The following is a 57,671-nucleotide window of genomic DNA, read 5'->3' as shown; positions in this document are numbered from 1 at the left end:
ACCCAAGCTTGTGCCGGAAGAGCTCGACGACCCGGCGTTGTGTCTCGCGCTCCTTCTGACCGACCGTGCTCATGCCTCCTCCTTCACCGGCAGGCGGGTCCGGCCCGTCAACAGCTCCTGCATCATCCCAACCTTCACGGCACGAGCAGACTCCAGACGACGCTCCAACGCTGCGATCTCAGCATCTGCATCATTCAGAACGGCCGCAATGGCATCCCTTTCAACAACGTCCATTGACCAATCGATTTCGAAGGCACGAACTTGATCGGAGTTCACCGAGGTGAAGGTACTTCCTTGCTCAAAAAGGGCCCATTTGTCCTCTGCCGCAACCAATGCATGGAACAAGAAGTCGGTCGAATCAGTGGTCGACAGTCCACATACACCCCGCCCCAGGCATGCATCTGCATGTGCCCTCGCCGTGAAGCCAACTGGCGCACGCACTGTGAGAACTACGTCGCCCTTACGAACTCTTTTCGACGGAGACGTGGTCCAGACACGGTCAAATGAACGGCGGTTCTCAATATCAGCGTTACCCTGTATGAGCACCACACCATGCGCCTTGGTGTTGTATGACGATCCAGAAGGCGATTGCCCCATCACCACAGTCGCCACCTCACCAACCGTGCGGACCTGCCATTCGTCTCTGAATCCCTGGAGGCGGGTGCGGCCGGTGAGGAGTTCCTGCATCATGCCCTGCTTGACATCACGCTTCTTCTCGATCAGAGCCTGCAAACAGTCGACAAGGGCGGACGCATCATCGAGAACCTCGGCGATGACCCGCTGCTCTGGCACGTCGGGCAGCGCTACCACAACAGACTTCAGATCCCGCTGACCGATGTTAGCGCGTATCCCGCCCTGCCCCCGTCCCGTGATCTGGCTCCGCACGTCGTCTCCTCGTAAGCAGTACTTCGAGTATCCGACATCAAGATGCGCCGTCTTCGGTTGGGCGCGGAAGACGAAGCCGCCGAAGACCACGGGTTCGTCGCCCAGATATGTAGAGCTGAGGCCGACCTCGTCTTGTGTCTCTGATGTCCTGTTAAAGAGAACATCGCCGTGGTTCACCCTGTAACGAACAAGGGTCGACTTGGGCAGCGCGATGCGACCAGGGATGGCGTCTACGGCCAGTGACTCGCTGGTGATGACTTCGAGGACATTCACGAAAGGAGTACCCTGGCCATAGGCCGACTTGTCCGCGTTGATGCCGTTCGAGAATTCGAACAATTCTCCAAGCCGGTGTGTCGTCCAGTCGTCCGGCCGGGTCATGCTTTGACCCCCATCGCCGCAAGGTGCTCGGCCACTCTCGCGCCGAGCTTTTCCGCCTCCGTGTCGAGCTCCCCAGCGGTGCGGTCGTAACGGTTGGCCAATTCCCGGAGGCGAGCAACCAGCGCTTGGCCGAGCGCAGTCACCTCGGCTCCGATCCGAGCGCGGATCGTGCCGCCCCACTTGTCGTCGATGACGAGCGTCTGGATGTCGTCGATCGTGAGCTTCGAGTACTGCGCCAGCGCCTGAGCCTCGAGCTCGGCCGTCGCTTCCTTGACCGCATTCTTGGCAGCAGCGTCGGATTCGTACAGCTTGATTACATGCTGTAGGGCCTGAAGCTCATCCGCCTCAGCACCTTCCCGCTTAGCGATGCGGAGTCGAGCGGTAGCCATGGCCTTGGTTATCTTGTCGTCTTCAACGGCTTCCCAAAGGAGCCCCTCTTCGACAGCGTGTTCCTCCGCATACGCCTCGACCGCCTGGTTAGAGGCCTCCTGCTCTGCGGCAAGTCTCTCGAGCTCGGCCCTCTCTTCCGGGAAGAATCGGGCAATGACGTACTCTGGCGGGATCAGGTCCATGACCCACCGCTTCGCGGTTGCCCGAGCACCCGTAACAATGTGGGCGTCTTCGTGCTTGGGCTTGTTGTTCTTGTCCTTCCAGGTGCGTGCGGCGCGCGGCTGCACGGCTTGGGTCCAGCCTTGGCTGACGATCAGGGACACGTCGTCGTGCATGACGTCGTTCCAGTAGCTCATGAGCTTCTCGTAGACGCCGTATTCGTCGATCAGCGGTCGCCGCCGGAACGCCTCCAGTAGTGCCTCGGAGATGTCGTGGATGACGTCGTTCGGCTTGGTGTTCGATTCGATCTTCTCGAGCAGGCCGCGCTTGCTTGCCCACCACTGCTGGACCGTGTTCGTTGTGTCGTGGTCAAAGGCTTGGTACTCACTGGAGCCAGTGATCGTTGACTTTATATCGCTCGGCTCGACCTTCGATTCCGAGTAGCCATCACGCAGCGGCACGAAGAGTTCGCTACGGAGAGACGGAAACGCATCCCAGTAGGGCTGGAGCGCATCGAGGTCGCGGTTCGGGATGCCTCCGAGCATGTGGGCGTGGAGGTCCTGGATGTCCTCGGGCTCGGAAGAGTCGATGTAGCGCGGGATGTTGAGGTTGTAGTCGTTCTTCGGATCCGCAATCTCGCTGACCGGCACCATCCGGGAGTAACGGGAGATTTCCTTGCCGCTGGTAAAGGCGTCGACGATCTTGTGCATGTCGCGCGGGCGCAGGCGGTTCTTGGGGCCGTCCTTGGCGAAGCCCGTGCTCGCGTCGATCATGAAAATGCCGGTGCGCGCCTGGGCGTCTTCCTTGTCGAGCACGATCAGGCAGGCGGGGATACCGGTGCCGAAGAAGAGATTCGCCGGCAGACCGATGATCGCCTTAATGTAGCCACGCTTGATGAGCTCGGTGCGGATCTTCGCCTCGGAGTTCCCGCGGAACAGCACACCGTGCGGGAGGACGACGACACCCTTGCCTCGCGGCCGCAACGACTTGACCATATGCAGGAGGAAGGCGTAATCGCCGTTCTTGTCCGGCGGGGTGTCGAATCCGTCGAAACGGCCGAAGGAGAAGTCGAAGCCGTTGCGCCAGGTCTTGTGGGAGAACGGCGGGTTGGCCACGAGGTAGTCGAATGTCTGGAGGTTGCCGTTGTAGGTGAACTTCGGATTCGCCAGCGTGTTGCCCTGGCGCAGGTCGTGGGTCTCGTTGCCGTGCAGAATCATGTTCATCCGCGCGAGCGCCCAGGTGGCGTTGTCGTTCTCCTGGCCGTAGATCGTCAAGCCGTTGGGGGCGGCGTCGGCGACCTTGATCAGCAGCGATCCGGAGCCGCATGTCGGGTCGTACACGGTGGTGGACTTCGGTGTGTTTGCCGGGATCTGGAGTAGCTGCGCCATCACCCGTGAGACCTCGGCCGGGGTGTAGAACTGGCCCTTGCTCTTGCCGGACTGGGTGGCGAAGTGCCGCATGAGGTACTCGTAGGCGTCGCCCAGGAGGTCGTCCCCTTCGGCTTTGGAGCCGGTGAAGTCCATGTCCTGGAAGATGCCGATCAGGTTCGAGACCTTGTCTTGCAGCTCCTTGCCGGAGCCCAGCTTGGCGGGGTCGTCGAAGTTTGCGTTGTTGATGACGCCCAGCAGGTCGTTCTCTTCGGCGAGACGCCTGACGGCGATGTTGACCTTCTCGCCGACGTCGGGCTTGCCCTTCAGCGAGATCAAGTAATCGAAGGATCCATCTTCGGGGACGTAAATCAGGGCTGACTTGTCGGCCTTCGCCTGGTCAGAGACGTACTTCACGAACAGCAGTGTGAGGACGTAGTCCTTGTACTGGCTGGCGTCCATCGATCCACGCAGCTCGTCGGCGCTGCTCCACAGTGAGGAGTACAGGTCAGATTTTTTCAGCGCCACAGTTCAATCTTTCTACGTTCATGCATGTATTCCGGGCCGAGAGGGCTTCCCGGGCCGCCAGCACTGCTCAGGGTCTTCCACTGCCATCGCCCTCGTCCGAGATTGCGGCCCCGCCGCTGCGGACCCAGGCGTCGACCTCGCTGGTCTGGAACTTCCAGAGCCTGCCGACCTTGTGGGCGGGCATGGAGCGTTCGGCGATCCAGGTGTAGACAGTCTCCTTGGTTACGCCGAGGTGGGCTGCGATTGCGTCGGCGGCGAGCCACGGTTCGCTCAATACTGCACTCCTCGGGACCGGCGGCGGCCGCCTGGTCGCGGTCTGACCCGATCTTACTCGATCTGACTGGGTTTGGATCGGGTTCAACCGAGCATGCACCTCGCCTCGGCGATAAGGAGTGACATCGTGCGAACTTCGACACGAGTCTCAGACGCCGGCGGCGATGATCGTCGACAGCCACCGTTGCGTCCGGGCTCTGACGTCTTCATACCGTCATCATGACTGAATATTGAAGAGCCGGACGAGGTGTCCGACGGCTGATGCATGGTCGCCGGCCTCGGCTGCTTCTCGCGCGAGGGCGGCGAGTCTCGCTGCCTCGTCCACGGCAAGCTTTGCAAGGATCGACTCTGTCACGTTACTGGTGCCCATGGCGATGCGCCGTCCGTAGTTGGTGGGGTCATTCATCTCTCGGAGGCCGCTGCTTGAAAGCGACTTGAAGAGGGTGCGGAGATCCCAGTCGTAGATGATCGGCGTGTTGCCGAGCGCGTATTGGGCCGTGCGCATCTCCAGGTAGAACGACGACAGCGGGACGTTGTTCCAGGCCCGCCAGGTCTTCACAAGGCGGATGAGGCCTTTCGCCCGGCCATCTGTCTCCTTCTGTGCTCGATTCACGTACTCCAAGTGCACAGCCGGATTGCTGCGAATCCAGCCGATGCCGTTGGGGTCGGGAATGTCGTAGTCGTCTGTGCTCTGGAAGTAGGCAGGCGTGATTTCCACGTCCGGGCCGTCATCGAAGTAGCGCAGGCGTACTGCTGGCCGGTCTATGGATACAGATGCACCCTGGATACCACGCGCCAGCGACGCCCGCAGCACTTCGAGCGTTGTTGAAGAGAAGTTCGGTTGGATCCCCGGCATTGTGACGAAGTAGTCTACGTCGCTAAACCGGTCGAGGGCGGTGCCGTGGTGCCACGAGCCGGTCTCCCGCATGCGGATGATGCCCAAATCGGATGTGAGCCAGTCCTCGATTTCTCCGCGGTGACGTGCCGCCAAAGTACGCGCCGCCTCATCGGGGGTCATTGCGCGGATCAGCGAATCCAACGTCGAGGCTGCAGTTGCGCTCATGCGGCATCGGCCCTGAACTGCTGGCCGCCATCCCGCTCGACGTTTCGTTTAGCCTTCTTGTAGGCAAATCGAGGAATCGGATCCGAGATGTGGTCGAGATCGGATGCACGTGCGGCGAGCCCGTCGAGTGCTTCACGAAGTGTGGCGATCGGGTCGCTGGGAACCTGGATGTGGAGCAGCCTCCGAGCGTCGTTACGCAGCGTGGTGTAGTCGTTGCCCCGAGCGACGGCAAGCTCGGCAAGCTTGTCCGGGTGGCTGGTAGTGAGTACAGCGGCAGCCACCGCTGCAAGTACAGCGAGGATGCCAGAGGCCACTTGTGAGTCGGTGGCGAACGTCAATACCGCTGCGAGCGTGCTGAGGGCAGCGGTGAGACCGCCAAGGCTCCAATGGATGGTTCGCCAAGCCTTGGCGGCCTCGAACTGTCCTTGTGCTGAATAGACCGCGCTTTCGTGGATGCGGGATACTTCGCCGCGGATGGACTCACGCTGAGAAGATTCTGCGAGATTCAACGGGTCACCCATAGCCATGCTCCCGCTTCTCCGCCCGGATCTCATACAAGGTTCCGGACCTTCCTTCCGCGGATGAGCTTTGGAACGATCTCAATCCTCCCGGCGGCTTCGAGGCGCTTGAACAGAGTTTCGTTCGACGATCCTCCGGGGAGGTCGAACTCTATCCCGGGACCTGCCAACAGCTCGTCGTAGGGCTGGCCGAGCGACACGAGGATGCCCGAGAGATCGGCCGGGTCGGTGTCTTTAGCGTAGGTCAGCTGACGCAGGACCACGTCCGGGTCCTGTGTAACACGAGCGATACGGCGGATCTCCCCGAGGGGCAGCCAGACCTGGCTGGCGATCGCGAACTGTCCGGCGGCGCGTAGAGCTTTCTTGTCGTCGCCAGGCACATAGTCGCCAAGGCGCTCGACCACCATCCGACGCAGCTCGTCGGGAATCCATGGGCTCTCCACGAACTCGCCGACGAAACCCGCCAAGAGCGCCGGCGTCATGAACTCCGAGGCATTCTCCGACACCGCGAAGGCCTCGGAGACCGATTCCCACCCGCACTCCGCGAAATGAGCGAAGGTGTCGAAAGTATCCGGCAACAGCTTCGCCTCCAGCGCACTGGCGAGTAGCTGGTCTGGGCTCGGAGTCACCTCAGCGAGCTCAATCGCGGACTCGAGATTCAGCTGCTTGACGAGTTGGACCCGGGCCTGCGCCGTAAGATGCGTCGAAGCATTCAGTACGCGGACCGCGAGGACGCCTCGGTCCTGGTCCGCAATCTCCTCGATGTCCCGCAGTTCGACCGGATCGGCTCCGTCCGGGACGAGAAGGCCGGACAGACGTTCGTCGACCCCATGAGCCAGTGCGTAAGCGGATACGTTGGCGACCGTCGGAGCCATGATGCCCGCATCCACGATCAAGAGCCAGGTCGGCTGTGGGACGTCCTCGATCTCCTGGATTGTGGCGGAATCGGAGCTCCGCTCGATGACGTCGCGCAGCTGGTCCTCCGTCCACGAGCCGTGCTGCTCGTTGATGAGATCGACCAGTACGGACTCCATGAGCACGATCGGCTGGGCCGACCCGTCGGCCTCCATTGCGGCGATGTAGTCGTCGATGTGCGTCATGCAGAACTCCCACACGCTCGGCTTCTTGCGCACCTCGTCGAGCGTCGGGGCTTCGTCGACCTCGAGTGCCAGCTGTAGGTTTGGCGGGCTGATCTTGTACCTGTGCGCTGCCACGATGCGGTCCCGGAGCGGGGCGCTCAGATCGCCAAGGTCCGTGACCAGCAGGTCCACCGCCTCGAGGATTTCGAAGACCCGCTCAGTCTGTGCTGCGGTCTGACTCTCGCGGACGGCAGTGAGCCGTGGATAGGAAGACTCGAGCAGCGCCCGGGAGGATTCGCCGATCCCGTAGGCGTCGGCATGCAGCGCGTTCAGGAGCGCCGCGTCGAACAGCTTCAGCCGCGTCTCTTCATCCGGGATGCCGGGGTGGTTCGCGAGGTACTCGAAGACGTCGCGCCACGGGTGTTCCGTCAGCTGCTGGACGAATAGATCGCGCGGGGCGTTAGGTGCGTTGAGGAAGGCATCCATGAATGCCTGGACGTCCTTGCCGTCATGCGTGATGACGTACGTGACAAGTTGCTTCGCGTCTTCGGGCTTTTCTTTGAGCAAGTATGACGCGACTTGGAGGTTCAGCGCGCTCACGCTGCTCGTGAAATCGGCCGGGACCTGTTCGAGCAGATTACTTATGGCGTTCTCAGAGGTGAACTCGTGGTCGAGGTACATCTCGTTCGGCTGGACGCTGTGGTTGTAGAAGAAGGCAACATCGACTCCGACGAAGCTGCCGTAGAAGATCGCGGAGTATTCGGCGTAGTTGCGCGTGATGAAACCCCGCCGCACGAGATCGCGCGCCAGCCCCGACTCAAGCACGTCGGTGATGCGCTGGTCGAACCCGGCTCTTCCCTTCGGTACGCGTTCGTAGCGGGCCAGTCCGGCAAAGTCCGCTCCTCGCAACGTCGCGATGTCCTGGTCGTACCGCTGGATCAGGCGGGCAAGCTCAACGGGATCAGGATCCAACCATTGCGCGGAATTCATGACCTCTGGGAAAACGCGGCTGATCTGTTCCGCAGAGGGCGTCACGAGGGTTGAGGTATTCCTCTGGACCATGGAGAAGGACTTCGACTTGGCGACGCGCTCCCAAAACGCCACTGTGTCAACCGCGTCGAACGCGTAATTCTGGTCATCAACCTTGACATAGATATACTGCCAGCCGTTTGACGGAGGGAAAAGATCCTTGATGTGGCGGAGCCTTTGCCCCATCGCCAGCGCAGTCTCCTCTTTCCGCTCGCGCTGTTCCTCGGTCCTCATCCGCTTGCGCCGCTGCTCCTGCAGACCCTCGATCAGTGTCCTGACCTCGTCGCGATGGAGCCGTTCGAGCTCATCGAGCGTGCTGCTGCGTTGGGAGATGGCCTCGAAGTCGGCGAGGTGGAAGTTCTTGTACGCGACGAGTGCGAAGAGGTGGTCCACCGTCATGCCCGGCGCGGGGGTCTTCGTCCACAGGAGGTGCTCGGCGAACACCACGAACTCGTTGCAGATGTTCTTCATCAGGCGCATGTCGGTGGTGTGCCGTGCGATCAGGTCCAGGAGAGGGCGCGACACGACGTTCTTGGCAAGACCAAGTTTTTCCAGCTCCTCGGCGAGGAGGTCACGGGCGTTGCGGTGCGAGATGAACGGCACCATGGGAACGACGATTTCGAAAAACTTGGTCCGGTTCGCCCGCCGGACCGCCTCTGCAGCAATGTCGAGCCGGGGCTTCGCGGTGGCCGTGGGGCTGTCCTGGCCGTCACTGGCTTTAGCCTCGCCGTCCTTGGACTTTCCTTCTCCGTCCTTGGATTCCGGCTCCTTTCCGAGCTGCTCGAACAGGCTGTCCTTGATGGCGTATATGAACCGCAGAGGCTCGTCACTGGCCGGCCAGTTCGCGGAAGCATTGATGAGGGTGTTCAGTTCCCGGAGCGAGTCGAAGATCTGCGGATCCTCGAAGCGGTCTAGATCTTCGAAGATCACGAACCTCGGCTTGACGGTGTCAAAGAAGGCAACGATCTCGTCGAGAAAGCTGTCGAAATAGGTGGTCGGGCCTTCGCCCAGGGCGATTTTCGTGCCGGCAGTCGTGACCTCCGAAACGATCCGGTCGCCGATGATCCATCGGGCCGCCCACAGGGACGCCAGGACAAGACTGAAAAGCATTCCAGCCAGCACGAGGTACCCGGGCAAGTCAGCTGCGGCGTCCGGCCAGCCGGGTCCGGAACGCACCCCCAGCACCCAGAGAAGCCCCAGGCCCACCACGCTGATAAAGAGGGCATGAAGGAACGCGCGGCCCTTGGTCACGGGTTTGGGCCGGGCGAACCGGGATCGACGGATCTTCCCTGGTGTCAGCCGGTAGACGAGTTGCTTGACCAGTTCCTTCTGGATCCGGTTGGTCAGGTCCTCGTCATCTTTATCCGGGCCAAGGGTGTTGATACTGATGCGGACAGTGTCTTTGTCGTGCTTCTTCTGAAAGTCATCCAGCACGCTGGACTTGCCGGCTCCGTAGCGGCCGGTTAGGGCGATGTTGCGGTTCCTCTTGTCGAGGACCGCCTCTTCAAGGTGCCGCACGTAGATCCCGTGCTGGCCGTTCTCGAATTCAGGAGCGAGGCTGCGCAGCTTGATCTGCTGCCGCGGTGCCTCCGGCTGGCTCGGACGTTCCTCGGCCATGGTTCCTCTTCCCCCAACGAGCCATAGCAGCGCTTGAGCGCACCACCTCCTCCTGATCTTATCGGGGACCATGATGCGGTTGTTTTCCCTCACCGCGTCACGCGACGGCAGTGCTTCCCCATGCCCCGATAAGCGCACTTACCAGAGACCCGCTGGCAAATTTCCCGAGTCTGTCGCGGGCCACACCACGCCGGTTGTTCCCCGCGCGCGCCAACTCACGTTCGAGTCCACAAAAATGCCCTGGTTTGCCAGCTGATTCGTCTTTTCACTGACTGAGAACTCGTCAAGGTTCCCGCCCGGGGTGGCTGACCGATCGCGGACAACCGAGCCCGCCGGGCCAGGAATCCCCACCGGACGCGGCGAAAGTGGCTTAGGACTTGCTCGCCGGGACCCGGTCTGGGCACCGAGCTGGGAGCGGACGATGGGTTGCCTCCAAGCGAAGCCGCGACACCCATCTCCCCAACCTTTTCCATGTACTGGTCAAGTTTAAGATGGGTAAGTGGAAGCCAAGGAACCCGTCCTGAGAGAGTACCTCCGCGTGTCCCAGGACCGCTCAGGGACCGGCAAGAGCCCCGGACAGCAGCACGACGAGATGGCGACAGCAGCCCGTCAGAAAGGCTGGACCCTCCATCCGCGGCCGTACCGTGACACCGACCGCAGCGCCAGCAGATACGCCAGGAAGGCGCGCGAGGGGTTCGCCGAGCTGATGGCGGATCTCGAGGACGGTGCCTTCGACGCCGACATGCTCGGCATCTGGGAGTCCAGCCGCGGCTCCCGCAGGACCGGTGAATGGATCGACCTGATCGAATTCTGCGCTGATCGCGGCGTGCTGATCTGGGTCATGACGCACAACCGCGTCTACGACCCTCGCAAAGCCCGTGACCGCCGGAGCTTACGCGAGGACGCCTCGGATGCCGAGTACGAGAGCGACAAGACCAGCGAGCGGCTGCTGCGCGACATGCGCGCCAACGCCATGAAGGGTCGGCCCCACGGGAAGAACATCTACGGTTACGAGCGCGTGTACGACCAGGTGACCCGGCAGCTCGTTGAGGTAGTCGAGCACCCGGAGCACGGACCGATCGTGCGGGAGGCAGGCAGGCGGATCCTCGCCGGCGAGACTTACTACTCTGTCGCGAAGGACTTCAACTCCCGCGGTATCCCGCCACGGCGGCCCTCGTTCACCCAGCGCCGCCGGGTCCTGGGTTGGACGCCCCCGGCGATCAGGCAAATGCTTTCGATGCCTGCTTACGCCGGGTTGCGGCAGCACCAGGGGAAAGTGCTCGAGGATGTCGAAGCGGTGTGGCCGCCGCTGCTCGAACCGGAGGAATGGCACCGGCTGCAGGGAATCATGGCCGGGCGGAGCAGGCAGAAGGCGAACAGCTGGCCGGCGAAGCATCTGTTGGGCGGCATCGCCGAGTGCGGCGTCTGCGGTGCGGGTATGCGCATTGGCAAGCAGAACAAGGGCCGGCCCCGACTCGACAAAGAGACGGGCCAAAAACTGCCGCAAGAGCACTACAACACGTACGTATGCCAGGGCGCTCCCGAAAGAGGACCACTTGGACTTGCTCGTCACCGAGGTCGTGCTGGCGCGGATCCAACGGCCGGACTTCCTCGCCCGGGTCGGCCAGCAGGACGATGGCGTGGACGCTGAGCGCGCCGCCCTGCTGGAAGAGATCCGGGGCCACCGGGAATGGCTGGAGGAGGTCCGTGCGGAGGCCGAAAGGGTCCGGAACCTCAGCGCCCTGTTCGACCAGGAACGCCGGGTTGCCCCAAAGATCGATGCGGCGCAGAAGCGGCTGGAGTCGCTGGCGGCGACCGACCCGCTGATCATCGAACTCGCCGGCGCGGACGACGTCGGAGCGCGTTGGGAGGAGCTCTCCTTGATTGACCGGCGGCAGGTGATCCGGCTGCTTGTCACACCTAGGATCGGTCCGGTCGGCGAGGACTGGAAAGGCCGGAAGGGCATCAACCGAGACCGTGTGTCGTTTGCGTGGAAGTAAGAATTGTCGCTGCTCGCGACTAAAATGATGAGGACAGACGACCGAGAGTGTCGCCGCTCCGACGTGGGCGGTTGGTCGAGGCGGTGGGCCCGCCTCGTGCAAGGCCTAGCAGCGGGTGCGCCGCGCGAAGCACTCCTTCATTCGAAGGAGAACGCGCATGGCCGCACCCGCGACCACCGAGAAGAACACCCAAGCCGAAGAGCCGCTGAAAGAGTGGGCGAGGCGCATTGCCGCCGAGGCTCCCCCGCTCTCCGATGATCAGTTCCACCAGCTGCACGCCCTCTTCGTGGGCGGGTCAGCCCGGCGAGGGCGAGGGTTCCACGAGCCCGAGCGCAGGACGGCATGAGCCCTTACAGCTAAGCGTGAACCAGCCCCGGACGATCTACGCCTGGGTTTGTCCGCGTCTCCAGGCTGGCAGACCGCCCGAGAAAGGCCCTGCGCAACACTCTCAACCTTCAGACTTGCGGGTGATCTGATGGCCTCATGGGTGACCAATTTCAGGAACCCGACCGCGAACAGCTCGCCGCGAGGAGAGTCGCGGGCTGTTCCCCCTTGTCGGCCAAACACGTGGAGGAACTGGTTCGAATGCTACAGCGTGAGAGTACTACGCGCGCTTTATGTCTAGGACTGAGTCGGCCCTCTAGGCCACGACGAGAGTTTGCCCTGCCGCGGTGCAGCTGTGCCGGCGTCAAAGTTCGACACTCTTCTAGCCTGCAAGGCGGCCCCGCAGGACGCAGCGCGAGGCTGCGTGTTGGTCGTGCCGGCGGCAGCCCGTCTTCTGCCCAAGCAGTTCCTCGCGCCTGTCGGCGACCTCCGGTTTGACAGCCTGTCCCAACCGCCCCTGACGGGTACAGGACTCCAACTTGGTTGGAAGCGTTAGAAACTTGGGGTCGCAAAATCTAAACAGGCTCTGAGCGAGGTTCGTCCTCAGCTGTCTCTTCGAGCCAGGCAGAGGCGATAGTAGCTGCATCTTCGTCCGTTCCGAGAATGGATAATGCACTACGTGCGAGAGAGTGGAACTGATCTACCCACGAGGAGGCGAGGGGGACATTGCCCCCAAAGCTTAACGAGAGACTGGGAATGAGGTGCAGACCGTGGAGTACGTTCACACATGGCTCTATAGCGTGTGTCTCAACTGACCACCACTCCGAGTGCGCGACTCCGCTGGCAAGCGAATAGGCCTGTCGGTACAAATCCAGGAGGCCTGCCTCCTCGGCCATTGCCCGAATGGATTTCCCGCCCGCGAACGTATCACGGGTGTCAACAGTACGGTCATCCACGACGCCCTTGTTGTGACTGAGCCTTTTCAACTCCTCGGCTGCCTCGCGAAACTCAGCAGTACGTGCTTCTGGGGGTAACTCATCCGAAATTCGTGCATAGAGTTTGGCCTTGCCCGCGCCGTATTCCTGGAACTCTCGATAAATCGATGGATCCTGCAGAGCCATCCAATGGAGATAGATCTTCGTTTCCACAAGCATGCGCGCGATATGGGCACCATGTTCCATGCACCAAAGATCCGGAGCAGAAAGCACCGCAATGAGGTCCCGTCCGGCACGGGCCACCAGTCCCGAGATTACTTCCTGTCGTTCCTTCTCATACAGGTGTGCAGGGGCTGTTTCGATGGCCTCAATGAATCTGCTCAACACATCCATTGCGAACTGGCGGAGGTGCGCTCCGTCCGCCGGAACTGGTGTGGAAGCAGCATGTTCGACTGGCTTATTACCCGATGCCTGTTCCGCATTCTCACGCTCCACCTGTCCGATACCGTCCACGTTGTCGTCCTCTGTCTCACTCTTTCGGATACACCGGGAAGTCATCGAGTTCGCCCCCCAGAACATACGCGCCCACCTGATCGCATGGTCGAAGTGCTTCGGATCCTTAATCAGAAGCATCACCTTGTGGGCTCCCCAACCCGCTCGCACGACGCTATCTGCTGCGGATCGTGTATGGGTAACGCCCGGGTAATACTTCAAAAGCTGGATAGTTCCTGCATTCGAGCTAAAGGTACCGGCATGGACGGTACTCCAGGTGCGGAAGCATTTGATGAGTGCTTCACGGTGACCGTCCTGAAGCACTCCGAGCAGAGCATCATGGACCAGTTCCAAGTCGGCCATGTCGGGCGGTCTGCGCTCTGCTTCGCCTGCGAGCCATGGAGCTGGCATGAACGGATACGAGCCAAGCACACGACAGATGCTCTCTGAAAGCAGGCCATGGCGGTTTGCCTCCTCGAGAAGGATCGCAGTTGCGTCCGGGAACTTCGCAGCAAGATCCGAAAGGTGCGTCAGACGCCCATCCAGCAAATCCGCCACGTAGGAGAACTCTCCGTGGTGGGCGAGCCGGTCCTGCACTGCCTGCTGCCAGCTGATGAAGCGATGAACGCTCTCGTTGCCTTGCTCGGCGAGGACGAGCGCTGGCCAAAGCAAATCCGGAACGTCGTCCTTGAGCCAGTTGTTGGGTCGCAACATACCAGTCGCCGCGAGCGGGGACTTGTAAACACGCCCCTTCCTGACATGGCCCGCCATGGGCCCTGAGTGCTGGTTCGGTTTAGGGAAGCTCACGTCCAAAACATACCGTCCCTGGCCGACAAAGGGGCTTGAGTCCCGGGCCTCGTCGTCGCCGCCATATACCCGGGCAGTTCCGCTGGTTCAAAAAGAGCATCTGAATTGAGGTAGAAGAACCCGTCCAGCTCCGGGCTGAAACGCGCGACGCTCGAACTGTTCCACGCGACACGCTGGCCCTGAATAAAAGGACTGGCCGCAATGGTTGGACCCTTAAGGCAGGCTTACCTTCGTGGAGACTTTCAAGCGGACGCCGCTACAGCTGTTCAACCTGCCGCAGCACTTCGTGATACCCCTGTTCCAGCGCCCATACGTCTGGAAAGAGGATGAGCAGTGGGAGCCACTGTGGAAGGACATTCGGCGCGTTGCAGAGCTGCGCATGAGCGAGTCCCACCTGGCACCACAACACTTCCTGGGAGCCGTCGTTCTCCAGGCACAGGAAGCCGAGAGCGCACGGCTCACCACATGGAATGTCATCGACGGCCAGCAGCGACTAACGACGCTGCAGTTGCTCGCCGACGCGGCGTGCGCCATCTTCGCCCAGGCAGGGCTTTCGAAGCACGCCAGCCAGTTGGAAGGCCTGACGCACAACTCCGAGAGCTTCATCGAGGAAGATGAAAGCCCGCTCAAGGTTCTGCACCTCAACAATGATCACGACGCCTTCCTGGAAGTCATGACAGCGGAGCCACCGATCGACCACTCTGACCTCAAGCACCATGAATCCCGGATCGTTCATGCGCATCGGTATTTCACGACAGCAGTCACCCAGTGGCTCGGGAACCCTGGCACAGACGAGTTAGCGGCGAAGGCCAAAGAACTCGCTCGCGTCCTGCTCGATGACCTGCAGTTGGTGACCATCGAGCTCAAAGCCTCCGAGAACTCGCAGGAGATCTTCGAGACGCTCAACGCCCGCGGGACTCCCCTGACGGCGGCGGACCTGATCCGGAACTTTGTGTTCCAGCGGCTTGAAGCTGAAGGCGGAGACACCAGGAAGGCCTATCGCGAGGACTGGCCCTTCGAGGCCAGGTTCTGGACGAAGGAGGTCAGCGTCGGTCGCTACCTCGTGAGCCGAAGCTCGCTCTTCTTCAACCAGTGGTTGATCTCTCGTACAGGTGAGGAGATCAGCCCGCAGTCGACGTTCACCAGATTCAAGTCGTACGTCGAGCACACAGCCGGGCACAAGATGGTTGACCTGCTCGCCGTGATCAAGCAGCAGGCTGCGCTATATGAGTCGTGGACTGAAGCCTCGCTCAGGCCTGACGGCAATCTCGGCGCTGTCGAGATGGCTTTCCACCGCATGAATGCCGCTGGCATAGAGCTTCTTAAGCCACTCATGCTCTGGCTGTACGAACCCGGCCGGGATCTTCCACAGCACGTTCTCGACGCCGTGATCCGTGTCGCAGAGAGCTGGGTTTTCCGTCGGCAACTGCTTCGCCTCACGGGCTCCGATCTCGGCCGCATCGTCGCCGATGTTATCCACGCCAACTCCGATGTCGAAGCCAGCGAACTGGTCGAGCGCGTCACCGGGTACCTCGCCCGTCTCAATGTCTCCAGCACGTATTGGCCTGGGGACGACGAGATCAGGGTGGCGCTCAAGGATGAGCCCGCCTACCGCCGTTACCCCCGCCCTCGCCTGCGCATGTTCCTGGAGGCGATCGAGAACCACTTCCGCGCCGAAACCAAGCAGGCACAAGTCGTGCGATCCGGGCTTCCTATCGAACACATCCTTCCGCAGAAGTGGCAGGACAACTGGCCACTGGACACACCTGAGGAACAGCAGGACCGTCAAGCTCATGTGCACCGCCTCGGCAACCTGACACTCCTGACCTCTCCCCTCAACTCGAAGGTCTCCAATGGCCCGTGGCCGGCCAAACGCCACGCGATGCTCAAGCACAATACGATCAGTCTGACCGGGCGCGTGGTCGCGGACACCGAAGGAGAGGTGTGGTGTGAATCGCTCATTGACCACCGGACAGAGGTCCTGGTCGAAACGCTTCTCAGGGTGTGGCCTGTCCCCGACGGACACAAAGGTCAGGTAGTCGACCCCCAGGCCAAGGCGGAAGATTGGGTCCAGCTCAAGCACGTGATTGCTGCTGGTCTCCTTTCCCCGGGCGACAAGCTGATCGCCACGCACCGCGACTTCAAGGGCGTCGAAGCGCTGGTCAGGTCGGACGGATCGATCGAGCTTGATGGCAAGCGTTTCACCGCCCCGTCATCGGCCGGCCACCACCTGCGCAAGAAGGCCACGAACGGCTGGTACTTCTGGGCTGTCGCGGACGGGCGTCGGCTGCGCGACCTTCGCGCGCAATTCCAGAGCATGTCAACTTCAGTACCGGCCGACGCAGAATCAGACGAGGAAGGAAGCTGAACGCACGGAACTGCCTCGGACCAACTGACGCATCGCCAATGCCCTATGCGGCCGTGCCGCGGCTGGGGATTCAAATCCCACCGTCACCGCCACGTAGAAGTCCCCGAGATCCTTGAGAAATCAAGGATCTCGGGGCCTTCGTCATTGACGGAGAAACGATCTGACAAGGATCTGACAAGACTTCTAGGATTGTTCTGACTCTCAAAGTGACGACATTGAAACCGCTCTGTCCAGGCACAATCGCGTTCCGCATCGGGCCGCCCTTCGGAGCAGGATCGTCTGAGAGGTGCCGGCATCCCCGGACACCAGATGTCGCGGCCTACAGGATTCCTTCTCCGAATGCGCATCGTACGCAAGCCTCACTGCTCGGAGTAAGTCACGCGTTCGACGTCCCTAAAGATGGCGTGGGCGGGCTGGTGCCTGATCCAGCCGAGGCCGTCCCAGAACTTCCTCGATTCGACGCCGTCGTTCAAAGCAATCAGGCGTGGCAACGGGTTTTGATCCCGGATCGCCCGAATCGCCGCGCGGCCAACGCCCTTGCGGCGCATGGGGACCGCGACTTCGAACGCGAGGATGTCGAGCTGCCCGTGCGGGAGGTCGCCGAGGACAGGGTCAGCACGCGCGCCCGTCATGACGTACTTGCAGCGCGCGACTTCTCGATCGCCGAGCACGAACGACACCCAATGGTCTTCGATTGGCGGTTCGCTCTCGTACTTGTCCCGCCACCACAGCATCTGGAAGTCGGAAGAGCTCTCGTAAGTCGGGGTCCAGTACCGGCGCTTGCGCACGGGCGTCCTGTTGACCATCTGGAGACTTTCGATACCACTCATTGAGCGACTGTACTCGATCCCATGCAGCACCTCGGACTGGCTGCCGCCTCTTCCTCGCGACCCTACGATCCTGCGGCCGACGGCTGGGCCTCTTCCTTGTCGTGGAGCTCTATGCTGGTCACGACTGGGTCGCCGCCGCTAACGTCCAGCTCGACGGCGGCTCGAACCCTGATCAAGGCATCGGCCTCGAAGTAGTGATTGTTGAGCTCAGGACCGACGTGAAATGGCTCATCCTCGCTGCCTAGCCAGTCTCCCTTGTAGATGGCCCCATCGAGGTAGAGGTCGACGTCTGCCGCAGCGGTGACCTTGGAGCCGTCCTCCTCCAGGTCGAAATCGGTGACGAGCTCGAGCTCGGAGATCTGAGGGTTCTCGAAACCGGGCACGGTGAACTTGACGAAGGCGGGGTAGTCGTAGTCTCCGCCGTGCACCAGCTGAATGCCGACTTCTTCGCCGGCCAGAGCGTAGACCGCCTCGGTCGCGACGTTCACCCGCGAAACTTCATCATGGGTCTTGATTACGGCCAGAACATGATTGAGGGCCTTGGCGTTCGCGATGCGCCCGTGGTCGACGCCGCGCGCATCGAGGTCCTCAAGGAGGTCCGGGTGGATCTTGACCGTCTCGTCTCTCTCGACGAAGCCGTTGTCAGCAGTGACGAACAAGACGGTGTCGCCGGAGTCCGCGCCGTCGAGCACCGCGAGCACCGTTTCCCAGATCACCACGTCCCTAAAACCGAAGCTCTTCTTCTTCCGCTCCTGTTCGGTTTCGAGGAATGGACGTCGACGGGCCAGATCGCGTTCCACAAGCTTCTTGACGTCGATGTCGGGCGTGGGTTCCATCGAGACGCCGTCTCGTCCGAAGAGCTCGGCGAATGCCCCTTCGAATTCGCTGTCGATCCTCCCGAAGGTCGCCTTCAAACGGGCCTTGGACTCACTGACGTTGAGGCCGGCCTTCTGCATCTCGTCCAATGCCTCGTCTGCCGTTTTCCACGCCTTCTCGGCTGCTTCACGGCGCTGGCGGAGGATCTCGTCGCGCACTACCTCCGGAACAATGAGTCGAATACGGCCTTCTGAGGCGAGGTCCACGAGTGCTCGGCCATGCTGGCCCGTCAGCCATGCGTCCGAGTGGAGGGCGTTTGTATCAAGCACGACGATGAGCATGAGGCCATCTTGCCCGGACATGTACAGTTCATGCGAGTTCCGGTCGCAGACCTTCAATATGGATACGACGGACTGCAGGACTCCCCGCCCAACGATGCCCGAAAGCTATGGGTCGCCGTGCCGGAACGTCACGGTCGGATCGTCGAAGGAGCACAGCTAGGCCGGTCCGCGTCCGGTCGCCCGCCGTTTGACTGCCGGACGTGGGTGCTGACCGGAGTATTGGAAGGACTTTCGCCACCTCTGAGGTGTGCCGGGCTGCGGAACGCACTCGCTGCATCAGCACACTCCCAGATACCCTTCGAAGATGAGCGAAGAGCCTGACGAAACGATTGAGCCGGCCGACGAGGTAGAGCTGATGCGAGACGGGGAGAACCTCCTCGTCGTCGGAAGCAGCAAACGTGCTGTAGAGGGCTTCATGCGCTCGGCTGGCCTGCTGGAGCGTGCCAGGGTGATCACCTCCCAGCAGCTCGTGCCGATGCTCCGCACTGCCTCAGAAGTGACCCAAACAATCGCGGACGACGTCGCGGAATCGGGGTTGTGGGTCAAACTCACTGGGGAGTCGGCCCAGGCGATCAAGGAGTTCGGGCTCACTGAGACCGACGTCCCCGGCGTGGCCTACGCAATGGCGGGCCGCCCCGGCGACATCAAGCAATGGCTGAAGATCAGCACCTCGACAGGTGCAAGGCTCACGAACCCCGGTATGCTCTCCGGCGTCGCCGGCGGGCTTGCGCAGGCGGCTAGCCAAGCCGAGGCCGAGCAGCTGCGGACTCTGCTGGAGTCCTTGGACGCAAAGATCGATAAAGTGCTCCGCGGCCAGCGCGACGAGGTTCTTGGTCCTCTAAGGGGCGTTGAGCGGCATCTCCGCTCCGCTCAGACGTTCCTGCGGATTCAGGGCGAGGTCGACACGCAGGAGTGGGACAAGATCGCCGGAGCTCCGCAGAGGATCCGGGAGATCCAGTCCACGGCGGTCGAGAAGCTGCGCGGCGTCGCTGCAGACATGGAGCGGCACAAGCGCGTCGGAGACCTCGACGCCCACCTGCCGGAGCTGAAAAAGCAGGTCGAGCTGTGGGTTGGAGTGATCGCGCGCTGTTTCACCGCCCTGGACGAGTTCTCTGCGCTCGAACTGGAGCACACGGCGATGATCGCTCCGAGCAAACTCGACGCCAAGCGCCGGGCGATCCAGGAGGACCGGCAAGAGGCGATCATCGAACTGTCCGACGGTGTCGCCGATCTGATGGGCCAGATGACGGCAAGCGCCGAGAGCGCCAATAAGAACGTGGTGGGGCACCCCAAGAAGTCGCCTAGGGTGCTCGGCACGATCAAAGAATCTCGAGGCTCGGTTAAGAATCTCTATGACGCGCTCGGTCTCGAGATCGACTGGGACGACATCACGGCAAAGCAGTGGCGGGCCGCGTTGCTGGAGGTCGAGCAGGTGAAGAACGCCCTCGCCGAAGGCGGGTCGGTCACCTGGGAGAAGGGCAAGCCGGTGCTCAAGGGGCTCGCCATCGCAGGAGTAACAGCCATTGCAGGCGCTTTGATCACCGGCAAGGGATCGCTAGGCGGCGACAAGACGCCCGAAGCCTAACGCGACTGGGGGCGCTGATCGTGGTCGATCAGCGATGCGGAACTTTTGCGGAAAACCCTGCGGAACTGCCATGCAGGAGAGTTTCCGCAAAAGTTCCGCACATGCGTTCGCCCAGGTCACGTATGGAAGTCGGCCCGAAATTTGCGGAACTGCGGACGGAACCCACCTACTTCTCTCCTCACACTTTGGAAGAAGAGAAGGGTATTGGCTGAACCAAGAGGAACATGGGGGCGGGTTCCGCAGTTCCGGGTGGCATGCTCCCTCCCGCCCGGCTGACTAACCTCCCTGACCGAGCCCGACCAGTCAGTCCAGCCTGAGATCTGGCGATCATTCTCCGCGCGACGCCATCAGCTCGGCGATTGCACGCTCAGTCGCATCGATCGAGGCCTGCGCACGCTCGAGTTCCCCCTTTGCCTGGTCGAGCCGCCAGACGTACTCCGAGAGCTGCGACCGCAGCTCGTCGATCCGCTCGTCGATCGCATCGCGATCCCGCAGCAGTGTCGCTAGCGGCACGCCGAGCTTCTCGGCGATCACTACCGCCTCGTCGAGCCGGACCGGGCGGTCGCCCTTTTCCATTCGGGAGATCGCACTGGCGTCGACGCGGTGATCAAGCGTGGCGGTGAGGTGATCTGCGAGCGCAGCCTGGCTGACTCCCGCGCGCCCTCGCTCGTCGCGGAGACGGCGGGCAAAGATTGGTCCCGGTAACGACGACATCCCGGTTCTCCTTATTCTCGAGCAATTCATGCGCTTCAAGCATCTCATGTCGCCAATAATCTTGCACTGAGAGCATGCTCTGGATAGACTGATGGCAGGTGTTCATTCAATACGAGCGGCACCGACCGAGAGGCCCGGAGTGAGGGCGTCTGAACTCGAGTAATCGGGAGCCGAGCAAGACGGACTCGGAAGTCCCCGCAGCGGACCACGGAAACTGCGGACGGCGATTCATCGCATCTCAGGAGAATCGCAATGTCCGCTACCTCAGTTGCCATCACCCCCACCGGTGCCGACGATCTCTCACTCACCTTGCATGAGGCATCTGTCGCAGGCTGGGGTCACGCGCAGACGCTGCGTCGGCGTATCAAGGCGGGCAAGCTGCCCGCCGAGCGCGTCGACGACCGCGGCACGTTCATCGTGCGGCAGTCCGACCTGATGCGACAGCCCGATTTGGTGCGCCTGCGGAAGTCGAAAGGCCTGCCGGCGCTTCCCACCGAGCGCCCTGTCGCCGCTGTTCCCGCCGATCTCGACGACCTCGCTGCACTGGCAGCACGCATCGTCTCGACTTGGCCTCGACTCTCCGCTGAACGCAAGAGCGAGCTCGGCCGCCTCCTCGCGTCCCCGTGACGACATGAAAAAAGCCCCGCCAAAGCGGGGCTTTCCTCAAATCTCAACCCATCTGGATCGCGAGTTCGCACCTCGCACCTGACCCGAAGGGATACTCCCATGGTACCTGACCGTGAAACTCCGACCAAGGCCACCCACGGCGACCCCGAAGAGCTTCAGGCCTTCGCCGAGAGCACGCAGAAGCCTGAGAAGAAGTCGGTGGCGCAGCAGCTCGTCCAGCTGGCCTTCGATTGCTACGACCTCGGCGTCGACACCGACGACAAGCCGTTCGCCGTCCGCAAGGGCGGCCACGTGACTCGTCCGCTCAAGGGCGGCAAGCGCGCACTCCGCAAGGAACTCGGCGGTCTCTTCTATCGTACGACCGGCAGGACCGCGTCCCAGAACGCGCTGGCGGAAGCGATGGAGGTGCTGGAGCACGAGGCCACCGAGGGCGAACCCCGGGAGCTGTCGCTCCGCATCGCCCGACCGAATGATCACGAGATCTACGTCGATCTCGGCGACCAGACCGAACGAGTCGTTCACATCACCCCGGAAGGCTGGCAGATCCTCGACGGCGACGCCGACGTGCCCGTGCTGTTCCGGCGCTCCGCCCTCACCCTGCCGCTGCCGACCCCCGAGCCCGACGGCGACCTCGATCAGCTGCATCTCTCCCCGCGACGCGGACCACCTGGGATAGGCTTTCGGCGAAGTTCAGAATTCAAAAAGGGGAGGGACTCGTGGCGGGAAGCGCGGTCTATGGCAAGGGGTATTACGCAGGCAGGCAGGATGCCCGTACAGAGGACCTGATCGCCGCGGGGGTCGTGGTGGTTGCCGGTCTTGTTGTCTCTGGCGGCGTCAAGGTCTACCGGAAAGCCAAGCAGGCCCACGCAACCCGGCTGGAACAGCGGATGAAGGACATCGGCGACGGAGGTAACTCCGAAGATTCCGGCCAGCAGTAAGCCACGGACGCGGAAAAGAGACCCCACCGCGGGAGCACACGCTCCGGACGGCGGGGTCTTCTTCGGGCAGCAGCCCGCTGCGTGGCGAAGCGCCCGTGCACAGCCTCGCGGGCGGCTGGGTACTCGTCGTACGGGTCCGGGTAGGCAGCGTCGCACCGGGGAGCCGCGCTGACGCCCTGGAACCGGAGCAATTCCAGGAGATCCGGCAGGTCCTGCGCGCGGCCAGAGAACTCGGCGGTGTCCACTGCGATGATCTTGGCACGTGCGGTACTGGACGAACCACTCGCTACCGGTTTGATGTTGTCCCCTACCACCCTGAGACCAAGCGATGCCTCGAGCGGAACCCGATCAGGCTCAGCAGAGGCATCACCAGGTTGGACGCAGTCGACTCCGTTGCCGCGAAGGATGGCGCTTCCACTGTGACCCGGTACGAGGTGACCTTCGTCCTCGTGTGCCAGGGGCGGACGATATCCCCGCAGACGGCATCAATGTCCCCAAGCTCCTCAAGAGCAGGACGTCCCACGTCTCTCCTCCGACACAGGCGGTCGACGGGCCCGGAAGCAGGTAGCTTGTTTGGGGCTCAGGATTCGTCTCGCGCGCAACCTTGGAACCATTGCAATCCAGCGTTTTCATGTCCGACCCGCCGTAGCACGGATTGGGTCCGTTCCGCTGGCGGCTCTGGAATTTCCAGTCCAATGAGGGCATCTTTCCGAGGATGCTGTACGTACCTCGTCACGGCGTTCCCGACGGCAGTAGCCATCTCCCACGGATGGGTGTCGGGGTCTCCCGCAAAGAACACGCCCTCCCACGCCTCGGAGATATCGCCGTCAATTGGCCACTCCTGCACCCGTCCACCAGAGTGGAAACGGACATTGAAGCAGTTACCCGCCGAGGTCTCCTTCACATAGTCCACGTTCTGATCCACTTGTGCTCCTCCGCTATTTCCGGCTTGCTATCGCCCGCCCGTATCCGCCAGGTCGGCTCTAGCCCCTCACGGGTTGCCGGTGCTGTCATGGACGGACTCCGCGGCCTTGGAACCAAAGCAAGCTGATCCCACCTCTCGGTTCCGGTGACCACAGCATCGAGGAGCCCACTGCTTCCCTATCGATGGTCTCGAGCCCTATCAGGGCTTCGAAGTCCCGGTCCTCCTCGTACTCCGTCAACGCGTCCCCGATGCGCACCCCCAGATGCCAGGTGTGGGGGATCTTGATCAGGCCCGCGTGGAAGGTCCCCTCCCACGCTTTGGAGATGTCGCCGTCGATCGGCCACTCCTGCACTCGTCCGTCCGGGTGGAAGCGGATGTTGAAACGCCTCCCCGCTGGGGTGGTCTTCACGAAATCCCTGTAGTTGTCCACATCCGCTCCTGTGCTCGTCCCCCCGGACATGAGTGCTGTGAGTGCCGCCCGGCCTCTGCGCTCATTCTAAGGACGACGGAGGGAACCCGCCATCATTGCGGTGCGTCAATCCCACGGTAAAGGAGTGTCATTCCGGTGTGCCCGAACCCTGCGATTGAAATGTCAGCGCCGCCACCAGTCGGTCCTGGAAGCTTCCCCGCTCCGTCGTCAAGACCAGCATCCTCGGCCTCGAGCGCGTGCCGACCATAGCCGCCGCGACGGCGTCAGCGGTGTCAGGAGGACAGCTTCGACGGCCTCACCAACTCGAATCAGACGTCTTCTCGCTGATCCTCCCGATAGTCTTCCACTAGAAGCGCGCGACAAGGGGTATACGGCACCCGCCGTATGGAGTTACTTTGGTGAACGGCTGGAGGGATGATGCCAGGAAGATCTCTGTCAGACTTACCCATTGACTTCGAACCCGAAGGCCGCCGGTCCTCGGTCGAAGCGCTTCTGGACGACCGCCTCGTGGGAACCGTCACCGGCTTCATCGAGGGGCGCTTCAAGAACCACACCTTCGTCACCGGTGGCTTCGGTACCGGAAAGTCGAGAGCAGTGGGCACCGCGGCCCTCGCAGCTGCCGCCAGCGGGAGCCGGGTTGCCCGGCTGGAGCAGGGTCCTCTGGGGATTTCCTCGTTCGACGACTTCCTCGCCGCAGTCGACGTTGCCGTGTCGGTTTCGGACGGTCAGCCGGCGGTGGATGGCAACGTCCAGCCACCTGGGGACGCGAACGAGCGCTCCCCCCTTGTGATCGTCGTGGAGGGCTTGGATCAGCTCGTTCGCCAGATCCGCGCTGCTGACCGCCCTGCCTTCTCTGAACTTCTGGTCGCCCCGGATGGGCCTCTTGTTGTTGGCACCGCTATCCTTGGCGTGCTTCCCGACGAGTTTGCTCCCTCGTTCGAGGTCCTCCAAACCTCACCAGTCGGCACCGTGGGCGAGGGTGTGCAGATAGCCGTTGAACGTGCTCTCCAGCATCGGGTTCTCGCGCCCTCCATTGGCCCTGAGCTCTTGCGCATGTCGAGGCAGGTTGAACTCGCTTTTCTCGGGAACCAATTATTTTGGGCGCTCACAGGGCCGCACTTGGCTGCAGGGGATCAGAACCCGCTAGTCCGGGCAGAGGGCGATCTCCGTGCTCTGATGAAGGCGCACTACAGCGCGCTCCTGCTGCGGGTCGCACCGAGCGAGCAACGCGTCCTGCTGGAGATCGCCCGGGGCGGCGCGCCGCGAACCGTTCAGGAGATCGCTGAAGCCGTCGAGGTGCGGAATCAGGCGGCTGCCAGTGCGATCGCAAGGCTGCACGCTGATGGTTGGGTCATGAATATCACGGCTCCGGCCGGCGCAGATCGAAGACGAAGCTGGTACGACATCGCCGACCCCTTATTGCGCGTCCACCTTCGACCACAGGGCTGGGGTTCAGTAAGCGATCTCATTCGTTCGGTTGTCGACTCCTGGGAGACTCCCGTAACTGTGGAAGTCGCGTCGCCTGGTGTCGAGGACCTGGCCCCGGGCGACGCTGAGGCAGTCCGCCGCGGCGAATCCGGAGAACCGGAGGTTGCCCGTGCATGGTTTCACGAGGCATTGCTGCGACGTGCGGAGGCCGAAGGACTCCGGGGTAGATCGACACTCGAGACCTACCGGGCCCTGGCTGTCTGGATGGGTAACACCGGGGAGCGCCAACGGGCACAGCGCATGATGACGGCAGCCATACGTGACCTGGACGATCTGATCGGGGCCACCTCTCGAGAGGCGATCGAGTCACGAATGCATGCGGCGTTGAACCTGGTCGAGCAGGGCGAGTTCCCAGAAGCCCGGCAGCACTATGCGAAAGCGCTGGAGCTGGCGATCCGCTCAAATGAGACCGACTTGACCGTCCAGGCACGGCTTGAACTCGCCCGAGCGCTCGGCGAGGAGGGCTACATTCAACAGGCCGTTCAACACATTGCCGCTGCGGTGGAGGACTTGCAGCGAGCGGAAGCCAATCGTGCAGCGCAGAAGGAGCTGTGGGCGCAGTTGTGCCGTGCGCGCCGTGTTCAGGCGTATTGGTTGGCACGCGGGGGCGACGCGTCCCAGGGAGCGGCGATCCTTGAGGAGCTCCTCGATGACCCGAGGATGGGCGAAGGTGAGCGCTGCCGCACCGAACTCGACCGCATCGGCCTCGTGGCGCTCGTGGACCGGCCCCGGGCCGTATCCGAGTATCAGCGGGTGGCCCTCGAGATCGAAGCATCCGGGGTTGACACCAAGCTTTCTGCTGCAGCACGGTCTGCTGCTTTCGATATTGCAGTCGAAGAATGGCCGGGCGAGCCGGAGATGTGGCCCGTGCATGCTATGGACAGGCAAAACCTCGAAGCAGCTGTCGTGCGATTGGTCGAAGCTGAACAACTGGACCTTCAGGGGCTCGCCAAGGTGCTGGCGCAGGTTAGCGGAGTGCAGGCCCAGGTGCTCGCTACAAAGCTCGTGGCGGTTCCGAGACAACTCCCCCGGGGTCAACGTGCGGCACTCGCGCGGACGTTCGTTCCGTTCCTCCAGCGCACAAGCGAGCAGCGACTTCTTTCAGACCTCGCCTCCGCGCTGGAGAACGAACCCGTGGCCGTAGCGAATTTGCCTGAAGAGTGGCGTCACGTCGTGGCCGGGATGCGGGATCTTGATGTCGATTCGGTAACGTAGCGACGTAAACACCGGATCCGCTGTACGCTTTCTGGACGAGGCGGTCCCCTAGCTATGAGCGTGGGCTTGAGCGGAGGTAGTACGGTTGCAGACGACTCGCACCGAAGCGCTTTCTCGGGGCGACTCAAGGCCGAGGACCAAGACGCTGCGTCTCGACCGCGTCCGTGTCGTGCAAGTCCCGCTCGCCACGCGGCCGGAAGGGGTGGGCCAGGCGGAATGGACCGCTGTCTGCCGGATCAACGATGCCATCTTGAAAAGGGTCCGCTACGACCACGATCGAGCTCGTTTTGTGTCTTCGCTCGCCCTTCAGTCTCCACAGGAAACGCTGCGGCGCGGGCTTGGAGTCTGCATGGACTACGCGGCGCTCTTCGAGGCCTCCGCGAGGCGAGTGAATCTTAAAGCGAAATCAGTGGTGAGCGATTCACTGAATCACGCCTGGAATGCAGTTCAGCTCGGCGGCGTGTGGTGGAACGTCGACGTAACGTGGAACGCGGGCGGCATCTTCACTAGTGGTGGTGCAGTTCCGGACTGCGTTCGACACGATGTCGACTTTCGGCGGCGTTACCTACTCACAACCCCTGCATTCGAGGCGGCCATGCTCAGGTCCGGCCTAATGCGGCAGACTCACCTGGTGGACGACGTTCGGGATGTCAACTACACGAGAACGCTCCAAGCGATCGCGCTGATCGCTCAAATTGAAAGGCTCATCGATGACACGGGGGCGTACGGTCAGAGTCCTGCGGTGCCCCGCGGGCCCAATGGCACCACGGTACGGGCGAAGCGGGTGACTTCTGCCTTCATCGACAACAGACAGAAGATCTCCCGGCTCTACGAGGACTACCTACGTCTCGAAGGAAGCTATCCGCTGGCGGTCACATTCCGTCTTGAAAGCCAGCCCGGTGGGGGGCCTGCTCGGACGAGGTACGACGGACGGTGGAGACTGAACGAGGGAGAACCTGATGGTTAGTGGGAAACCGGCCGAGCTTCGGAGCGCAGCCGCCAAGGCTAAAAGCGCGCAGCAGTCGCTTGAGTCCGACCTGCGGGCGGTGGAGAGCGTTTACAATTCAATGCGCTTCGACGTACCCAACAAGAGCAAGATCGATGACCTGCTGCGGGACGCCAGGCAGAAGTTGAATGCTGCCAAGGATGGACTCGGCGAATTCGAGAAGCGCCTCATCTCAGTGGCTCAACAGCTTGAAAGTATTAACCGCGGCTAGGGGTGGAACCAGCTGAATGAAAGGGAACCGAACATGCGGCACGACGCGCTTGTGGTGGTTGCAAACCAGCCCGGCGTGCCCGACTGGGAGGAGTTCAGGGAGACTGCGATTCGGGAGGATTCCTACGTCTCGGTGACGATTCTCGCGGGTGCGAGAGCGGTCCGAGTCTTGCCGCCGATGGCGGCCAAGCTTTCGCCCTCATCGCTACTGATCCCCGGGTATTCGGATGCGCCTGAGTCTGACGCATACGTTGGTCTTGTCGACTTGCTCCTCGAAGCTGAAGCTCTACTTCCGGGTCTTAGCGGGTCACGCCTTCACCTCGTCGGGCCTGCGCATGTGAAGAATGCGATGGAACGATTGCTGGACGGACGCTCATTTGCCGGGATTACGTCAGACGGGCGCAGTAATCCGCCTTCGAGCAGTTCGGCAGCCGCCAAAGGGAGCCCGGAGAACTATGTTCCAGGTCCGGTGCTTTCGACCGCCTGGACATGGCCCGTGTCGCACGGCGCTCGCCCGGCCCCCGTTCGCCTTGAGTACGCGGCGGACGACGTAAGGGCTGCGCGTGCTCTGGCCTCGAAGGCGTTAGGGCGAGAATTGCAGGCAGCAGAGTTCGATGTCACACGATCACCGATTAGACGAGGACTCTTCAAGAGGGAGACAGTAGGGCCTGCTGTCCTCGAAGTCACTCGGAGGCTAACGACGCATGATTTCCAGCAAGGGCAACTCAATTCGGACGTGAAGACCCTGTTGACGGTTCGTCCGATCGAGCGGGTGAATCGGAGTAGAAGATATCAAGGCTTCCGGCTCCAGGGCCAGGAGGGCGATCTAACAGATGGAGCTTTTTTGGTTCCAGGCATGCCGGGGGAACTATCCACTGTCTATCTTGAGCCAATGGAAGTTAGGCGCAAGTACCAGAGTGAGTCCCTATCGAAGAGCCTTCGGCATGTGTGGGCCCCGGACCTCGGCGACATCCCAGACGTTAGGTGGGAAGGGTTCGGGCCGAAGATAGCGTCGGAGGTCAATCCGGGCGATGCGGTACAGCTGGACCGTGCTCGAGGAAATCTTGCATGGGTCGCGACACTCGCATCCGGCACGCGTTTCGCTGTGGCTAACGGTCCGTTGAACGCGCACGGTTGGCGTCTGGATCGGCATGCCCACTGCCAGATACCTGTCGCCGGGGTTGTGACCGGCATCTTACGCGACGCGGAATCCGAGGCGGTGATCGAGATTCGCATCCTCTGCGGGTCGATCCCTGCCCTTTCGCACCTCGCCGCGCGGTGAGTGGAGCTGAGAACCGGCCTTGTTCTCACCCGCGATATTGAGTCTCAAGTGGTCAGCCCAGTGTCTGATGCGGCTCTTAACCGATCGACCTGCCGGCGCTTTCGAACTGGTGAACGCCACCGCTCGGCATGCTCGGCAAATGGCGGATGCAGGACTTCACATCATGGTGGTGGCCGTGCCGTGTCATGCCTCTGGACTGGACTGGCCACGAATGCGCCGCGAAGCTGGCGAGCGCGGCACGATCGTTCCACTCCTCGAGGCATCAGAGTCAGGGGTGAAGTGGCTCGTGCCGGCCGGTCCGGCGGGCTCTGCGGCCCCCATCAGCCTCTATCCGCTCTGAGGGTGGGACCGCGACGGTGGGCTCCGGCGCGGCAGTAATCGACAAGCTGTTCGAGGCGCAGGCGCTGGTACCCGCGATCGAGGAAACCGAGATCCGACTCTACGGTGGCGAGTTTCTCGAGGCCGAACTCGCAAAAGCAGTGAAGGCCGAAGCGACGATTCGCCTGATGGTGTCCGAGAGGGGCGTGTTCCGCGCCGGGCTATCTTTCGATGCTGGCGGGGGCTCAGTTCGTGGTCAACACGCACAGGCCGTCACCTCGGGCCGACTGGACGGCGGACTCCTGGGAGAGTGAACTCCGCGAGAGTCATCTCCAACCCCGTAGCGGTTCCGACCGCAACAGCTGGGCGGACGAAGCGTCTGCGGTTTCGAGGGTGGGCGGCGTTTGCCATCGGTATCGCGGTGATCCTTGTCATCGGCGTCACGGTCTATCTCTCGTCCCAGTCGCGATACCCTGACGCCTCGCCGCTCGCGCGCAGCGACCTTGACTCGTTGGTTACTTCGCTAGCTGGCCACTCTTTAGAGGCGAGGTCGCCCGACTCAGCGATCGTGCAGCGCACCACGCCGTCGATGTGCGGTGTGGTTGCACAGATCGAAACCGGACTGACTTCCTCGTCCGACATTGTGGCTGGTGGTCGAGTTCAATATCAAGTGTGGGGTTCCTCGGACCGTGCCGATGGCCCTTGGGTCAACGCTCGGTTGTTCACATCCCCGGAGCAAGCCCTCGCCTTCATTCATGAGTTGGCTGCCGCAGTGCCATCGTGCAGCACTTATTCTCGACCCAACGACAGTACTCAATGGGGCGCAACCTCGCTGACACGCGACGGCGACACCGTTCGCTTCGTTCTCACTCCTTACCCGAGTATCGCCGTGTTCAAGCGGTACGAGAATGCGGTCGTTCTACTGCTGTTCAAAAGCACCACCGAAGATCGGTCCTTCACAGACAAGATTCCGTAGTCGGGATACAGTTAGACACCGAAGATCCGCCGATAGTCGCCCCAGGTCGCTTCCACCAGTGCGTAGTCGGTGTTGGCGAATGGCCATAAGCCGCTCGGCCTGCTGAAATCGTTGGCTCCAACGACGAAGGGATATGGATACTTCAGTGGAAGAACACCTAGGGCTTTGAAGACTTGTTTCGCATTCGGCTTGGAGCTGCGAAGGTGGAGGCCCTTACTCCAAGAGGCGGAGCGCATTCTCGAGAGCCACGTCCAGCTCGGACACCCGGAAAGAGAGATTCCGGATCTCATTGCGCATCGCGTCAATCACGCGGTGGTCGAACTGAGGACGGGACTCGTCGGTGAACGTAGGGCGGGTCTGTTCTGCGGTCGATTTGAGATGCTCCGCAATGGCACGGAGGTCGTTGGATTGCTGGGCAACAACGGTCAAGGGCGGCCTCCGACTATTCGAGCAGGGACATGCTGCCGTCCGAAACGGCTTGCGACGAAAATCCTATGCCGACCGTTGGTGATGGAGTAGGTGCCGTCCGGGCGAAGCTCAAGCCTGATTGCGTCGCCGCCGAAGAACCCGCTGTAGGTGTCCGATAGCGACCGTGTCCCATAGCTGCCGTTGGCATTGTCGGTCGCGGCGAAGGAGGAGGGGCTGGACCCGTTCGCGAGGCCCGGCAGCACCTCGCTCGAGAGGAGGTCGAAGGCGTAGTCGAGATCTTCGATGGAGTAGCCCTTGCCGAAGTCCTGGGGACCGCCAATCGGGTTTTCGGACTGATCGATCAGCTCGACGGGAACCATCATGAAGCCGGCCGGGAGTCCCGGAAGGGAGTGGACTCGGAGTCCTGAGAAAGGTGCGGAGTTAACGGGCGCATTACCTGGACCGGAGACAGGACTCATCCCGCCGGGTCCTCCGGCGTTGACCGCGGCCACCTTGTTCAGCTTGAAGGCAAGGTAGCGGTGTCCCTTTGCCTGGAGCACCTCCAATCGCTTGAGTGATGCGCGAGCCTGGGACTCGTAGTCAGCTGTGGCTTGAGTAGCGAGCGTCCGGGCGCTCAGTGCGGCGGCGAGACGGCGTTGCGCTTCAACGAGGGCTGCGGCTTCGATGGAACAATCCTCGCGCTCGGAATTCCGACACGCGTCGAGGGCCGCTTGGCACTGCTGCACTTTGGTTTGACGGAGTCTCACTGCGGCATCGACTGTCGCCAATGTCCGCCTCGCGGCGCTCAGGGAGGCGTTGTGCTCAGTCTGCACCCCGTCGGTAGTCGACTTGAGCGCCAGCTGCAGGGCTAGGAGGGTTTGCGGATCGACGATGAGCCTACTCATTGGGCGATCCGCGCCCAGGTCTTCGTGTCGAACTGCGCGAATGGGACTGCTTTGGTCTTCTCCCCCGTCTGGTCCCAGAGCAGGAGTTGGTCACCGACGAGCTGCTCGGCTTCGTTCGAGCCGAGCAGTTGGTAGCTGCTGTCGGAATCCATTTTTGCGAACAGGCGAGAACCGAACTGCCGCAAGATGTCGGCATCCGAAAGGATGCGCGAAGCTGCTGTCCCGGTGTCGCTGTGAAGCACCACGTGGACCCTTGCGGGGGCGGCTACTGAAAGCAACTCGCTGAGTTTGTAGGCGATGTCTCCTCCATCGACAAGCTCGCGGTTCCTATGGGCGTTCATAAGGAAGAGAACCTTTCGGGTCGACGCCTTCGGACCTCCTTGCCGGGCCAGGGCAAGGGTCTCATCGAGGTAAAGCTCGAACAGGTTCCTTCTCGCAAACCTTCGCTGGGGACTGGCGACCGTTCGCTGGATTTTACCGAGCTCAATGTCGAATGCGGACTGCAGGTCCCCGAAGTCGACGACATCGAAAGGAACCTTCGATACTACGCACGTAGCCAGCATCGCGGAAAGAATACCGAGGTTGGGACCAGACCCAGCCCCTCGGCCGGGACCAGCCACCACGAGGAGGTGTCCATCATCTTTGACGGGCAAGCGCGCGTTCACCGACTCTGTGACACCCATGCCGCGGGCGACGAGAAGCTGAAGGCCCGCTCTGCTGTCCGCCTTCGAGCTCAGCTTGCTCGGGGGCCGGGTGCGCGAGAAGTCCAGCACCGTCGGCCTTCGAGAATTGAGTGCCTTGGCCGCCAGTGACTTCGCCGTAGTATGTGCCGAATCCTTGGTCTCGTTGGTGACTTGTATTTCTCGTTTATCGATACCCGGTCGTTTGAGGATTGCCTTCCCGCTGCCTTTCCCGAGTTTTGCTGCATCGAGATCGTGCGGACCAAGGAAGGTTCGCGAGTCGTCCTCGCTGACGCGAAGCACTACCTTGGATTCAATCATGTTCATGACGGCTGCCGGCAGGTGGGGTATGCCTTGAAGGCTCTGTGTCGCCAGGACAAGGTGGATGCCGAATGCGCGTCCCTCGCGGATCGTGCGGTCCAGGAGCCTGGACGCGCGCATCGACGTGTCGTCGTCCCCGGTATTCAGGAGCGCTTGGAACTCGTCGACCACGGCTACGATTCGTGGTATTACACGGGCTCCGGGAGCAGCGAGGTAGTCATCGAGCTTGTCGGGGATGGCTCCGCTCGCTGTGGGAGTGTTGCGGAAAAGTCCACCCCGGTCCTCAATCTGGTCGATCAGGTCTTCGAGAACGAGGATGGTCGACTCTGGTGGTGCCTTGACGGTGATGACCTTGGCGTGAGGCAGCTTGCCGGTTGCGTATACCGTGAACTCCACTCCCTGCTTGGGATCCAGCAGATACAGTTCGAGATCCTGTGGTGAATAGTTCCGAGCCAGGTCGCAGATGAGTGCGTGGAGCAGGACAGACTTTCCGGTGCCGGGCTGACCGCCGATGATGAGACCTGGCTCGCTCCCGGCTGACTCGAAGACCACGGTGGCGACATCACGATCACCTGTCACGCCGATGTTGGCTTCGACCCCGTGCATGGCCCTCTTGCGCCACCAAGTCGACGGGTCGTCCGGGCTGGCGTCCCGGCCGCGGCCCGGCATCGACTGTAGACGCTTTGCTGTGGCGGCAGGGGTGATGCTCCGGGGCTTCGCTCCACTGACGTCACGGTCCAGCCGGATGACCAGGCGCTGCACTTCCGGCGCTGCCGAGGGGGACCAGCTTGACCCAGACCAGAGGATCTTGGGCCTAAGGGAGAGGTAGCGACGCCAGTCCTTGGATCGGATTCCGTCGATCGTGGCTGCGGCTAATTGGCTACCCAGTGCAGGGAGAGCTCCGCGCATCCCTCCCAGCATTTCGTCTGGGGATACCCAGACCCCGTTCTGCAGCACAGGGAGCCCGAACGAGTAGCGGCTTGGCTCGGCCGAGAGGATAAGCGTGAACACCCCGCAGGTGGGCCCCGCCTTGACAAGGGTGTCGAGCTTGCGCATCACTTCGTCATCGACGCGGCCAGCTGGAAAGTCCATCAGAACGAGGAGGTGATAGGCCTCGGCGACTTCGCCCGCCGCCCGGTTGTACTCGGCCAGGGAGCCATGCCGGGAACCCAGGTACTGCTGCGTGACCCGCGCTACATGGCGTGTCAGATCATCCAGCAGGGATTCCAGATCAGCGGCCACTACACGCACATCAGCCACCGCGGCTCGGGTGAGATCACTCAGATCGCTGAGGAACTTGAGCGAAGCGCCCACCCTCACCGGGTCGAACAGGTGGACCTTCAATTGGGCCGCTGGCAACAGCGCCAGAAGGCGCACAACCGCAGATTCGACGGTGGTTCGGTGATCGGTCGCAAATCCGCCGTCGCGGACGAAGTCGACCAACGCCGGGAAAGATTTGGCTGACGGAAGCGCAGCGACGGTCTGACTTGTCAATGCCGACGACGCCATGCTCCCGAGATGTGGTACCGCCAGGTCCAGGGACCAGACCGCTTCACCGATTTGGAGGACGAGCGGCCCTTCACCGGGGTTCACCCGATCGAGACCATTCTGGCGGTCCGCAATGCCCGGGAGGAGGGCGGGGGGCTGGGTCGCAGGGCTCTTGACTTGAGCCGGACCACTTCGGCTCCAGGCATTCGCGACGGCCTGGAGTTCTGTGACGAGCGATTTCTCCAACTCGAACAACCGTTGGCTGACCCACAGGCTTTCCCTGTGGCGCTGGGCGTCCTTACCTGACTGGAACCAGGGCTTCCGTCCCGTCCTGAGCCGCTCGACGAGATCTGTCGGAGGATACGCCAATGCAACCTGCTGCATGTACGGCACCGCCACGTTCCACCGGGAGGCGAACGCCTCCGCAATCGCTTCGCGCTCGGCGACAATCGAGTTGATCGCAAGCGTACGGGCGTCCAGTGACCGCGCCACCTTCGTCAGGTGGGCTTCGACACCACTGACTGTGCCGGCCAGGCCTCGACGAACAGCGGCCGCGTAGCCCTCCGGCTTCAGTCTTTTGATCCAGTAAGCCAGGGTCGGAAGCGCCACTGCAGCCTACTTCCGGCCGAAAGCGGTAAGGACGTCATGTGCGGTTGGGCGGCTTGCAGGATCGGTGTCGAGCATGCTCCGGAGAAGGCTTGCGCGTTTCACACCGACCAGACGTTCGATGTTCGAGGTCGCAGTTGCAGAGACATAGACACTCTGCGTGTCGTCCTCATTAGGGTCATGGGGAATATGGAGCAGGCGAAGTGCGAGAAGCCCCATCTTAAAGATGTCGGACTTGGTCGTTTGTATGTTCCCAGCTGCACGAGCTCTGCTGATCTCAATCTGCGAGGCCCCTGCCGCAATCAGCTCATCCCGGAGGATAGCTGCGGCTCGGACCTCTGGCGGGAACCAGTTCGGCGTATGCATCTGCTGGATCGGCGGCACGCCACCCGCGAATCGGAATGCGTCGACGTCGAGGAACTTCGGCGTGAACTTCTTTCCGCTGGACGCGACACCCTTGCCGGGGTTGCTGACGACGAGGTTCTTCGGGCTGAAGTCGCCGATCACCAGCCCCTTGTGATGGAGGAAGTTGACGATTTTCAAGACGTCCAAGATGAGATAGAGACGGTCCTTGGCCGTGGCCGAAGGGATGCCGCGCTCCCGCTTCTTCGATTCCGGCACCATGAGATACTGCACCTCGAGCAGCGTCCTTTCACTCGGACCGATCCCATTGAACTCGAGATCGAAGAAGAACGGGTCCGGAATCAGCTTCATGAGGATGCCTTGGGCGGTTCCGTTCTCGACGACTAATCCTTGCGGCCAGACGGTATGGCGACGGACGAACTTCTGGTCGTCCTCGCTCATGGTGTCCGGATGGAGGACCAACTGCGGCATCGTCGCGGCCAGGGAATGCCCCGACTCTTCAAGGATCGCCGAGTTGTAGCGTTTGAAGACGTACTGGCCTTCGGCACCGGGAATCGGCGGCGGAGAGGACAGTTTGAAGACTGTGGCCTGACCGCCCCTGCCGAGCTTAGCCATCGGCCCGAGCGCAGACTTCTGGATAGTAACGTCGGCTGGCGCGCGGTTCATGCAGTTGCCCAAACGATCGCTGCGGTCCTGTCATCGTCCGCGTTCGTGTTGACGAAAGAGGATGTGAAGAGGAGCTGGGTGGTATCCAGCGGATTTTTCCAGGCATCGAAGAGATACCGTCCCACAGGACGTGCGCCCTCCTCAATTACATCGCCGAAGCCATCCGTGCACAGGACGATCGCTTGGCCTGGGCTCAGCTCCCAGCTGTCGACGTCCGGGCTATCACCGCCCAGCGGCAACGCGTCGGACACCGAGTTGTCGACGGTGCCCGAGGCGGGATTCTTCCCGGCGGCCAGAACGCCCCAGCCCCGGACCGGGTCGAGGACGTAGAAGCTTCCATCACCAGAGATCCGGATGCGCCAGACCCGGAGCGAACCGTCCTTCCGTGCAGTTGGAACAACGAGCAAGTCGCAGGTAGTCGACATAATCTGCGCGATCGTCCGATCGGAAATCTCGGGCGCGGAATCAGCCGGACCGAATTGCTGCTGGGCGCGTCGCTGCCCGAGCGCACGGACCGCTTCCTTTGCTTTCCTGCCGACCTCCGGCCACTGAATGAGGTCGGGAGGCATGGCGGCGAGAGCTCGAAGGGACTCTGTGACAGTGACTCTTGCCGCCTCAATCGCAGCCACGTGGGACAGCTTGCCCTCTGAGACCCCGTCGGCGACCGCGATCACCACCCAGGAATCATCAGAACCGATAGCATAGGCATCCTGACGGGGCGTTCCTGACAAGTGGTGGCTTGCTCCCTTGATGCTCACCGCCCCGACGCTCACCGAGTCACTCACGATTCCCGAGTCAACCGTGGAATCGGGTACGTGGGCCCCCGAAAGCCTGCTCCTCACTGACGGAGCGATCCGAAGCATCGCGCCGGCGTCCCCGACCTGCGATCGGCCCCGGTAGATGCCTTCGAGCACGCTCACGTCGTCTGGGGCGGCCGGGAGTGTCCAGCGTGGTTCTCCCACCCCAGTCGACAACGATGGCGGCGGCACATCGGGCAAGAGCCGACTGACAGCACCTGCGGCCAGTGGGAGGGCGTCATCTGCAGGAGACCTCTCTCCTATGTCGTCATCCTGTTCGTAGAGTGGTACCGTGCCGCCGACTCCGGTGCCAGGCGCAGCCTGAAGCGGAGGACCTGGCGGGTAGGGCGGGAGCTCACTTTCCGGTGAGTAGGCGGAACTTGCTGCTGGCCCGCGAACGGGTGGGGGCTGCCGGACCGGTGCAGGGAACTCGAGATCGCCGGGCGGTACTTCAGCTGTCACCGGCGGTGGGTAGTCGGAACTAGCTGTGGTCCGACGAACGGGTTGGGGCTGCCCTACCCCTATCCCTATCGGGAACTCGGGATCGCCGGGCGGTTCTTCATCTGTCTGGGGATTCTGCATGTTCTGGATTCGCTTCTTCCATGATGGGCATCGCACCCAGCCCCTCGCCGGGAACCAGCGCAATTTACGACTCGATTTCGAGAAGGAAATCCTCGTCTGCGATCGCGTCATCATCCCATTTGAAGCCGTCATCGGCCTCGGAGGCGTCAGCGCCGCTCACCTTGGCCGTGCTGCTGACGATGCTCTGCATGAGGATCTCGATGAAGCCGGCGAGAGCTTCAGAAGCATCGGATCCATCAGCAGTAAGGAACGCCCGGCCTTGGCCTGCTGTGTAGGTCTCGACAACCTCGCGGGGGACTTTGTGACCGAGGCCGAAGACCGACAGGTTGGGACGACGGCTGAAGCTTGAATCGGTCAGCTCGGCGAATGCAGCCGTCGGATCGTCGTTGGGCTCCCCGTCCGTAATGAAGAACACCGCGGGACGGTAAACCTTGTATCCGTCGGCCTTGAGCGATGAATAATCATCTTCCAGCTGCGCCCTAAGGAGCTTAAATACCTCGGAGAAGCTCGTTCCGTTGGAAGCTTCGAATGTGTGCTGAGCCAGATTTGCACCCCGTGCGAGCGGTGATACCACTTGAGCCCGGTCGTTAAACCCGATGACGCAGAAGCGAGCGCGCTCGTCCGCAAGAGGGTTCTTGATGCAAGTGCGGATGATCGTCGGGATCAGCGAGTTGGCCGCATCGATCGCGTTATTCTCCCGAGGGGACATCGACCACGAGTGATCCACGGCTATGTAAAGGGGGAGGATGTACTTCGCGTCTTCCTCGAGCGCCTCGAGCTGGGTATCAGTGGACACGTGCCTGCCTCCCATTGTGTGACGCCTGACGGCGAGTTGTACGGCAATATTGCTGTGTTCGCTTGACGGATGTCAACAGTTACGGTCAGCATGTTGCACGAGAGCAAAGAGGGGGCGCTGTGAATGGGCACCACGTATATATTGCGGTAGAAGCGGGACACGCGTCGAGTGTGCTCGATTGGGCAGCAGTCCGAAAGGAAGTTTCCGCAGGTGGGGGCTACCTGTCGCTGGCGCTTCTCGATGGAACGAAATCGAACTGGGTGGTCCGGCCTACACCCTCGTCCGACCACATTCCATTGCAAGTCTCGACGTCCGCAGCGGGGACCGCTGCGCCAGGAATCGCAACCGCGGTGGTCGACCAGATCATGGATGCGCAGGGCCTCGTACCGGGGATCAAGGCGACGGAAGTGCGCCTCTACGGTGGACCGCTTGCTGAGTCAGAGCTCAATGACGCTCTCAAAGGCGACGGCACTATCCGCCTGCGGGTCTTCGATAAGGGCAGTCTGAGAAGGGCCCGATCAGGCGGGACTTCGGCTCGTTCGACGGTGGCGACCTCGCGGCCACCTGCATCGAAACCCAGTACGGCAGGCACAGGGGCAGGATCTCCACGGCCAGCACGGCCGCCTGTATCGAAACCCAGTACGGTAGGCACAGGGGCAGGATCTCCACGGCCAGCACGGCCGCCTGTATCGAAACCCAGTACGGCGGGCAAGGGGGCAGGATCTCCACGGCCTCAACCACGGACCTCTACGGTCGGCGCGAAGACATCGACTGCTCCCGCGGCCCCTTCGCCGGCGACTCCTCGGGCGCTCCGCGGCTCTTTCGGTTCCCGCTATCAGCCAGGGCGGCGGGTCATTGCTGCAGTCCTAACGGCTGCTGCGGTACTCCTTGGGGTGTTCCCGGGATGGGTCTGGGCCCATATCTGGAGCTACTCCTATCCCAGCGACGCTGGGGTGATAGCCGATGTGATCTCTTGGGCACAGGCCCGTGCGTTCGGGCCGTCCCTGCTGCTCGGTGCACTTGTGGCACTCGTCGGAACTCGAGTGCGCTGGCTCGCACTGCTCGGGTTCGGGTATGGCGCGTTGGTTGGGCTTTTCCCAACGATCATTCCCGAATTCCTCGTCTGGACGCCCCCCGGGCCGCTCTACAGCTTCTTCGTCAACACAAATGGTTTTTGGCGTGAATGGACCGCTTGGGCTCCCCTCATCTACATCGGGATCGGACTCTGGCTCTGCAACGCGGCCTCCAAAGCACTTCCGAAGACGCCGCAGCACGTGATCGACGCCCGGAAGCGCCTGCGCCAGTCGTCCAGGGATTTCTTGGGACGTCGGTCGCCAATCGACAAAGCGGTGCTCGCTTGGCTGGTCGGGCTCGCATTGACCGGCGTTGGGCCGTGGCTGATCGGGCGATTCGTCCTGCAGGACAACATCATGTACACCACCACTTCGGGTGTCTTCAACAGAAGCGCACGGGAGTTCTGGCCCTACGTGCCAACGCTGTACGTTGGAGGCGTCGCGGCGTTGCTGTTGCTCGGCGGTATCGCAATGGTGCTCCAGCCTTGGGTCGGGCGCATCGGACCCGGGATCGTGGGGCTGGCGCTGGTCGGTGCATCGTTCGCGGTGGGCTCCTTCGGCACTTCACTCTGGCAGGCTCAGGAGGACGCGACGGCGCAGCGACTCATGGGAACACCGTTTCCCTTCGGAGACTCCTATTACACATGCGGCCACGCCGAAGCGAGTTTGATGGACGCCTCGGGTAAGTCCTGGCTGTATCAGGTGTGGAGCGCGCGCATCGCAGGGTCTCAAGTAGCGGCGGACGCGTGCAACAGAGTGGTCCTATATCAGGGTTGGCAGCAACTGAAAGCCTACGACTTGCCGAGCGGGCAGACGATAACGGCGGCCCCAGAGTTCGTCAGCGGCGATACATCCGCGAACGCCATGTTCCAGTACGGAACGAGCGACGGCAGCAAGGTGCAGGTCAAAGTGGGCCAGTGATCCCGGAGTGGCAGGCGACTCGCGCCGGTGCCCGCATCCGACAGCATCGACGCTTCCTCCCATCACTGTTATCGAGGAGAACCCGATCTGTCGCTATGCGTGCAGCTCCCCGGTTTTCGGTAGTCCGGCAATGTCGGCCGCACAGGACGCGCCATGTGTGCAGGAAAAAGAACGTCCCCCGCCGTCGCCGCTGGAGGTGCGCCGATTACGGGGCCTTCTCTGCGTGACCGTAGCCTATTCAGTTGTCGGAGTTCAGTTGTGGTGTGCGTGCCTCTGCTCGGGGCTGGGGCCCCAGTCGCCGAGGGTACGTCTTTCCATACGGTGACAAGAGCAGTTATCAGGGAGCCGACGGCACATGGCACTCCACCGTCTTGCTCCGAGCCAGCTAGGGGGAAGGGCAGTCCCCGCGCGCGGCCCGAGGGCCCACCCAGCAGTCCGCTGGTGTGAGCAGATCAGGCCACTAGCACCCGAGAGGGGACGGGCGCGGATGATCAGAAACGTGAACGCGTCAGCGCGTGGCAGTGACCACACTTAGAATTGATCCCATGGAGCGCAAAGGTCAAGAGGCTCAGGCTGCTTCCGAGGCCGCTGCCAAAGCTATCGCGTTGCGGCCGATCCCGCCGGAGGCGATTCGCTCAGGGGCCACTGTCGCGGCCGCCATCGCGATCCGTCGAGACCAGGAGCGTAGAACAGCACTCGATGGTGACAAAGCCCGGCATTGATGCGGTCCGAGCCGAAAAGGCCGCCGGAGAAGGCCCTAGCCTTGGACGTCCGAACCGTCGGGCTCGAATGGTCACCCGGGGGTTCACACCGACGATGCTAGGTCGTTCGAATTGTCCGATCAAGGTCGAGGTGCTTGTTGTCAGAGGCCCTAGGCGAATGACTCAGGGACGTTCGTTTGCCGGAGACGCTCCCGCGCGGCCGGCTGCACCGGCTATGCTGAGACGCATCATGATCAGCCCGTTGCCGTCAGGCGCGGGCTGATTTTCTCTTGGCCGGACATCGGCTGGCACGGTCGTTCAGTCGAACTGCCCGGTCGCGGGCGGGCGGTAGATGGATGCTGGCCACCAATGTCAGCCCGCTAGGGATTCTGGGCTGATGAGCAACAGTTGCGCCTGGTTGTACTGCCGGCTCTACAAGTTGCCGCTCGCGGCCCTATCTAAGGCTGCGACCGATAGCGCACGGTTTGGGCGCTCCTTCGGTGATCCAAACGCAGTCTTCAACAACTGAGACTCCACTGATTACCCACCTCCTAAATTGTCTTTCACTCCGCTGACGGCGGTGGGGTGGGTCGTTTTCCTGGCCCTCTATGGCCGCGGTCAGTCCCTCGTCCAATGCGCTCGTGTTCGGGGATCGTGCAGGGAAGAGGGCCGGCAGCAGCGGGCGCCAGGAACTCTACAACCCAATCGCGTCGTTCGCGAGCATTTCAGAACGACGGAGCCTCAGGCAAAATCCTCCTTTACACCTACCTCTTTGATCGCCACCGCGATCGCCCGTGAACCCGCGGGTCGCTGCTGGTCCTTCCGCCGCACTCCAGCAAGGAGAACTCAGATACCGTGTCAGCAGCCAAGAAGCCGCGCCTTGCTGACGAGCGCAGGAGGGGTCCGAGAGATCGCCGACTAAGCCCTCAGCAAGAACAAAGCAAATCTGGGGGGTCGTGGGGGGACAAGCGGGCTGGCACACTACCAGCCCGCCCAGGCAACGCCTCACGCCGCCGCGCGGACGGCCCCTCTGCTTCAGAAACTCATCTCACTCCCCGCCGCTGCCGCGAAAGGGGGCACCACCACCGGGCTCTTCGAACTGACGTTGTACGCCGGACTAGCCGCCTCTGCCGCGACGGGCGCCTCGACACCTGCACGCACTTCAGCATCCGGCGCTGCCACTGTCCCATGCGACATGCGCTGGTACACCGCGGTCCCGAAACGGAGATCCGGTCCAATGGTGTCGGCGACGATGCGTCGGGCTTCACGGCGTTCGCCGTCCTTCTCGTACGAGCGGAATTCCAGCTCGCCCGCCACGGTGACCGGGTCGCCCTTTCGCAGTGAACTCGCCGAGTTCTCGGCCAGCGCGCGGAATGCAGAGACATTGTGGAAGACGGGTTCTCCGTCCTGCCAAGTGCCGTCCGCGCCCTGGATTCGCTGGTTGACGGCGACACGAAGCTTAGCGTGAGCCACTCCGCTTTCGCCGACGCTTAGTTCGGGATCGGCAACCAGGTTGCCGGCGATGCTGATCGGGATTTTAGTGCCCATGATTCTTGTCCTTTCCAAAGCCGGCGGGACTCTCCCGCCGGACAACTTGTTGCCAGTCGGCTCACGGCCCGGCTAATACCGGTCCGTCCGCTGGCCGCAAAGGCGCATCCAGTACCGCATAGGACGCGGCCGGACTCAACCGTGGGTCCGCGTCGGCGCTGGTGATCTTGCCGCCAAATCCCGGTGGGTGTGTGATTTCGAGAATTCCCTTGCTGGCAGCAGTGACCCGCCCTAGTACTGACTTCGCAATATCCGCACGGGACGCTGGGAGCCGACTGCCGGCGTCGTGAGTCATCGCGTCTTTCTCCGCGTCAATGACGGCGTCGGCCCATCCGGCGAGATAGGTCGCGGATTGAGGTCCGCGGTCGATACCGTGGGCCTTCAGCACCGTGTAGGCCACGGATTCGGCCTCTACCTCGGCCAGTCCCCGATGATCTGCGCTGCTCCCATACAGCCGGCCAACCGCATCGTCGGGACCATGAAGCAGCACATGTCCGAGCTCGTGTGCAAGGACAGCTGCACGCTCTTCTGGGCTGAGCCAGGCGCCGACCTGTACCCGACGGTGGGTGAAGTCCGTAAAGCCGCTCGTCAGCCCGTACTGGGCGCCTGTCACGTCGACGTCGAAGCCATGGCTGCCCGCCACCGTTGCAAGAGATTCGCACAGCTCAGCTACATCCACCACGGACTCAGCGCCGCCGCGGGGCACGAGTAGCGGTGTTCCCTGCGTTTGTGAGACGTCGAAGACCGCCTGGCCGCGCCAGCCTGTAATGACAGTCTTCTTTCCGTCGTCGACGGCACCTTGGGGCACATGCTCACCCGCTGGGACTCGTTGCCGGGTACCGTCAGGAAGCGTGACCTGCTGTAGTCGAGCTGTGCGAGGAGCTATCACCCAGAGTGCATGCTCGCCTCGCAGCACGGTACGGCCATGGCGGGCCCATTCCTTGTACCCGGCCACCAGGGTGGGTTCGTCGGTACCGCGCTGGGCCATCTGCATCATGAGTAGGGCAACGTTGCCGCCCGAGTAACGCCACAACGTTGCCGAGGCATCCAACAGCACCTGCCACTGCGACGGAGATTCAACTGCCCTTTCCAGGATCCGGTGGAGGCCATCTGTCAAGCCAGCGATACGCTCCTCGGGCGTCATGCGGGACTTGCCCGATTCATTCCGTCCAAGCGCAGCATCTGCCGCCACAGCACTCGATACGTCTTCAGGTTCAGGGGCCACGACAGCCGCCCTTCATGCCTCTTGGAATCCGGCCGGGACCACCCCGCGGATACTTGTTCATGTCCTGAGGCGGGACAACAGCATGACTTCAGAATTCGTTTCCGATCTGGTGGGAAGCCGCCTGCCACTCAACGAAGCCCGGCGCGTCGAGCCGGAGGGTTCTCACTACGGACTCCTTGTGCGCCTGCAGGCCGACACATCCGGCCGTCCGGGTATGGATCCGCAGACGCTCGACGGCGTGCGGTAACCGTTCGTGAAAAGCCAGGGGCCCGAACCCGGGATCGTCGCTGGCGTAAGAGGCCAGTTCCGCCCGCTGCAGGGCATAGAGCTCGGCCACGATCTCGGAGTGGCGCCACCAGCAATCCGGAACCACCGACGTCGTCAGCTGGTACGTGGCAACAAGCCAGCGGACCCACACCGCCAAAGAACGCCACACGCCTCCGGCCTGCTCAGCTGTCAGTTCCCGCCAACGGTATGTCACGCCGGATGCCCGCCCCGGTGGCCGGAAGGCAGAGCGGAAGAGCTCCGCCGTCAGCTCGTCGTCGTCTGCTCCGGCTGACGGGATCTCAAAGCGTTCGACGTCGTCATGGCTGGCCATCGGTCGGCTCCTCAATTACCGCTTGTCGCAGACGATGGCCATCTGCCAAGGCCCGTTCAAGCTCCAGCTTTGACCGACTGAGCTCGGCCGCGTCTTTGCGTTTGTGCCATTCGCGCAGGTCCAACAGGATGGGCCGGGTTCGACGTCCCAGCATGAGGGCTGTGCCTGCGGGCAAGCGCCTGATCTCATGAAGCGGCAAGACCGGGCTCTCCCTGATCTGTTCGCCGTCCTGTCGGCCCTGCGCAGACCAGGAACGTGTATTCAGGGTCAGGCTCCGCTCCCCCAACAGCCCGGCGAGTGACCGCAGGTCACGTTCGTCGGAGCCGCCGCCGAAAATCACTTTGATGATGGCCGAGTCCCAAATAGTGGCTGCCTCATCGATCGACCAGCCGGTACGGGCCTGGGACAGGGATTGGAGAACTACCAGCGTTGAGATGCCGATGCCCCCGCCGTCAGAGAGGGCGATGGGCAGGCCCGGCCATGGTGCCAGATTGGCAATCTCGTCCAGAACCAGGGACAGCGGCGGATCCAGCCTTCCTCCCGGGGCGACAAAAGCCATCTCACGCGCTGCGTTGTCGATGTCGTCGATCAGAGCCGAAAGATACGGCCCTGCCGCAGCAGCTCCCGCACGGGTACCGATCAGATACAGGGTCCCGCACTCCCGAATAAACGTTTTTGGGTCAAATTCCTCAGTCTCGTCCCGGGGATCCAAGGCGGCGAGCACTTTCGGTGACGACAGCGGTGCGACAGCAGCCGACACACCAATCCAGGAGTTGGACGTGTTCCGCGGGTCATCCTCGAGGATGCCCATCAGATCGGCCTGCCATCCAAGCGCCGCCGCCGGTTGGCTCAGGACCTCCAACGCCTCACGTGCCAAGACCGGGCTCGAGGACCAGCGCCGAAACGCGCGGACGCCCTCGCCGGACAGGGCCGCAGCGTGAAGGAGGCATTGCAGGATGATCAGCGAGCGCTTTTGCCATGCAGCGTTCTCTCCCTTCATCTCCGTGTCCGCAGTGATAACGAGAGCACGGCGCGTAGCGATATCCGGGTCCTCGCAGCCGCGGACGGGAGACCAGCGAAGCGTTGAGGGAAGTCCGGACATGCCTTGCGGATCGAACACCGTGACCGGCCTTCCGCGCGTAGCGCGGGCCTTCATAGTGACCACCAGGTTGTCGGCGCGGGTGGACGTCGTGACCACAGCGCCCGGCGCATCGAGGATGGCATTGATGACCACGTAGAGGCCCTTACCGGATCGCGGAGCACCCTGGATGACCATCGATTCCTCCGTGGAGACATGGATCGTGACGCCTCGAGAACGGCCCAATGTCCAGGCCACGTCCTGGATCCGCGGCTTGGCGAGACCCGGACGCGTGAACTTGCCGCGCTTCAGGACGGCCCTGGCACCGAAATCCTGGAGGATCTCGGAACGGCGCGCGATGCCCTCGCGGTTCAGGATGTCCTGGCGCAGCCATGGGCCCGATTGCTTCCACGTCCGCCAGGCCAAGACAGAGCCCACAGCGAGCGCAGCCGCCAGAAGGATGACCGGGCCAACGATCCACCAGATACTGCCGGTCCCGACGTCGCATCCCTGCGGTGTACGGACGATCCAATCCATCCGGCCGATGAAAAGTCCGAAGGCGGCGGCCGGGCTGAACGGCGACGGCAGACCGCCGCCGCAGCGCCAGACCATCACGACGTTAGCTGCCCCCTGGACCAGGAAACACAGACAGACATAACCGGCCACGGCGATAAGCCCGGCCGTTACCAACGGGCTGTCGGTGCCTCGCCGCGAACTCATCTGTGGCATTCAGATCATCCGGTCGTCGGTGCCGAAAACTTCAAGCTCATCGGTCGTGACCCGGTTCGCCACAATGAAGGAACGGTTCCCTACCTTCCAAAGGCCAACACCCTTGGGGAGGTTCTCTACATGCTCGCATTCGGCCTCCGACAATCCCAAGGCTTCTTTGGTCAGTCGCATGGCGTCGTGCTTTTGCCGGTAGATGATCCTGGTGTCCGCCTCGGTCAGCAAGCCGAGTGCCTTCTGCCGGTGCCCGCTGGAACTGTCTCCAATTTCGTTGAGGTCGGCCACTTTATGCATGATGAGCAGATTCGCTATGCCGTAGGTGCGGGCAAGCCGCCACTGCTCGCTCATTTTGGCGAGCATGTACGGGTCGGCAAGCATGCGCCAGCCTTCGTCGTACACCACCAGCCGTTTGCCGCCGTCGGGATTGGTGACGGCTGCCTCCAGCCAAGTGGCACCGCACGCGGCGGCCAGGGACAATGCTTGCTCCGAGGCGCCGATGAGCGCAGAAGTGTCCATCACCATCATGGGCGCATCGGCGTCGAAAGCGACCGTAGACGGGGCGTCAAACATGCCTTCCAGGTCACCGGAGACCGTCCGCCTCAGGGAGTGGCTGACCGCCAGTCCCCCATCTTTGCCCACCAGCCCGATCGTTTCCTTCGACGGGTTCAACAGATGGTCCAGAACCATCGGCAGCGTCGGATTCGAGTTCTCGGCTACCGTCTCCATGAGAGCCATATCCAAGGCAGTGTGCTCCACCGGACGGAGGGGCATCCCCTGCCGCATGAGAGAAACCAGTGCCACCAACAGGTAACGACGGCGCTGGCGCACCACGGCCTGCCACTGCGCTTCACTCAAGGCACTGGACCGCGGCCCTGCGTCTAGTGGATTGACGCGGGCGGCTCGACCGGGGCCTACGGAAATGACCTTGCCGCCAACCGCATTGGCAACGGCAACCCATTCCCCTTTGGGATCGGAGGCGACGGCGGCCTTCCGCCCCAGCGTTATGGACCTCGCCACCAAGGACTTTCCGCACATGGATTTCCCGGTCCCCACCGTGCCGATGACAACGATCGAGGGTCCGCTGATGACGCCCTTGTCATAGAGAATCCACGGATCGTAGGAAAACGCTCCCGACCCGAAGACGTCCGTGCCGATATATGTGCCTTCGTGGCCGAGCCCCGATTCTGTGATGAACGGATACGCTGCAGCGAAGGTCAGGGTCGACGCACGGTGTGGCGCCGGGCGCAGGCGGTGCGGACCACGCAGGGAGGCAGGCTCCCTGCTCCCCCAGTCTCCGCCGTGCTCGGCGGTCTCCAGCCGGGTGCCGACCATCTCGCCCGCCCGATTCAGAGCGGCCGCCCACGGTTGGCTGTCAGCGGCAGCCACACGCCGACGTCGTTCCTTCCGCTCCTTGCGGTTCACGCCGGACGGCACGTATTCAACCGACTGATTTGTCCGCGTCATCGCAACCCCCGCCCGAACGGGAGCGCACCGGCGACGAATGCAGCCCATTGCTGCCCGGCCAGTACGCGCAATTCGACGAAGGCTCCCGCGGCCGCCGACTCCAGTTCCTGCCGGTGGCGGGCCAGGTCCTCCAAGGTCCCTGCAGTAACGGTCACGTAGGCAGCGGGCCTTACGTCTCCGTGTCCTGCGACGATCTCCTCCTCGCGCTGGGCGACCTCTTCTTCCTCAGCCCGTTGCTCGCGGGTCAACGGTCTGTCGAAGCGGGTATTGATGCGGCGCCTGGTTTCATGGGCTTCCTGGGCGGAACGGATGTCCCGCAGCGCCTCGGTTGTGGGCACGGCCCGAATCACCTCCGTCACCGTGTGCCGGAAGTCGCCCACATAAATCAACGGATGGAGGAAACCCGGAAATACCTTCTGCCGTGGCCACTCAGCGATCCAGAACGTTTGATGAAAACCGGAATCCGTTCGTACGTAGGTCCAGTGCTCTTCCACGGCCATGGGCCCCGCAGGCATGTTAGGCGGCACGGAGTCTCGGGGTTGTGATTCCTTCTTGGCCTGCTGCCCTGCCCGGCTTGCCACGGCGGCAGGATCGAAGGCGCCCCGAACGACGTCGAGGATTCCGCCTTCCGGCAGCCACTCCTCCACCTTGACGCTGTGCGTCCCCAGCGCGGTGGTCATGGCCTCGACCTCCAGACGAAGTACCCGTTCAACACCGGCCAGTCCCCCGCCAGACTCTCTGATCCGACGTCGTGCCTTGCCCGTATCCACCACAAGTGCGATCAGGAGATCGTGGCTCATCGTGGACCCGGCTGCCGAAATCAGATCCTCGTACGCGCGCTGACCCCACGTGAGTTCGCTCGAGGCGCCCGCCAGCCCTGGGGACGCAATTTCGTAGAAGTCGCGCAGGGCGGTGGACGGATACGGAACCGTGTAGTCCTGCACGGCGATTCTCGCGAGGCTTGTTCGCTGGGCCATGCCAGCCTGTACGCGGGACCAGGCCTGAACGGCCCATGCTTTGTCGTCGCTGTCTAACAGCGCAAATGACCGGGTGCTGCAGCGAAGTACGGCTATCGCCTCCCTGCCGCGGGCGTCCACGATGAAACACTCACCTCGCGAGGTCCGACGCAATTCCAGGTTCCCCAGCCCTCCCGGAAGCGCCAGCCGTCCGGCCAGGACTGCTCGTTCAGGTCTGGTGAGAAACCGTGTTTGTCCGGCCATCGATCGGTAGAAGAACAGGACGGCATGGCTGGCCCATACCGGGTACGGAATCCGTGAATACTGCAACAAGCCGAGGAGCATCAGCCCCAGCCACAACGGCCCCGACGCGAACAAGCCGATCGGTCCTTGAGCTGCCGATGCCAGGCTTGCCACGACGACGCCGGCCGCCAGCAACAGCAACTGATACCACTTCAGGCCCATGAACAAGCCGCGGCGCTCGTAGCGGGGGAATTTGACTGCCTCAAGGGTGCGTGAAGTTTCAGACATGGAAATCACCGTCGGTTGGGGGCTGGATGACTCGTGGCCGGTGTATGGGAGGCTGGACCGTCGGGGCGATCGGTGGTGCGTCGTTTGGTAGCTTTGACGACGACGGCCGGGGTGGCTCGCTTGGGGCCTTGCCGCCACTTCTGCTTGCCGACGCCGAGGCAGCCGCGGCCGGGCGGGGCTGTGCGCCGCCTCCTTGAGGCGGGGCGGGGGCGGCAGTTGTGGTGCCGGCGTCGAGCATCAACGCACTGGCGTTGGCAGCTTGGGCCGATGACGGCGTTGCACCCGTTGGCCTTCCCGGAAGAGGGGCTCCCGCCGGCAAGGTGCGTGTGGGGAATTGATGACGGCTCGACTGGATCGGTCGGGTCATCGCCGAACGGCCAGCCATTGCCGCCAGGGTGAAACGGCCACCGATCTGGCGGCTGATCTGCCGGGCAGTAAAACTAGAAGTCCGAGAGAGGACGTGACCGCCACCGGCAGTTTGTGCGGCCGCGGCCAGCTCACCTCCGGCGAAACTCACCAGCCGCAGTGACATCAGAGGCGCACCGCAGGCCAGAGCCATGCCCACAACGCCAGCGGCCAGCCCGGCGAACGACTTCGACTCGGCAAAGAGCTTGATGGCCACGGCCAGCACCGTTGCGGCAAGCGGTTTGGCGAGCAGCAAGGCAACGACGATCTCGCACCACCTACGGGCCCAGGTTTTCGTCTTCTCCCATGGCATCAGCATGAGAGCGACCGGAGCGACGGCGGCGAGCACGATGAGCGCGAAGGACCGGAAGATCATCGAACACATCAGGATGAACGCCAGGATCCAGACGACAATGACAGCCATCACCGTGACGACGACCGCCCCGGCCGCGCCGCCGGCGGTTCCCGGGGCCAACGACACGACATTCCATTCCCGCCCGGAGTCCGCCGGGGCCCGCTCGAAACCAAAGAGCCGCATGAACACCAGGTAGGGATCCGTCCCCATGGAGTCGAGCAGTGCCGTAGCTGCGGAATCTCCCACCTTGGTGAGCTGGCGGACAAGGTAAACGGCACCGGCCACCAGAGGAATGGCGGCCGCACCGCCAACCAGGGCTCGCACCAAGCGTCGGGGTTGCTGGCTAATCAAACCGGACAGCAGCTGGAGAATCATGGCGACGACCAGCGGCGTCATCATGATTACAACCCACCAACTCGTCAGCCCTTCAACGGCCGTCCATTGAGAATCATCGACATCAGAGACACTAAACGCACCGGTGACGAAGGACCAGATCCAAGATGCGGTGCCTTGGAGAATGTTCGCGAAGAACGACGTGATGGAACCTTGGACGCCGTCGTTCGCTTGCGAGACAAGACCACAACCGGGCGGCCACCATCCGTCCAGATCGCACTGAACCGGCATGACTGACTGGACCTAGAATCCCAGATTGAACGCCGACTGGGACCAGAGAATGTAGCCATTGATCCCGCCCAGTATCGCCGCCACCGGCCCTGTCCAAAGCAGGATCATGCCGCCGCCCGACGCGAGCCTCGATGACTGGCTGAGCTTGCCTGCCAGGAGCATCGCGGCTCCGACGATCGCCACTATCGCGATCACAATGAAGGCCCCGACCAGGATGCCTCCGCCGATCTGCTTGAGCGATTCGAGAAAGGGGAAGTTCGTGTTTGGGGTGATGCCAGGATCCACTGCTGCCAGAAACATCGCGCGCTCCATCTGTCGTCTTCCAGGGGAATGAGGGGTTTGGGCTCACGACTTCATGGAGGTAGCGGAGTGGGGCGACATGACCTTCTGCATGCCCTGATACAGACCTGTGCAGCGTGTGCACGGATTCGCTGCGTGATCTGGCTACGCCCCCGCCGATCGGGACGCAGTTTCGGCCGAGCGGGGAATGACCAGCCCGCTGCTTTCGAGCGGTTTCCGAAGAGGCTTCGGGGTTTGCGAGTCCAGTTTCGGCCCGGTAAGGGTCTACCAAACAGCCGAGGCGATGGCCCTGGCCATTCCAGCCTTTTTACGCATGAATATTCCGCTGGACCTCCCCCGGCGGCCGACAAACTGCATCACCTGCGTAGTCTCCCCTATGCTTGCCGGGTGAATCTTCGAACACGCATCACGGGTATAACGTCCAACGCAGGCGACCATGTCGAACTCTCAACGGCCGGAGTGACATGCTTGGTCGGCGGAAACAATGCAGGTAAATCCCAGACGTTGCGGGACATCGCTGCCCTAGTGCAGGGGCCTCATATGAACACAGTCGTCATAAGCGAACTGGAGCTGGACAAACCGGCAGGGGCAACCCATGCGGAGGTTGAGGGTTTTTTGAAGTCGACCGCTGCACCGGAACCTCAGCAGCAAGTGATGTCCGGGGCTCACGTCCGGTATTCGCCCCTTCAGGGTGGCTTCCACAGCGGGGGCGGCCAGATGACAGTGGCCGACTTTCAGGCGATATTTCATGCAGATGAGCGAGGCCTCGGTGGTACTTCCCCCTTCTTCCTTCAGCACTGGACAGCCGGGTCATTGGTTCACTTTGCGAGCTCGGGATTGGGGCACTTTGGCGTAGGACAACCGGTTGGTTCACCCATGCAACGCCTTTATCGAGATGGGGACTTAGAGGCAGAGATTTCAAACCTGGCCTACCAAACATTCGAGCAACATCTAACTCTCGATCGGGCGAATCTTGATGTAAGGCTGCGCATGGGGCGAGTGGAGATCCCAGTGCCCCCCATTAGCCACCCCACTCAAGAATACGCGGACGCAGTGGCCGCCCTGCCTCCATTGGAGGTCCAGGGTGATGGTGTTAAGAGCTTCCTTGGGCTTGCGTTGGCCGTTGTTGCCGGCAAGTCGCAAATTATCCTCGTTGATGAGCCAGAATCCTTTCTTCACCCCGGGCAGGCTCGGGCCCTCGGCCGCTGGCTGTCGGATCAAGCCGGTCGCCGTGACATTCAGCTAATCGTTTCAACCCACAACCGTGACTTCGTTCTTGGTCTCGCCTCCGGGGGCAAGGCTTCCACTAGGTTTGTGAGGGTGGTCCGAGATGGAGAGGTCAACAGACTGCACGAACTGCCGCCGGGTGAAGTTTCATCCGCTTGGGAGGATCCCGTACTCCGCTACTCCAATCTCCTTCAAGGGCTTTTTCACCGGCGGGTTGCCATATGTGAGTCCGACGCGGACTGTCGCTTCTACGGGGCGGTCCTTGACGAGCTCGCTTCAGCGACCAACCGCAGAGCGCAGGCCGACGACACCCTGCTTGTCCCGAGCGGAGGTAAACATCGCATAGCCGCATTGGGAAAAGCACTTCAGCGTCTCGACGTCGAAACCCACGCTTTCGTAGACTTCGATGCTCTACGGGAGAAAGCGACCATCCGAGGCATCGTTGAGTCCCTCGGAGGAGTCTGGACGAGCAGGCTAGAGGCAGACTTCATCTCGTTCGTCCAGCCCGTGCAGTCTCAGTCGCTATGGGGCGAGTTGAAGCGCCAGGGTATCGCCGGAGCACCGTCAGGGGCTACGTACAGCGCCGGGCTGAGGCTCCTAGAGAGCCTCGATAGGCTGAGAGTCCATGTCGTTCGAACGGGCGAAATGGAAAGTTTTGACCGGTCAATTGGTGAGCACGGATCAGCGTGGGTAACCGCTGCTCTAGAAAAAGGGGTGCATCGAAGTTCAGATAGCGCCAGGGCCGTTGTCGAGAAGCTACTCGGGGAGTCATAACTCCGGAGATCGGAGCAGAGCAAGATGGGCTGCACGATGGATGCCTGTCTCTCGTGCGTGAGGTGCCTGGAACGCCTTGAACGGTCATGACAGCAAAGCCTAGACTCGCCTCAATCCACATGCGGAGTGCGATGTTCATTGGGTGAGCCCGTAGGTGGTTTCTGTCGCCCAGATTGTGGGCATGGGAAGTATTCGAACATATGTTCTATACTTTTACGGTGATCAAGCGTGGTACTCCCGACGACTCCGAGCGCATGTTTGCCCGGATCCAAGCCGAAGAGAGCCGACCGATTGATGACCCAGCTCCAATCCGAGAATTCCCAAAGTACGGCCGGCCTCTGGTCTACGTGAGAGGGATCTACGGCAAAGCTGTGGGATGGACGCACACCTACGGCTTGATTGAATGGCTGGACTCTTCAGGAAAGTACCACCTTGGCTGGGCACACTCATCGAGCATCAAGCGGGTGACACCGGAAGAGTGGAAGGGTGAGAGCGGACTGTAGTAGTCCTTGGAGACCGCTCACGCGGGCCCGAGTGCTGCACACGATGCTCCGGACCAATTATCAGGTCACTAGATCGAAATAGGCCGTATCTGAATTCCAGGCGATCGGATGCAGCAGCGTCCCCACAGAGGGGTTGAGCGCGCTGTACATCATCCCGTCGCCGGCGTAGATGCCAACATGACCCCAGTTATTTTGTCCCTGTGCGTTCTGGACGACTAGGTCCCCTGGCTGCGGGTTGTTCGTCCGCACCCCAACCCTCCATTGCTCCACCCTTGGGAGGTTGATTCCGGCTTGCCGATAGATCCACTGGACGAAGCCGGAGCAGTCCCACGCTTTGAAGGCCGTCCCGCCCCACACGTAGGACCCACCGACGCCGGTTTGGGTAAAGCGAAGGATTTCCTTGCGGATCTGGCTCAGATCCGCCGATGCTGTTGTCGGCGCTGAGCCGGTCGGCGTATCGACGCAAGGAGAAGGCGTCGTCCCGCCGTCGAGGGCATCAACGATGGCCGATGCTTCCGGCTCCCATCGCGCGTACAGCTCGGGAAAGGCCGACACCTGAACAGCCTGGGCAGCCTGGCCTTTGCTCATGGATTGCCATCCGGGGATGTCCAGAAGCCCGCGAGGGCTCCCCTGGTTGGGACCAGACGCTCCCCCATAGAAAGCCCGCACGTTATAGATGGGATCCATCAGCTCTCCGACACTCCCCCATCCAGCAGCTGGACGTTGTTGGGCCGTGCCAAGAGAATCGTGATCGCTTCCGATACCGTCATGCGGATAGTTGAGAGATCCGGGGACGTTCACGTTGGCCAGCACTCTGAGGCTGGATTCCTGCAGAGCCATCATGATTGCTATGATCTGCCCATCTCGCGGTACGCCCAACTGCTTGCCGACTGAAATGTAGTCCCCCGCGAGGCTCAGTTGCCGGGCCGTCAGGTTGACCGGCGGCTGGCTGCTCTTGCCGATGTCCAAGGCGCCACCCACGTCGGCGCCGCGCTGACCACTCAACCCTGCTCGCGAGCAGATCGAGCTCGTGCTCGCCGCGTTGGCGCCGAGCACCGCAACGGCCGCGCAGAGTGCAAAAGCACCCGCCAGAATCACAGCCGTGGCCGCAGCCACCAGAGCCCGGAGGATTATCCGGCGCCTCGCCAGGAGAGCCACCATCGCCGGAGCCGGCATTAGTAGACGATCCTGTTCGGCGCGGCGTAGAAGCCGACCATGATGCAATGATCCGCAGGTGCACTGGCGGCTGGCGGACAGTTGACCATGACGCTGACTGGAGCCGCATACGAGTTGCGGGCAGAAATTGACTGATCCACGACGCGAAGAGAGACCGTGCAAACGTGGAGTCCCGCCCAGGGCGCCGGTCGCTCGCGCACCTTGGCGAGCTCACTGTCACACATCATGGATTCCACCGTTGCCGAACGGTACGCCTGCTGCCCGGCCAGATACTGATAGGTTCCGGCATTGATCCCGGTCGCTTCGAACTCCTGGACAAACACGGCCAGCGGATTGGACCCGTCAGGGAGCACATGCCACCAGTTGCGGAGGCCGGAGTACACCTCGGAGTACGAAGCCCCACGCGTGTCCCACGTATAGACAGCTGTGGCCGCTGCCGATGCCAACTTGCGGAAGTCCGTCGTGCGAGGCACGCCGTACCCGTCGTGTCCTTCGACGGCGGCGGCCGTCGTCATAGTTTCTGGCTGCGGCCCAGCGGGGACGGCCGTGGAACTCTGGGGAGTCGGCGCCGTCGACAGCGCTGGACCTGGCTCAGGTGCGGGCCTCGGGGTAGGCCGCGTCAAAGCGAACAACACGGTTGCAACACTCAAGACTACGAACACTAGGAACAACCATCGCCTTCGGCTGCTTGAGCCAGGCGTTGCAATTCTCGGGGTCAACGTCATTCCCCCCTCCTCGCCAGTTCATAGCAATTTGAGCGGCTGAGGACATGACTTAGCGTGGAGGTCGCCTTGCACTCTGGAGAATCCGCCAGGCCGTTTGATACAGCCGCCGGGCGAATCCAATCTGCACGGCCACGTAGCGCTCAGTGACGCCGAGTTCAGTAGCCAACGTCGCCAAAGCCCTGGCACGGTCTGGCCCTCGCAAGTCGGGACGAACGATGGTTACCGCAGTTCGACGGAGCACGGGCGTGGGCAGGCATTCTGCCGCACGCTGGCAGACGTCCCCGATATTGCGGATCTCTTTTGGCTCAACCTCCAGCGCGTTTCGAACAGTCCTCGCCGTCTGGCGCACCACCGTCGCCGCATGCCAGCGGCGGCGGTCCTGGGGCGAAGGGGGACCGTACTGGCGTGGCCCGGTCAGACTGTCAACGGCAAGTACCCAAACTTGCCCCGGCACGCTTGCCCGCGTCAGTTCGATAATCGTTCGCGCCCACTCCTGATCGATGATTTTCTCAGCACTTCGATCCACGCCACCGATACCGAGAATCGCGAGCGCATCGAGCGACGCCGGACCGTCCGCATCCCCGGGCTCGATGAGCAACGGGAACGTCTGATGGCTCAGTTCCCTGCGGATGTGCGCGGCGCACACGTTGGCGCACACTCCCTGGACCCAGGCCCCGAAGGGAACACCTGGGAGTTGCCGATAATGGCCACGGGTGACGCCATCCCACACCGCTACCCGGATGTCCTGCATAACGTCGTCCACGTCGCAGGCCCGGCCGATTCGGGACAGATGCGAAACGACATATCGGCGCACACCGTCAACGGCGACCATGATCTGATCCACCGGGACTGCCAGCGCGGTCGGCGCTGTCGGCCTGTGCAAGGAAACATCAACGGTAACTGCATTTGCTTCGTCATGGTGGGCCTGATTCGCTCTGGCTTCGACTCGCACGGATCTTCACCGCTTCGACTAAACGCTTCCAATAAGTCCGGTGACGGCACGCCCGACACCTCAAGAATGGCCGCTAAACCAGGGCCGACCACGAATGCAATAAGGCTATGCAAACTATTCTCAAGGATAATTAAAGTATCGTCAAGACGACGGGTCTTACTTTTCTTCGAAGTGTAGATGAGAATGGTTCCATGCCAAGGATTACCCAGCCTCACGACGACGCCTGGTCAGTTGACGTCGAGGCCGCCGTCGCGACCTTTGGCAACCGTTCACGGAATGAGATCCTTCGCTACCTTTCGGCGCACGGGCCGGCCTCCCGTGGGGACATTGCGGCATCAGTCAGCGCCGGCGAACCTAGTGTGGCCAAGCACCTGCTGGCATTGGAAGAGTCCGGCGCCATCGTAGTCGATGTCGAACCAGGCCGCCGCCACGGCCGATCGCCGCGCTATTCAGCCAACCCGGCAAGGATCAAGGAATTGCTGGCGGCTCATCATGACTATCTTCTGGAGGGCTAGCCGCCCCCTGCTCCCCGCCCGGGTGGCGCCCAATATCCTTGTTGAGATATTCAGAGATGGCCTGCAAGGTCTCCGGTGATACGTCCCCAAGGGTTCGGGCGGCGAAGGTCTTCACACGGGCCGCACGCAGGGACTTGACGAACTCAAGCTGGGAATCAATGCGTTGGGGCAAGGCTGCATCATCGCCAGTCAGATAGGACGGGTCTACCTTGAAGATGTCACAGAGGCCAGCCAGCAAAACCGGATCGCTGACCAGGCGGCCAGTCCCTTCTTTCATGTAGAACCAGCGCGCGCGGGACAATTTGATGCCCCTCCGGGCAAGGTCTGCTTGCACTTCCCTGAACGTCACCGGTTTCCCGCGCTCTGCAACTACAACGTCGAGCAGCAGATTCAAACGACGGGCGAGCTGGGCCTGAGGCGACAGCCCCGCACCGTGCCCTGTCTCGTCAATCCGCATAACCGCCCCTTGATCAGCCAGTTCAACACCGGCAGTCCAGTCAGGTACTGCCCCCGCCTTACCGCCCAGTATTCCGCGAGTCATGCGCGTCGGCAATCAGGGTCCCGGTGCCTTAGAAGATTCATGGGCAAAAACAAGCCCTTCCATCATGACCTCAGCAGGGGTAACCTGCTGCTGTAGACCCGTCTACAGCAGCACGCTCCCTTCATTCCTTAGGTTCCGGTCTCCATGTCGAACATCCTGATGAACCGAACGCGAAGCCAAATTGTCCGTTTCTTACTCAAGAACGGTCCATCAACGTGCAGCGAAATCGGAGCAGAGCTGCAGGCATCGCCGTCGACCATCCGCCGGCAGCTCTACTTCCTTGGCAACGCAGGCCTCGTGCAGCGCGCCTCCAGCCAGTTCACGGCTTCTCCGGAGCAAGTGCAGCGCCAGACCGATGACTTTGCAGCGACTTTCGGCAACGCGGTCATGCAGCCGGATGGACCAGCTCCGATGAACTATGGCAGGACTCAGCACGGAGCACTGCCGCAGCGAAATCACGAAAGGATCGAAGAAGCATGAAACTCGAATTCTTCGAGCCGGCCGAGGCTGCCTCGGTCCTCAAGTGCTCAGAGGCATGGCTCCGCGAAGGGGCCGCCAAGGGAGAGTTCCCGCATTCCGTCTGGGGCAAAGGAAAGATCGTCTTTACGTCTGTCCACTTGAAAGAGATTGCCCAGCTGCGCGAAGTCCGGTCAACGAGTGCATCCCCGGCCTCCGTCCGAATGATCGGTACCCGGGCCCAGGCACGCCAGAAATACTCCTAGTTTGGCGACTGCCGCAGCTACCCACGCCAGACAACGGCTGAACGCTCGACGGCGTCCGCAGCATCCTGGAGGGCCTGAGGCATCAGGTGGCCATAGACCTGCTCCGTTGTACGAGTGGACGCATGCCCCAGGCGCCTGGAGATAGTGAACAGAGAAACGCCGTCCTGGATCAGCCAGGACGCGTGAGTATGGCGTAGATCGTGAATCCGCGGCGACTTGTTCAGCCCACGCGCCTGCGCCGCCTTGACCGCCGGAACCCAGTAGTGATGCCAATACAGCTTGTGAATGATCCGCTCACCCTTCGGCGTCGTAAACAAAAGATCCGAACCAGGCCGGCTGGCCACCAGGGGAATGAGCACCTCCACCAAATGCGGGTTCAAGGAAACCGTCCGTTTGCCGGCACCCGTCTTGGTCGCACCGATGTAGTACTCGGAGTCAGCGCCACGTTTCCACGCCTTATTGATCCGCATGGTTGCTGGCTTGGACATCAGGTCCACGTCTGCCAC

50 protein-coding genes (2 of these 50 running past the window's edge) are annotated in these 57,671 nt (G+C 62.2%); 18 read left to right on the top strand and 32 right to left on the bottom strand.

Annotated features, from left to right (window positions below; genetic code table 11):
- From ACSQ12_RS08955 to ACSQ12_RS08925, 7 genes are all read right to left on the bottom strand, one after another.
- Positions 1-73: the 5' end (the start) of a type I restriction endonuclease subunit R gene (locus ACSQ12_RS08955; RefSeq protein ID WP_436065092.1), read on the bottom strand. Its footprint begins 3,029 nt before the window's first position; only the first 73 of its 3,102 coding nucleotides appear in the window; the start codon lies at positions 71-73; the stop codon falls past the left edge of the window.
- Positions 70-1,263 (bottom strand): restriction endonuclease subunit S, encoded by a 1,194-nt coding sequence (locus tag ACSQ12_RS08950; RefSeq protein ID WP_436065091.1) that lies wholly within the window; start codon positions 1,261-1,263, stop codon positions 70-72. Before ACSQ12_RS08950 ends, ACSQ12_RS08955 begins: the two co-directional genes overlap by 4 nt.
- Entirely contained in the window at positions 1,260-3,707 is a 2,448-nt protein-coding gene (locus ACSQ12_RS08945) for an N-6 DNA methylase (RefSeq protein ID WP_436065090.1), read from the bottom strand. The genes ACSQ12_RS08950 and ACSQ12_RS08945 overlap by 4 nt, the downstream gene beginning before the upstream one ends.
- A gap of 67 nt (positions 3,708-3,774) precedes the next feature.
- A complete protein-coding gene (locus tag ACSQ12_RS08940; protein WP_377953475.1) occupies positions 3,775-3,981 on the bottom strand; it encodes a helix-turn-helix domain-containing protein in 207 nt (68 codons plus the stop codon).
- 216 nt (positions 3,982-4,197) lie between these two features.
- Entirely contained in the window at positions 4,198-5,043 is an 846-nt protein-coding gene (locus ACSQ12_RS08935; RefSeq protein WP_436065089.1) for an SMODS domain-containing nucleotidyltransferase, read from the bottom strand.
- On the bottom strand, positions 5,040-5,570 hold the full coding sequence (locus tag ACSQ12_RS08930) for an SLATT domain-containing protein (RefSeq protein ID WP_436065088.1): 531 nt from the start codon (positions 5,568-5,570) through the stop codon (positions 5,040-5,042). Before ACSQ12_RS08930 ends, ACSQ12_RS08935 begins: the two co-directional genes overlap by 4 nt.
- Positions 5,571-5,593: 23 nt before the next feature.
- Positions 5,594-9,286, bottom strand: a complete 3,693-nt coding sequence (locus tag ACSQ12_RS08925) for a YobI family P-loop NTPase (protein ID WP_436065087.1) — start codon at positions 9,284-9,286, stop codon at positions 5,594-5,596.
- A 499-nt stretch (positions 9,287-9,785) separates the two neighbouring features.
- Between ACSQ12_RS08925 and ACSQ12_RS08920 the strand changes: the two genes are divergently transcribed.
- The 3 genes from ACSQ12_RS08920 (at position 9,786) to ACSQ12_RS08910 (ending at position 11,632) form a co-directional block, all read left to right on the top strand.
- Positions 9,786-10,937, top strand: coding sequence for a recombinase family protein (locus ACSQ12_RS08920; protein ID WP_436065086.1), 1,152 nt, complete (start codon positions 9,786-9,788; stop codon positions 10,935-10,937).
- Positions 10,927-11,286, top strand: a complete 360-nt coding sequence (locus ACSQ12_RS08915) for a hypothetical protein (RefSeq protein ID WP_436065085.1) — start codon at positions 10,927-10,929, stop codon at positions 11,284-11,286. Before ACSQ12_RS08920 ends, ACSQ12_RS08915 begins: the two co-directional genes overlap by 11 nt.
- 157 nt (positions 11,287-11,443) lie before the next feature.
- Positions 11,444-11,632, top strand: a complete 189-nt coding sequence (locus tag ACSQ12_RS08910; protein ID WP_436065084.1) for a hypothetical protein — start codon at positions 11,444-11,446, stop codon at positions 11,630-11,632.
- A gap of 553 nt (positions 11,633-12,185) precedes the next feature.
- On the opposite strand, the gene ACSQ12_RS08905 is transcribed toward ACSQ12_RS08910, so the two are convergent.
- Positions 12,186-13,751: a DUF5677 domain-containing protein gene (locus ACSQ12_RS08905; RefSeq protein ID WP_436065083.1), complete on the bottom strand. Its 1,566-nt coding sequence runs from the start codon at positions 13,749-13,751 to the stop codon at positions 12,186-12,188.
- 325 nt (positions 13,752-14,076) lie between these two features.
- On the opposite strand from ACSQ12_RS08905, the gene ACSQ12_RS08900 reads away from it, so the two are divergent.
- Positions 14,077-16,212, top strand: a complete 2,136-nt coding sequence (locus ACSQ12_RS08900) for a GmrSD restriction endonuclease domain-containing protein (RefSeq protein WP_436065082.1) — start codon at positions 14,077-14,079, stop codon at positions 16,210-16,212.
- Between the two features lie 359 nt (positions 16,213-16,571).
- Here ACSQ12_RS08900 and ACSQ12_RS08895 read toward each other — a convergent pair whose 3' ends face one another.
- On the bottom strand, positions 16,572-17,042 hold the full coding sequence (locus ACSQ12_RS08895) for a hypothetical protein (protein ID WP_436065081.1): 471 nt from the start codon (positions 17,040-17,042) through the stop codon (positions 16,572-16,574).
- A gap of 62 nt (positions 17,043-17,104) precedes the next feature.
- Positions 17,105-18,199 carry a PIN domain-containing protein gene (locus tag ACSQ12_RS08890; protein WP_436065080.1) on the bottom strand — a complete coding sequence of 365 codons (1,095 nt, stop codon included), beginning with the start codon at positions 18,197-18,199 and terminating at the stop codon, positions 17,105-17,107.
- A 304-nt stretch (positions 18,200-18,503) separates the two neighbouring features.
- Here ACSQ12_RS08890 and ACSQ12_RS08885 point away from each other — a divergent pair, with 304 nt between their 5' ends.
- Positions 18,504-19,784: a hypothetical protein gene (locus ACSQ12_RS08885; RefSeq protein WP_436065079.1), complete on the top strand. Its 1,281-nt coding sequence runs from the start codon at positions 18,504-18,506 to the stop codon at positions 19,782-19,784.
- 327 nt (positions 19,785-20,111) lie between these two features.
- On the opposite strand, the gene ACSQ12_RS08880 is transcribed toward ACSQ12_RS08885, so the two are convergent.
- Entirely contained in the window at positions 20,112-20,498 is a 387-nt protein-coding gene (locus tag ACSQ12_RS08880) for a helix-turn-helix domain-containing protein (RefSeq protein ID WP_353712316.1), read from the bottom strand.
- Positions 20,499-20,750: 252 nt separating this feature from the next.
- Between ACSQ12_RS08880 and ACSQ12_RS08875 the strand changes: the two genes are divergently transcribed.
- The 3 genes from ACSQ12_RS08875 to ACSQ12_RS08865 all read left to right on the top strand — a co-directional run bounded on the left by ACSQ12_RS08875 (position 20,751) and on the right by ACSQ12_RS08865 (position 22,063).
- On the top strand, positions 20,751-21,125 hold the full coding sequence (locus tag ACSQ12_RS08875) for a hypothetical protein (protein WP_353712317.1): 375 nt from the start codon (positions 20,751-20,753) through the stop codon (positions 21,123-21,125).
- A gap of 99 nt (positions 21,126-21,224) precedes the next feature.
- Positions 21,225-21,911, top strand: a complete 687-nt coding sequence (locus tag ACSQ12_RS08870) for a hypothetical protein (RefSeq protein ID WP_436065078.1) — start codon at positions 21,225-21,227, stop codon at positions 21,909-21,911.
- Positions 21,912-21,925: 14 nt separating this feature from the next.
- Positions 21,926-22,063 carry a hypothetical protein gene (locus tag ACSQ12_RS08865; RefSeq protein ID WP_436065077.1) on the top strand — a complete coding sequence of 46 codons (138 nt, stop codon included), beginning with the start codon at positions 21,926-21,928 and terminating at the stop codon, positions 22,061-22,063.
- Between the two features lie 307 nt (positions 22,064-22,370).
- On the opposite strand, the gene ACSQ12_RS08860 is transcribed toward ACSQ12_RS08865, so the two are convergent.
- Positions 22,371-22,586: a hypothetical protein gene (locus tag ACSQ12_RS08860; RefSeq protein ID WP_436065076.1), complete on the bottom strand. Its 216-nt coding sequence runs from the start codon at positions 22,584-22,586 to the stop codon at positions 22,371-22,373.
- 487 nt (positions 22,587-23,073) lie between these two features.
- Positions 23,074-23,397, bottom strand: coding sequence for a hypothetical protein (locus ACSQ12_RS08855; RefSeq protein ID WP_436065075.1), 324 nt, complete (start codon positions 23,395-23,397; stop codon positions 23,074-23,076).
- Positions 23,398-23,925: 528 nt separating this feature from the next.
- Between ACSQ12_RS08855 and ACSQ12_RS08850 the strand changes: the two genes are divergently transcribed.
- The 5 genes from ACSQ12_RS08850 to ACSQ12_RS08830 all read left to right on the top strand — a co-directional run bounded on the left by ACSQ12_RS08850 (position 23,926) and on the right by ACSQ12_RS08830 (position 29,913).
- Positions 23,926-26,121 (top strand): MarR family transcriptional regulator, encoded by a 2,196-nt coding sequence (locus ACSQ12_RS08850; RefSeq protein WP_436065074.1) that lies wholly within the window; start codon positions 23,926-23,928, stop codon positions 26,119-26,121.
- Between the two features lie 169 nt (positions 26,122-26,290).
- Positions 26,291-27,088: a transglutaminase domain-containing protein gene (locus ACSQ12_RS08845; RefSeq protein ID WP_436066963.1), complete on the top strand. Its 798-nt coding sequence runs from the start codon at positions 26,291-26,293 to the stop codon at positions 27,086-27,088.
- A complete protein-coding gene (locus ACSQ12_RS08840) occupies positions 27,081-27,338 on the top strand; it encodes a hypothetical protein (RefSeq protein ID WP_436065073.1) in 258 nt (85 codons plus the stop codon). The genes ACSQ12_RS08845 and ACSQ12_RS08840 overlap by 8 nt, the downstream gene beginning before the upstream one ends.
- 1,637 nt (positions 27,339-28,975) lie before the next feature.
- Positions 28,976-29,251, top strand: coding sequence for a hypothetical protein (locus tag ACSQ12_RS08835; RefSeq protein ID WP_436065072.1), 276 nt, complete (start codon positions 28,976-28,978; stop codon positions 29,249-29,251).
- Positions 29,252-29,358: 107 nt separating this feature from the next.
- Positions 29,359-29,913, top strand: coding sequence for a hypothetical protein (locus ACSQ12_RS08830; RefSeq protein ID WP_436065071.1), 555 nt, complete (start codon positions 29,359-29,361; stop codon positions 29,911-29,913).
- Between the two features lie 213 nt (positions 29,914-30,126).
- On the opposite strand, the gene ACSQ12_RS08825 is transcribed toward ACSQ12_RS08830, so the two are convergent.
- From ACSQ12_RS08825 to ACSQ12_RS08800, 6 genes are all read right to left on the bottom strand, one after another.
- Complete coding sequence (locus tag ACSQ12_RS08825; RefSeq protein ID WP_436065070.1) at positions 30,127-30,342, bottom strand: hypothetical protein; 216 nt, start codon at positions 30,340-30,342, stop codon at positions 30,127-30,129.
- Positions 30,339-31,226 (bottom strand): hypothetical protein, encoded by an 888-nt coding sequence (locus ACSQ12_RS08820; protein WP_436065069.1) that lies wholly within the window; start codon positions 31,224-31,226, stop codon positions 30,339-30,341. The genes ACSQ12_RS08825 and ACSQ12_RS08820 overlap by 4 nt, the downstream gene beginning before the upstream one ends.
- Complete coding sequence (locus tag ACSQ12_RS08815) at positions 31,223-34,324, bottom strand: FtsK/SpoIIIE domain-containing protein (protein WP_436065068.1); 3,102 nt, start codon at positions 34,322-34,324, stop codon at positions 31,223-31,225. Before ACSQ12_RS08815 ends, ACSQ12_RS08820 begins: the two co-directional genes overlap by 4 nt.
- Before the next feature lie 6 nt (positions 34,325-34,330).
- Positions 34,331-35,350, bottom strand: coding sequence for a hypothetical protein (locus ACSQ12_RS08810; protein WP_436065067.1), 1,020 nt, complete (start codon positions 35,348-35,350; stop codon positions 34,331-34,333).
- Positions 35,347-36,270, bottom strand: a complete 924-nt coding sequence (locus tag ACSQ12_RS08805) for a protein phosphatase 2C domain-containing protein (RefSeq protein WP_436065066.1) — start codon at positions 36,268-36,270, stop codon at positions 35,347-35,349. Before ACSQ12_RS08805 ends, ACSQ12_RS08810 begins: the two co-directional genes overlap by 4 nt.
- 523 nt (positions 36,271-36,793) lie before the next feature.
- Positions 36,794-37,525: a vWA domain-containing protein gene (locus ACSQ12_RS08800; protein ID WP_436065065.1), complete on the bottom strand. Its 732-nt coding sequence runs from the start codon at positions 37,523-37,525 to the stop codon at positions 36,794-36,796.
- A gap of 1,043 nt (positions 37,526-38,568) precedes the next feature.
- Between ACSQ12_RS08800 and ACSQ12_RS08795 the strand changes: the two genes are divergently transcribed.
- Positions 38,569-39,519 carry a hypothetical protein gene (locus ACSQ12_RS08795; RefSeq protein ID WP_436065064.1) on the top strand — a complete coding sequence of 317 codons (951 nt, stop codon included), beginning with the start codon at positions 38,569-38,571 and terminating at the stop codon, positions 39,517-39,519.
- 1,736 nt (positions 39,520-41,255) lie between these two features.
- Here ACSQ12_RS08795 and ACSQ12_RS08790 read toward each other — a convergent pair.
- From ACSQ12_RS08790 to ACSQ12_RS08755, 8 genes are all read right to left on the bottom strand, one after another.
- Positions 41,256-41,768 carry a single-stranded DNA-binding protein gene (locus tag ACSQ12_RS08790; RefSeq protein WP_436065063.1) on the bottom strand — a complete coding sequence of 171 codons (513 nt, stop codon included), beginning with the start codon at positions 41,766-41,768 and terminating at the stop codon, positions 41,256-41,258.
- Between the two features lie 61 nt (positions 41,769-41,829).
- Positions 41,830-42,885 (bottom strand): ImmA/IrrE family metallo-endopeptidase, encoded by a 1,056-nt coding sequence (locus ACSQ12_RS08785; protein WP_436065062.1) that lies wholly within the window; start codon positions 42,883-42,885, stop codon positions 41,830-41,832.
- Positions 42,886-43,081: 196 nt separating this feature from the next.
- Positions 43,082-43,591: a hypothetical protein gene (locus ACSQ12_RS08780; protein ID WP_436065061.1), complete on the bottom strand. Its 510-nt coding sequence runs from the start codon at positions 43,589-43,591 to the stop codon at positions 43,082-43,084.
- Positions 43,578-45,389 carry a type IV secretory system conjugative DNA transfer family protein gene (locus ACSQ12_RS08775; protein ID WP_436065060.1) on the bottom strand — a complete coding sequence of 604 codons (1,812 nt, stop codon included), beginning with the start codon at positions 45,387-45,389 and terminating at the stop codon, positions 43,578-43,580. Before ACSQ12_RS08775 ends, ACSQ12_RS08780 begins: the two co-directional genes overlap by 14 nt.
- 9 nt (positions 45,390-45,398) lie before the next feature.
- Entirely contained in the window at positions 45,399-46,859 is a 1,461-nt protein-coding gene (locus ACSQ12_RS08770) for an ATP-binding protein (RefSeq protein WP_436065059.1), read from the bottom strand.
- Entirely contained in the window at positions 46,856-48,346 is a 1,491-nt protein-coding gene (locus tag ACSQ12_RS08765; RefSeq protein ID WP_436065058.1) for an SCO6880 family protein, read from the bottom strand. The genes ACSQ12_RS08770 and ACSQ12_RS08765 overlap by 4 nt, the downstream gene beginning before the upstream one ends.
- Positions 48,339-49,730 carry a type IV secretion system protein gene (locus tag ACSQ12_RS08760; protein ID WP_436065057.1) on the bottom strand — a complete coding sequence of 464 codons (1,392 nt, stop codon included), beginning with the start codon at positions 49,728-49,730 and terminating at the stop codon, positions 48,339-48,341. Before ACSQ12_RS08760 ends, ACSQ12_RS08765 begins: the two co-directional genes overlap by 8 nt.
- A 12-nt stretch (positions 49,731-49,742) precedes the next feature.
- Positions 49,743-50,030: a hypothetical protein gene (locus ACSQ12_RS08755; RefSeq protein ID WP_043480665.1), complete on the bottom strand. Its 288-nt coding sequence runs from the start codon at positions 50,028-50,030 to the stop codon at positions 49,743-49,745.
- A 540-nt stretch (positions 50,031-50,570) separates the two neighbouring features.
- On the opposite strand from ACSQ12_RS08755, the gene ACSQ12_RS08750 reads away from it, so the two are divergent.
- A complete protein-coding gene (locus tag ACSQ12_RS08750; protein WP_436065056.1) occupies positions 50,571-52,031 on the top strand; it encodes an ATP-dependent nuclease in 1,461 nt (486 codons plus the stop codon).
- A 563-nt stretch (positions 52,032-52,594) separates the two neighbouring features.
- On the opposite strand, the gene ACSQ12_RS08745 is transcribed toward ACSQ12_RS08750, so the two are convergent.
- The 3 genes from ACSQ12_RS08745 to ACSQ12_RS08735 all read right to left on the bottom strand — a co-directional run bounded on the left by ACSQ12_RS08745 (position 52,595) and on the right by ACSQ12_RS08735 (position 55,267).
- Complete coding sequence (locus ACSQ12_RS08745) at positions 52,595-53,710, bottom strand: C40 family peptidase (RefSeq protein ID WP_436065055.1); 1,116 nt, start codon at positions 53,708-53,710, stop codon at positions 52,595-52,597.
- On the bottom strand, positions 53,710-54,225 hold the full coding sequence (locus tag ACSQ12_RS08740) for a hypothetical protein (protein ID WP_436065054.1): 516 nt from the start codon (positions 54,223-54,225) through the stop codon (positions 53,710-53,712). Before ACSQ12_RS08740 ends, ACSQ12_RS08745 begins: the two co-directional genes overlap by 1 nt.
- Before the next feature lie 259 nt (positions 54,226-54,484).
- Positions 54,485-55,267, bottom strand: a complete 783-nt coding sequence (locus tag ACSQ12_RS08735) for a hypothetical protein (RefSeq protein WP_436065053.1) — start codon at positions 55,265-55,267, stop codon at positions 54,485-54,487.
- A 311-nt stretch (positions 55,268-55,578) separates the two neighbouring features.
- Here ACSQ12_RS08735 and ACSQ12_RS08730 point away from each other — a divergent pair, with 311 nt between their 5' ends.
- Positions 55,579-55,902: an ArsR/SmtB family transcription factor gene (locus ACSQ12_RS08730; RefSeq protein WP_230116641.1), complete on the top strand. Its 324-nt coding sequence runs from the start codon at positions 55,579-55,581 to the stop codon at positions 55,900-55,902.
- On the opposite strand, the gene ACSQ12_RS08725 is transcribed toward ACSQ12_RS08730, so the two are convergent.
- Positions 55,856-56,359 (bottom strand): hypothetical protein, encoded by a 504-nt coding sequence (locus ACSQ12_RS08725; protein WP_436065052.1) that lies wholly within the window; start codon positions 56,357-56,359, stop codon positions 55,856-55,858. The two genes, ACSQ12_RS08730 and ACSQ12_RS08725, sit on opposite strands and share 47 nt — an antisense overlap.
- Before the next feature lie 228 nt (positions 56,360-56,587).
- Between ACSQ12_RS08725 and ACSQ12_RS08720 the strand changes: the two genes are divergently transcribed.
- Together ACSQ12_RS08720 and ACSQ12_RS08715 are read left to right on the top strand one after the other, a co-directional pair.
- The gene (locus tag ACSQ12_RS08720; RefSeq protein WP_436065051.1) at positions 56,588-56,923 is read left to right on the top strand and encodes an ArsR family transcriptional regulator; all 336 of its coding nucleotides are present in this window, start codon (positions 56,588-56,590) and stop codon (positions 56,921-56,923) included.
- Positions 56,920-57,165 carry a hypothetical protein gene (locus tag ACSQ12_RS08715; RefSeq protein WP_104174899.1) on the top strand — a complete coding sequence of 82 codons (246 nt, stop codon included), beginning with the start codon at positions 56,920-56,922 and terminating at the stop codon, positions 57,163-57,165. The genes ACSQ12_RS08720 and ACSQ12_RS08715 overlap by 4 nt, the downstream gene beginning before the upstream one ends.
- Before the next feature lie 17 nt (positions 57,166-57,182).
- Here ACSQ12_RS08715 and ACSQ12_RS08710 read toward each other — a convergent pair whose 3' ends face one another.
- Positions 57,183-57,671: the 3' portion of a tyrosine-type recombinase/integrase gene (locus ACSQ12_RS08710; RefSeq protein WP_436065050.1), read on the bottom strand. Its footprint extends 642 nt past the window's final position; 489 of the gene's 1,131 nt are visible here — the last part of the coding sequence; the start codon falls outside the window, past its right edge — the gene reads right to left on this strand; it ends in the stop codon at positions 57,183-57,185.

This window comes from Arthrobacter sp. LjRoot14 (genome assembly GCF_964253905.1).
GTDB lineage: Bacteria > Actinomycetota > Actinomycetes > Actinomycetales > Micrococcaceae > Arthrobacter.
Note: the sequence above shows the minus strand (reverse complement) of the source record. Positions and strands in the feature narration are given on the sequence as shown.

What these genes read in the sequence shown, in the direction of transcription:
- ACSQ12_RS08930 (WP_436065088.1), bottom strand. Translation starts at nt 5,570, where the DNA reads ATGGCTATGGGTGACCCGTTGAATCTCGCAGAATCTTCTCAGCGTGAG.
- ACSQ12_RS08840 (WP_436065073.1), top strand. Translation starts at nt 27,081, where the DNA reads ATGGTTAGTGGGAAACCGGCCGAGCTTCGGAGCGCAGCCGCCAAGGCT.
- ACSQ12_RS08895 (WP_436065081.1), bottom strand. Translation starts at nt 17,042, where the DNA reads ATGAGTGGTATCGAAAGTCTCCAGATGGTCAACAGGACGCCCGTGCGC.
- ACSQ12_RS08760 (WP_436065057.1), bottom strand. Translation starts at nt 49,730, where the DNA reads ATGCCGGTTCAGTGCGATCTGGACGGATGGTGGCCGCCCGGTTGTGGT.
- ACSQ12_RS08725 (WP_436065052.1), bottom strand. Translation starts at nt 56,359, where the DNA reads ATGCGGATTGACGAGACAGGGCACGGTGCGGGGCTGTCGCCTCAGGCC.
- ACSQ12_RS08890 (WP_436065080.1), bottom strand. Translation starts at nt 18,199, where the DNA reads ATGCTCATCGTCGTGCTTGATACAAACGCCCTCCACTCGGACGCATGG.
- ACSQ12_RS08765 (WP_436065058.1), bottom strand. Translation starts at nt 48,346, where the DNA reads ATGTCTGAAACTTCACGCACCCTTGAGGCAGTCAAATTCCCCCGCTAC.
- ACSQ12_RS08790 (WP_436065063.1), bottom strand. Translation starts at nt 41,768, where the DNA reads ATGGGCACTAAAATCCCGATCAGCATCGCCGGCAACCTGGTTGCCGAT.
- ACSQ12_RS08910 (WP_436065084.1), top strand. Translation starts at nt 11,444, where the DNA reads ATGGCCGCACCCGCGACCACCGAGAAGAACACCCAAGCCGAAGAGCCG.
- ACSQ12_RS08735 (WP_436065053.1), bottom strand. Translation starts at nt 55,267, where the DNA reads ATGGTCGCCGTTGACGGTGTGCGCCGATATGTCGTTTCGCATCTGTCC.
- ACSQ12_RS08740 (WP_436065054.1), bottom strand. Translation starts at nt 54,225, where the DNA reads ATGACGACGGCCGCCGCCGTCGAAGGACACGACGGGTACGGCGTGCCT.
- ACSQ12_RS08885 (WP_436065079.1), top strand. Translation starts at nt 18,504, where the DNA reads ATGAGCGAAGAGCCTGACGAAACGATTGAGCCGGCCGACGAGGTAGAG.
- ACSQ12_RS08755 (WP_043480665.1), bottom strand. Translation starts at nt 50,030, where the DNA reads ATGTTTCTGGCAGCAGTGGATCCTGGCATCACCCCAAACACGAACTTC.
- ACSQ12_RS08770 (WP_436065059.1), bottom strand. Translation starts at nt 46,859, where the DNA reads ATGACGCGGACAAATCAGTCGGTTGAATACGTGCCGTCCGGCGTGAAC.
- ACSQ12_RS08775 (WP_436065060.1), bottom strand. Translation starts at nt 45,389, where the DNA reads ATGAGTTCGCGGCGAGGCACCGACAGCCCGTTGGTAACGGCCGGGCTT.
- ACSQ12_RS08925 (WP_436065087.1), bottom strand. Translation starts at nt 9,286, where the DNA reads ATGGCCGAGGAACGTCCGAGCCAGCCGGAGGCACCGCGGCAGCAGATC.
- ACSQ12_RS08745 (WP_436065055.1), bottom strand. Translation starts at nt 53,710, where the DNA reads ATGCCGGCTCCGGCGATGGTGGCTCTCCTGGCGAGGCGCCGGATAATC.
- ACSQ12_RS08905 (WP_436065083.1), bottom strand. Translation starts at nt 13,751, where the DNA reads ATGTTGCGACCCAACAACTGGCTCAAGGACGACGTTCCGGATTTGCTT.
- ACSQ12_RS08720 (WP_436065051.1), top strand. Translation starts at nt 56,588, where the DNA reads ATGTCGAACATCCTGATGAACCGAACGCGAAGCCAAATTGTCCGTTTC.
- ACSQ12_RS08715 (WP_104174899.1), top strand. Translation starts at nt 56,920, where the DNA reads ATGAAACTCGAATTCTTCGAGCCGGCCGAGGCTGCCTCGGTCCTCAAG.
- ACSQ12_RS08810 (WP_436065067.1), bottom strand. Translation starts at nt 35,350, where the DNA reads ATGAACCGCGCGCCAGCCGACGTTACTATCCAGAAGTCTGCGCTCGGG.
- ACSQ12_RS08880 (WP_353712316.1), bottom strand. Translation starts at nt 20,498, where the DNA reads ATGTCGTCGTTACCGGGACCAATCTTTGCCCGCCGTCTCCGCGACGAG.
- ACSQ12_RS08935 (WP_436065089.1), bottom strand. Translation starts at nt 5,043, where the DNA reads ATGAGCGCAACTGCAGCCTCGACGTTGGATTCGCTGATCCGCGCAATG.
- ACSQ12_RS08820 (WP_436065069.1), bottom strand. Translation starts at nt 31,226, where the DNA reads ATGAGTAGGCTCATCGTCGATCCGCAAACCCTCCTAGCCCTGCAGCTG.
- ACSQ12_RS08730 (WP_230116641.1), top strand. Translation starts at nt 55,579, where the DNA reads ATGCCAAGGATTACCCAGCCTCACGACGACGCCTGGTCAGTTGACGTC.
- ACSQ12_RS08750 (WP_436065056.1), top strand. Translation starts at nt 50,571, where the DNA reads ATGAACACAGTCGTCATAAGCGAACTGGAGCTGGACAAACCGGCAGGG.
- ACSQ12_RS08875 (WP_353712317.1), top strand. Translation starts at nt 20,751, where the DNA reads ATGTCCGCTACCTCAGTTGCCATCACCCCCACCGGTGCCGACGATCTC.
- ACSQ12_RS08870 (WP_436065078.1), top strand. Translation starts at nt 21,225, where the DNA reads ATGGTACCTGACCGTGAAACTCCGACCAAGGCCACCCACGGCGACCCC.
- ACSQ12_RS08780 (WP_436065061.1), bottom strand. Translation starts at nt 43,591, where the DNA reads ATGGCCAGCCATGACGACGTCGAACGCTTTGAGATCCCGTCAGCCGGA.
- ACSQ12_RS08950 (WP_436065091.1), bottom strand. Translation starts at nt 1,263, where the DNA reads ATGACCCGGCCGGACGACTGGACGACACACCGGCTTGGAGAATTGTTC.